42 protein-coding genes and 2 pseudogenes are annotated in these 42,924 nt (G+C 71.4%); 22 read left to right on the top strand and 22 right to left on the bottom strand.

Annotated features, from left to right (window positions below):
* The first annotated feature begins 264 nt into the window (after positions 1-264).
* The gene (locus tag E1286_RS19885) at positions 265-672 is read left to right on the top strand and encodes a Zn-ribbon domain-containing OB-fold protein (RefSeq protein WP_132614648.1); all 408 of its coding nucleotides are present in this window, start codon (positions 265-267) and stop codon (positions 670-672) included.
* Positions 669-1,796 carry a thiolase C-terminal domain-containing protein gene (locus E1286_RS19890; RefSeq protein WP_132614650.1) on the top strand — a complete coding sequence of 376 codons (1,128 nt, stop codon included), beginning with the start codon at positions 669-671 and terminating at the stop codon, positions 1,794-1,796. The genes E1286_RS19885 and E1286_RS19890 overlap by 4 nt, the downstream gene beginning before the upstream one ends.
* Positions 1,797-1,818: 22 nt before the next feature.
* On the opposite strand, the gene E1286_RS19895 is transcribed toward E1286_RS19890, so the two are convergent.
* Genes E1286_RS19895 through E1286_RS19905 form a run of 3 tightly spaced genes read right to left on the bottom strand, consistent with a single transcriptional unit; the run spans position 1,819 to position 6,161 of the window.
* Positions 1,819-2,865, bottom strand: a complete 1,047-nt coding sequence (locus E1286_RS19895; protein ID WP_132614652.1) for an enolase C-terminal domain-like protein — start codon at positions 2,863-2,865, stop codon at positions 1,819-1,821.
* Positions 2,866-2,898: 33 nt separating this feature from the next.
* Positions 2,899-4,998: an acetate--CoA ligase family protein gene (locus tag E1286_RS19900; protein WP_132614720.1), complete on the bottom strand. Its 2,100-nt coding sequence runs from the start codon at positions 4,996-4,998 to the stop codon at positions 2,899-2,901.
* An 8-nt stretch (positions 4,999-5,006) separates the two neighbouring features.
* On the bottom strand, positions 5,007-6,161 hold the full coding sequence (locus E1286_RS19905; protein WP_132614654.1) for an acyl-CoA dehydrogenase family protein: 1,155 nt from the start codon (positions 6,159-6,161) through the stop codon (positions 5,007-5,009).
* Between the two features lie 107 nt (positions 6,162-6,268).
* Between E1286_RS19905 and E1286_RS19910 the strand changes: the two genes are divergently transcribed.
* Positions 6,269-6,880, top strand: a complete 612-nt coding sequence (locus E1286_RS19910; protein ID WP_132614656.1) for a TetR/AcrR family transcriptional regulator — start codon at positions 6,269-6,271, stop codon at positions 6,878-6,880.
* A 34-nt stretch (positions 6,881-6,914) separates the two neighbouring features.
* Here E1286_RS19910 and E1286_RS19915 read toward each other — a convergent pair whose 3' ends face one another.
* Both E1286_RS19915 and E1286_RS19920 read right to left on the bottom strand, forming a co-directional pair.
* Positions 6,915-7,733 (bottom strand): MaoC/PaaZ C-terminal domain-containing protein, encoded by an 819-nt coding sequence (locus E1286_RS19915; RefSeq protein ID WP_132614658.1) that lies wholly within the window; start codon positions 7,731-7,733, stop codon positions 6,915-6,917.
* A 1-nt stretch (position 7,734) separates the two neighbouring features.
* The gene (locus tag E1286_RS19920) at positions 7,735-8,634 is read right to left on the bottom strand and encodes an SDR family oxidoreductase (protein ID WP_132614660.1); all 900 of its coding nucleotides are present in this window, start codon (positions 8,632-8,634) and stop codon (positions 7,735-7,737) included.
* Positions 8,635-8,708: 74 nt separating this feature from the next.
* On the opposite strand from E1286_RS19920, the gene E1286_RS19925 reads away from it, so the two are divergent.
* Genes E1286_RS19925 through E1286_RS19935 form a run of 3 tightly spaced genes read left to right on the top strand, consistent with a single transcriptional unit; the run spans position 8,709 to position 11,757 of the window.
* The gene (locus E1286_RS19925) at positions 8,709-10,145 is read left to right on the top strand and encodes an MFS transporter (protein WP_132614662.1); all 1,437 of its coding nucleotides are present in this window, start codon (positions 8,709-8,711) and stop codon (positions 10,143-10,145) included.
* A 22-nt stretch (positions 10,146-10,167) separates the two neighbouring features.
* A complete protein-coding gene (locus tag E1286_RS19930; protein WP_342776232.1) occupies positions 10,168-10,587 on the top strand; it encodes an acyl-CoA thioesterase in 420 nt (139 codons plus the stop codon).
* A gap of 6 nt (positions 10,588-10,593) precedes the next feature.
* On the top strand, positions 10,594-11,757 hold the full coding sequence (locus E1286_RS19935) for an MFS transporter (RefSeq protein WP_132614666.1): 1,164 nt from the start codon (positions 10,594-10,596) through the stop codon (positions 11,755-11,757).
* On the opposite strand, the gene E1286_RS19940 is transcribed toward E1286_RS19935, so the two are convergent.
* The 4 genes and pseudogenes from E1286_RS19940 to E1286_RS19955 form a co-directional block, all read right to left on the bottom strand.
* Positions 11,743-13,272, bottom strand: coding sequence for a glycoside hydrolase family 13 protein (locus E1286_RS19940; RefSeq protein WP_246074994.1), 1,530 nt, complete (start codon positions 13,270-13,272; stop codon positions 11,743-11,745). The genes E1286_RS19935 and E1286_RS19940 overlap by 15 nt on opposite strands.
* Positions 13,273-13,284: 12 nt before the next feature.
* Positions 13,285-13,659 (bottom strand): annotated as a pseudogene (locus E1286_RS19945) (globin); the annotation flags it as partial.
* Positions 13,660-13,718: 59 nt separating this feature from the next.
* Positions 13,719-14,630, bottom strand: coding sequence for a mechanosensitive ion channel family protein (locus E1286_RS19950; RefSeq protein WP_132614670.1), 912 nt, complete (start codon positions 14,628-14,630; stop codon positions 13,719-13,721).
* Positions 14,631-15,149: 519 nt separating this feature from the next.
* Positions 15,150-15,434, bottom strand: coding sequence for a hypothetical protein (locus E1286_RS19955; RefSeq protein ID WP_132614672.1), 285 nt, complete (start codon positions 15,432-15,434; stop codon positions 15,150-15,152).
* 274 nt (positions 15,435-15,708) lie between these two features.
* Here E1286_RS19955 and E1286_RS19960 point away from each other — a divergent pair, with 274 nt between their 5' ends.
* The 5 genes from E1286_RS19960 to E1286_RS49285 all read left to right on the top strand — a co-directional run bounded on the left by E1286_RS19960 (position 15,709) and on the right by E1286_RS49285 (position 21,679).
* Positions 15,709-17,262, top strand: a complete 1,554-nt coding sequence (locus E1286_RS19960) for an NsdA family TPR-like regulatory protein (protein WP_132614674.1) — start codon at positions 15,709-15,711, stop codon at positions 17,260-17,262.
* On the top strand, positions 17,259-17,747 hold the full coding sequence (locus E1286_RS19965) for a GNAT family N-acetyltransferase (RefSeq protein ID WP_132614676.1): 489 nt from the start codon (positions 17,259-17,261) through the stop codon (positions 17,745-17,747). The genes E1286_RS19960 and E1286_RS19965 overlap by 4 nt, the downstream gene beginning before the upstream one ends.
* A 267-nt stretch (positions 17,748-18,014) precedes the next feature.
* On the top strand, positions 18,015-19,310 hold the full coding sequence (locus tag E1286_RS19970) for a DMT family transporter (RefSeq protein ID WP_132614678.1): 1,296 nt from the start codon (positions 18,015-18,017) through the stop codon (positions 19,308-19,310).
* Between the two features lie 196 nt (positions 19,311-19,506).
* Complete coding sequence (locus E1286_RS19975; RefSeq protein ID WP_132614680.1) at positions 19,507-21,210, top strand: tetratricopeptide repeat protein; 1,704 nt, start codon at positions 19,507-19,509, stop codon at positions 21,208-21,210.
* Between the two features lie 16 nt (positions 21,211-21,226).
* A complete protein-coding gene (locus E1286_RS49285) occupies positions 21,227-21,679 on the top strand; it encodes a hypothetical protein (RefSeq protein WP_223190137.1) in 453 nt (150 codons plus the stop codon).
* An 18-nt stretch (positions 21,680-21,697) separates the two neighbouring features.
* On the opposite strand, the gene E1286_RS19985 is transcribed toward E1286_RS49285, so the two are convergent.
* Positions 21,698-22,630 carry a zinc-binding dehydrogenase gene (locus E1286_RS19985; protein WP_132614682.1) on the bottom strand — a complete coding sequence of 311 codons (933 nt, stop codon included), beginning with the start codon at positions 22,628-22,630 and terminating at the stop codon, positions 21,698-21,700.
* Between the two features lie 76 nt (positions 22,631-22,706).
* On the opposite strand from E1286_RS19985, the gene E1286_RS19990 reads away from it, so the two are divergent.
* The 3 genes from E1286_RS19990 (at position 22,707) to E1286_RS20000 (ending at position 25,164) form a co-directional block, all read left to right on the top strand.
* The gene (locus E1286_RS19990; RefSeq protein WP_223190139.1) at positions 22,707-23,333 is read left to right on the top strand and encodes a TetR/AcrR family transcriptional regulator; all 627 of its coding nucleotides are present in this window, start codon (positions 22,707-22,709) and stop codon (positions 23,331-23,333) included.
* Between the two features lie 17 nt (positions 23,334-23,350).
* Entirely contained in the window at positions 23,351-24,121 is a 771-nt protein-coding gene (locus E1286_RS19995) for a hypothetical protein (RefSeq protein WP_132614684.1), read from the top strand.
* Positions 24,122-24,417: 296 nt separating this feature from the next.
* Positions 24,418-25,164: an MBL fold metallo-hydrolase gene (locus tag E1286_RS20000; RefSeq protein WP_132614686.1), complete on the top strand. Its 747-nt coding sequence runs from the start codon at positions 24,418-24,420 to the stop codon at positions 25,162-25,164.
* On the opposite strand, the gene E1286_RS20005 is transcribed toward E1286_RS20000, so the two are convergent.
* A complete protein-coding gene (locus E1286_RS20005) occupies positions 25,145-25,807 on the bottom strand; it encodes a YbgA family protein (protein ID WP_246074995.1) in 663 nt (220 codons plus the stop codon). The genes E1286_RS20000 and E1286_RS20005 overlap by 20 nt on opposite strands.
* Positions 25,808-25,905: 98 nt before the next feature.
* Here E1286_RS20005 and E1286_RS20010 point away from each other — a divergent pair, with 98 nt between their 5' ends.
* Entirely contained in the window at positions 25,906-26,865 is a 960-nt protein-coding gene (locus E1286_RS20010; RefSeq protein ID WP_132614690.1) for an SDR family NAD(P)-dependent oxidoreductase, read from the top strand.
* A gap of 56 nt (positions 26,866-26,921) precedes the next feature.
* Here E1286_RS20010 and E1286_RS20015 read toward each other — a convergent pair whose 3' ends face one another.
* Both E1286_RS20015 and E1286_RS51305 read right to left on the bottom strand, forming a co-directional pair.
* The gene (locus E1286_RS20015; RefSeq protein ID WP_132614692.1) at positions 26,922-27,554 is read right to left on the bottom strand and encodes a DUF47 domain-containing protein; all 633 of its coding nucleotides are present in this window, start codon (positions 27,552-27,554) and stop codon (positions 26,922-26,924) included.
* A gap of 72 nt (positions 27,555-27,626) precedes the next feature.
* Positions 27,627-28,583, bottom strand: coding sequence for an inorganic phosphate transporter (locus E1286_RS51305; protein WP_281282705.1), 957 nt, complete (start codon positions 28,581-28,583; stop codon positions 27,627-27,629).
* Positions 28,584-28,850: 267 nt separating this feature from the next.
* Here E1286_RS51305 and purU point away from each other — a divergent pair, with 267 nt between their 5' ends.
* Complete coding sequence (gene purU, locus E1286_RS20025) at positions 28,851-29,705, top strand: formyltetrahydrofolate deformylase (protein WP_132614694.1); 855 nt, start codon at positions 28,851-28,853, stop codon at positions 29,703-29,705.
* A gap of 84 nt (positions 29,706-29,789) precedes the next feature.
* On the opposite strand, the gene E1286_RS20030 is transcribed toward purU, so the two are convergent.
* The 3 genes from E1286_RS20030 to E1286_RS20040 are packed head-to-tail and all read right to left on the bottom strand — an operon-like array spanning position 29,790 to position 32,999.
* On the bottom strand, positions 29,790-30,137 hold the full coding sequence (locus E1286_RS20030) for a VOC family protein (protein ID WP_132614696.1): 348 nt from the start codon (positions 30,135-30,137) through the stop codon (positions 29,790-29,792).
* 4 nt (positions 30,138-30,141) lie between these two features.
* On the bottom strand, positions 30,142-30,933 hold the full coding sequence (locus E1286_RS20035) for a helix-turn-helix domain-containing protein (RefSeq protein ID WP_132614698.1): 792 nt from the start codon (positions 30,931-30,933) through the stop codon (positions 30,142-30,144).
* An 8-nt stretch (positions 30,934-30,941) separates the two neighbouring features.
* On the bottom strand, positions 30,942-32,999 hold the full coding sequence (locus tag E1286_RS20040; RefSeq protein WP_132614700.1) for a prolyl oligopeptidase family serine peptidase: 2,058 nt from the start codon (positions 32,997-32,999) through the stop codon (positions 30,942-30,944).
* A 283-nt stretch (positions 33,000-33,282) separates the two neighbouring features.
* Here E1286_RS20040 and E1286_RS20045 point away from each other — a divergent pair, with 283 nt between their 5' ends.
* The 3 genes from E1286_RS20045 (at position 33,283) to E1286_RS20055 (ending at position 34,857) form a co-directional block, all read left to right on the top strand.
* Positions 33,283-33,789, top strand: a complete 507-nt coding sequence (locus E1286_RS20045; protein ID WP_132614730.1) for an HNH endonuclease — start codon at positions 33,283-33,285, stop codon at positions 33,787-33,789.
* Between the two features lie 113 nt (positions 33,790-33,902).
* Positions 33,903-34,634, top strand: coding sequence for a GNAT family N-acetyltransferase (locus E1286_RS20050; protein ID WP_165969809.1), 732 nt, complete (start codon positions 33,903-33,905; stop codon positions 34,632-34,634).
* A 19-nt stretch (positions 34,635-34,653) separates the two neighbouring features.
* On the top strand, positions 34,654-34,857 hold the full coding sequence (locus E1286_RS20055; protein ID WP_132614704.1) for an FmdB family zinc ribbon protein: 204 nt from the start codon (positions 34,654-34,656) through the stop codon (positions 34,855-34,857).
* 287 nt (positions 34,858-35,144) lie between these two features.
* On the opposite strand, the pseudogene E1286_RS51750 reads toward E1286_RS20055, so the two are convergent.
* From E1286_RS51750 to E1286_RS20075, 4 genes and pseudogenes are all read right to left on the bottom strand, one after another.
* Positions 35,145-35,825: pseudogene (locus tag E1286_RS51750) on the bottom strand (serine hydrolase); the annotation flags it as partial.
* Positions 35,826-35,874: 49 nt separating this feature from the next.
* The gene (locus tag E1286_RS20065) at positions 35,875-36,375 is read right to left on the bottom strand and encodes a helix-turn-helix transcriptional regulator (protein WP_165969810.1); all 501 of its coding nucleotides are present in this window, start codon (positions 36,373-36,375) and stop codon (positions 35,875-35,877) included.
* 105 nt (positions 36,376-36,480) lie between these two features.
* Entirely contained in the window at positions 36,481-38,319 is a 1,839-nt protein-coding gene (ilvD, locus tag E1286_RS20070) for a dihydroxy-acid dehydratase (protein ID WP_132614734.1), read from the bottom strand.
* Between the two features lie 221 nt (positions 38,320-38,540).
* Positions 38,541-39,326 (bottom strand): thioesterase family protein, encoded by a 786-nt coding sequence (locus tag E1286_RS20075; protein ID WP_223190141.1) that lies wholly within the window; start codon positions 39,324-39,326, stop codon positions 38,541-38,543.
* Positions 39,327-39,422: 96 nt separating this feature from the next.
* Between E1286_RS20075 and E1286_RS20080 the strand changes: the two genes are divergently transcribed.
* Positions 39,423-40,115, top strand: coding sequence for a TetR/AcrR family transcriptional regulator (locus E1286_RS20080; protein ID WP_132614710.1), 693 nt, complete (start codon positions 39,423-39,425; stop codon positions 40,113-40,115).
* Here the strand turns inward: E1286_RS20080 and E1286_RS20085 are convergent.
* A complete protein-coding gene (locus tag E1286_RS20085; protein ID WP_132614712.1) occupies positions 40,100-40,927 on the bottom strand; it encodes a nuclease-related domain-containing protein in 828 nt (275 codons plus the stop codon). The two genes, E1286_RS20080 and E1286_RS20085, sit on opposite strands and share 16 nt — an antisense overlap.
* A gap of 228 nt (positions 40,928-41,155) precedes the next feature.
* On the opposite strand from E1286_RS20085, the gene E1286_RS20090 reads away from it, so the two are divergent.
* A complete protein-coding gene (locus tag E1286_RS20090) occupies positions 41,156-41,446 on the top strand; it encodes a hypothetical protein (RefSeq protein WP_132614714.1) in 291 nt (96 codons plus the stop codon).
* A 7-nt stretch (positions 41,447-41,453) separates the two neighbouring features.
* Positions 41,454-41,816: a DUF5130 family protein gene (locus E1286_RS20095; RefSeq protein WP_132614716.1), complete on the top strand. Its 363-nt coding sequence runs from the start codon at positions 41,454-41,456 to the stop codon at positions 41,814-41,816.
* On the opposite strand, the gene E1286_RS20100 is transcribed toward E1286_RS20095, so the two are convergent.
* Entirely contained in the window at positions 41,817-42,767 is a 951-nt protein-coding gene (locus E1286_RS20100) for a hypothetical protein (RefSeq protein WP_132614718.1), read from the bottom strand.
* Positions 42,768-42,924: the final 157 nt, after the last annotated feature.

Raw genomic sequence — 42,924 nt, forward strand, 5'->3', positions numbered from 1 at the left:
CCCCTGCCCCCTCCGGCCCGACCGGGTGCCGGCTCACGTCGCACGATGCCGCGCCCGCCCGGCAACGACGGGCGTTGCGTCAGGCGGCGGATGATGCGTGTCCCCGTCCGAGCCCGCCTCCGTCGCAATGGCGTCCACCTCCCGAGGCCCGCTCAACAACGCGGTCGTCACATCGTGGTGATCCGCGCACCCGCCGGGGCTCTTGAGTGGGGACAGAAGCTAGATCTAGAGTGTGATTCTAGAAACTATGAATTGGGGAGGCCGATGAAGCCGGCACCTAAGCCCACGCCCGAGACCCAGCCGTTCTGGGACGGCACGGCCGCGGGAGAGCTGAGGATCCAGCGCTGCCTGTCGTGTGAGCGGCACTACTTCTACCCGCGGCCGAACTGCCCCCGGTGCGGCGGCGACCAGGTCGAGTGGGTCCGCGCCAGCGGCCGCGCGACCCTGTACTCCTACGTCATCAACCACCGCCCCGCCCCCGGCTTCGAGGAGGAGGCCCCGTACGCGATCGCGGTCGTGGAGCTGGAGGAGGGCGTGCGCATGATGACGAACATCGTGGGCGTGGAGAACGTCCCCGAGCAGCTGCCGCTGGACATGGAGCTGCAGGTGGTGTTCGAGCAGCGCGGCGACGTTCATGTGCCGCTCTTCGAGCCGGCGGGAGGCGCCCGATGACCGTAGTGATCGCGGGGGCGGCAGAGACTGACGAGGTCGGCAGGCTGCCCCACCACTCCACGCTGCAACTGCACCTGGAAGCCGCCAGGAACGCCCTGGCCGACGCCGGCATGAGCATCCACGACATCGACGGCGTCGCGACGGTCGGCACCCCCGGCCCGATCCAGATCGCCCATGCCCTCGGCATCACGCCGGCCTGGCTGGACGGCACGGGCGTCGGAGGGTCGTCGTTCCTGTTCCACGTCCGGCACGCCGCCGCCGCCATCCGCGCCGGGCTGTGCCGTACGGTGCTCATCACCCACGGCGAGTCGGGACGCTCCCGCGTCGGCGCCGGCCGCTACGGCATGGGGCCCGACTCGATCCTCGGCCAGTTCGAGCTGCCGTACGGCGTGGTGGGGCCGCCGACGTCGTTCACGATCACGGCGCTGCGCTACATGAAGGAGACCGGCCTCACGCACGAGCAGCTCGCCGAGGTGGCGGTGGCGCAGCGGCGGTGGGCCAACCGCAACCCCCGGGCCATGTTCCAGGACCTCATCACGGTGGACGACGTGCTCGCCTCGCGCATGGTCGCCTACCCGTTCCACCTGCTGGAGTGCTGCCTGGTGACGGACGGCGGCGGCGCGCTCATCGTCACCACGGAAGACCGCGCCCGTCGTTCACCGGTCTACCTGCTCGGCTCCGGCGAGTCGGCAGAGGCGCCGATGATCTCCCAGATGGAGGACTTCACCACCTCCAAGGCGTTCCGGTTGTCGGGCGAGGCGGCGTTCGCGGAGGCCAAGATCGGCCACGAGGACGTCGACCACCTCATGATCTACGACGCCTTCGCCCACGTGCCGATCTACGGCCTGGAGGATCTGGGCTTCGTCGGCCGCGGCGAGGCGGGGGCGTTCATCGCCGAGGGGCACACGTCCCCGGGCGGACGCCTCCCGCTGAACACCAACGGCGGCGGCCTGTCCTACACCCACACCGGCATGTACGGCATGTTCGCCATCCAGGAGTCGGTGCGACAGCTGCGCGGCGAGGCGGCGGCGCAGGTGCCCGAGGTGGAGATCAGCGTGGTGCTCGGCAACGGCGGCATGTTCGCCTCCGCCGCCACCCTGGTCCTCGCCAACCGGCTGCCGTGAGACCCGAGGCCGGGCGCGACGTTCAGAGCGGAAGCGGGGGCACCTGGGCGCGCAGACGCGCACCGGTCCCCGCGTCCACGGGGAAACGTACGCGCCCGCGCGGGTCGATCGACACTCCGGTGGCGGGATCGTCGTCGAGCAGCAGCGCGCTGTCGAGATCGAGGTAGTCGGCCCAGGCCGCGAGCTGGGCGGTGGCCGAGATGCCCACGGTCGATTCGGGCACGCACCCGAGCATGACCGACAGCCCCTGGTCGCGGGCCGCCCGCGCCACCTCCGCGGCCGGGCTGAGCCCGCCGAGCTTCAGGGGTTTCACGTTGACGCCGTCGAAGCCGTCCCGGCAGCCGGGCACGTCCTCGACGGTGGTCACCGACTCGTCGGCGATGACCGGGAAGGCCGCCCGCCGGCGGACACCGGGCATCTCGCTCCCGAGGGCGACGGGCAGGGGTTGCTCCAGCAGCGCCACGCCGAGCTCCGCCATGACGTCCAGGCTCGCCAGGAGATCGTCGGGCCGCCACGCGCCGTTCCCGTCCACGTAGAAGGGGGCGTCCGTCTCGGCGCGCAGCAGCCTGAGGACGTCGAGGTGCTCGGGCCCGGCCATCTTGATCTTGTAGATGGGCCAGCCCGGCTTGTCGCGCAACTTGCGCACCATCGCCCGCGGCTCGTCGAGCCCGATGCTGTACGCGCTGACCGCGCCGACCGCGCAGTCGGCGCCGAGCAGGGCACGCACGGGCCGATCCCGCACCTTGCCCCACAGATCCCACAGCGCCACGTCGACGGCGTGCAGGACGAACGGGTGCCCGTCGAGCCGTTCCCGCAGCGCCGGCCACAACCGGTCCGGCGCCGCGGGAGCGGCCTGTGCGAGCCACGGGCGCAGGCTCTCCAGAGCCGCGCCCATGACGGGAATCGCGGAGTTGTACTGGGCGGTCCGGAACGCCGGGGCCTCTCCGAGCCCTGTCATCCCATCGTGTTCGACGGCCACCACCAGCGCGGGAATCGCCTGGAAACCGTGATCGGCCACCCGCCAGGGATCGCGTACCCGAAGCTCGATCTCGATCCAGCGCAACCGCACGCCCTGCCCCCGAGCAGCGTGAATATCTTGAAGTCAAGATATATCAGGCGTCCAGGTCACCAGGGCGTCCAGGGCCTCGACGTGGGAGCCGGTGACGAGCAAGGGGTTGATCTCCAGGGACTCCAGGCCGTCGCCCAGCGTCTCGGCGAAGGCCGCCACCCGGGCCACGACGTCGGCCACCGCGTCCAGGTCCGCCGGCTCGCCGCCGCGCACCCCCTTCAGCAGGGCCGCGCCGCGCAGCTCCGACAGCGCCGTACGCACCTCGGCGGCGTCCACCGGCAGCACCCGCAGCGCCGCGTCGCGCAGCACCTCCACCCAGACCCCGCCCAGGCCCACGGCCAGCGTCAGGCCCCAGGCGGGATCCCGTACGATCCCGACGAGCAGCTCGATCCCGCCGCCGCGCTGCGGCTGGACGAGCACCCCTTCCATCGCGGGCACCGCCCCGGCCAGCGAACGGTACGCCTGCCGCACGTCCTCGTCCCCGCCGAGCCCGAGCCGTACGCCGCCGATGTCGCTCTTGTGCCCGAGCCCCTCGGCGGCCACCTTGAGCACGACCGGGTAGCCGAAGCGCCTGGCCGCTGCCACCGCCGCGTCCTCGTCGCGTACGAGCTCGGAAGGCACCACCGGCAGGCCCGCCGAGGCGAGCAGCGCGGCGGCGCGATGCTCAGCCCACACGCCCCGCGCCCCGCCGGGAACCTGCGCGGGCACGGCCGGAGAGACGGCGGGGGAGCGGGACAGCAATCGCGTCCGCGTCTCCGACCACCGCACCGCCGCCCCGATGGCGTGCAGGCCGTGCTCGATCCCGCCCGCGATGTACGGATAGCCGGTCTCCTGCTGCACCCGCCGCCCGAACGCGGTGACGTCCGTCAGCACGTTGCTCACCACCACGACCGGCACCGGCGAGGCGGCGATCCGCTGGGCGCTGGCCGAGTACAGGGCGAAGGTCGGCGCTGGATCGGCCGGCTCCACCCGGGGCGGCTCCGACAGCAGCATGACGACGTCGATCCCCGGATCGGCGGTGACCACCTCCAGCGCCCGGCCGAGCAGGGTGCGGTCGATGAGGACGTACCCGGTGACGTCGAGCGGGTTCTGCACCGTCCCGAACGCCGGGACGATCTCCCTCAGCCGCGCCACCGTCTCCGGCGCGAACGGCGGCAGCTCCAGCCCCTCGTCCTCGGCCCGGTCCGCGATGATCTCCGATGCCCCGCCGGACGGCGTGACGACGCCGATGCGCCGCCCCGGCAGCGGCCCGGTCGAGGCCAGCAGCCCGGCCGTGATGATGAGGTCCTCCAGCGACCGCACCCTGATCACGCCGAGCTGGCGCAGCGCGGCGTCGATGACGTCGTCGTCGCCCACGAGCGCCCCGGTGTGGGCCTGAGCGGTGTGCGAGGCCAGCTTGCTGCGCCCGATCTTGAGCGCCACGATCGGCTTGCCCGCCTCCAGGGCGCGGCGGGCGACGCGGGAGAACTCGGCCGGGTTCCTGATCGACTCCAGGAAGAGGGCGATGACCTTGGTGGCGGGGTCGCCCACGAGGTAGTCGACGACGTCGGTGACGCTGACGACGGTCTCGTTCCCCATCGAGGTGAGCAGGCTGACGCCCAGGTTGCGGGCCTGCGCGAAGGCCAGCACCGAGCTGGCCAGCGCGCCGCTCTGCAACACCACGCCGACTGCGCCGCGCAGCAGCGGCTTCTGGATGGGCAGCCCGTACGGGGTGATGCCGGCGGCGGCGTTGATGTAGCCGTTGCCGTTCGGCCCGAGGATCGTCAGCTCGTGCTCGGCGGCGAAGGCGGCGATCTCGGCCTCCATCCGGGCGCCCTCCTCGCCGGACTCCCCGAAGCCGGCCGTGAGCACCACGTACGACCGGATGCCCAGCTTGGCCCCGTCGCGCAGCACGCCGAGCACGGCCGCCGTGGGCACCATGACGTACGCCAGGTCCACCGGCTCCGGGATCTCCGCCAGGCTCCGGTAGGCGGGCGAGCCGTGCACCATGCCGCCGCGCGGGTTCACCAGGTGGACGGGGCCGGGGAACCCGTGCTCGCGCAGGTTGGCCAGCGTGCTGACCGACCATCCCGACTTGTCCGTGGCCCCGACCAGGGCGATGGAACGCGGATTGAACAGCTCGGCGACGGACATGGCGCTCACTACTCCCCGATGAGGCCGAGTTTGGCGTGTCCCTTGATCAGGTTGCGGGCGATGGTGCGGCGCTGGATCTCGTCGGTGCCCTCGAAGATGCGCAGCAGGCGCAATTCGCGATACCAGCGCTCGATGGGCAGTTCCTTCGTGTAACCCATACCCCCGTGGATCTGCAGGACCCGGTCGACGACCTGGTTGGCCATGACGGCGCCGTTCAGCTTGGCGATGGAGGAGGCGTGCCGGGCGTCCACGCCCTGCCCGACCCGCCAGGCGGCGTACAGCGTCAGCCACTTGGCGGCCTCGATCTCCACCTGCGAGTCGGCGATCATCCACTGGATGGCCTGGTACTCGGAGATGGTCTGGCCCATGGACTTGCGGATCTTGGAGTAGTCGATGGCCATCTGGAGCATGCGCTCGGCCGAGCCGATCGCGCGCGCCGGGATCATGTAGCGGCCCTGGCCGATCCACTGCATGGCCAGCTCGAAGCCCTTGCCGAGCTCGCCCAGGATGTTCTCCTCCGGCACGCGGACGTCCTGGAACACCAGCGAGGCAGGGCCCCACTGGCCCATGGTCGGGATCGGCTCGGACTTCCAGCCCATGTCCCGGTCCACCAGGAAGCACGTCACGCCGTGCTCCTCGGCCAGGGCGAAGACCATGACGAAGTCGGCCTCGTTGCCGCCCGTGATGAACGTCTTCTCGCCGTTGATGATCCACTCGTTGCCGTCGCGGGTGGCGCGGGTGCGGATGTTGCGGGCGTCGGAGCCCGCGCCAGGCTCGGTGATCGCGAAGCAGGAGCGCCGCTCGCCCTCGATGGTCGGGAGCAGGTAGCGCTGCTTCTGCTCCTCGGTGCCGGCGTAGAGGATGTTGTCGGCGCTGCCGCCGAACGAGAACGGCACGAACGTCCGGCCGATCTCCATGGCGATGATCGCGGACATGATCGGGCCGAGGGCCGCGCCGCCGTACTCCTCGGGGGTGTTGATGCCCCAGAAGCCCGACTTCCTGGCCTTGGCGCGCAGCTCCTGCAGCACGTCCGGGGCCAGCCCTGGGCGGCCTTCGCGCTCGTTGCGCAGCACCTCCGGCTCCAGCGGCATGACCTCCTTCTCGATGAAGGACCGGACGGTGTCGCGGATCTGCCGTTCCTCGGGGGTGAGCGAGAAGTCCACAGCCGCCTCCTGAGAATTTCTAGAATTGACCTCTAGGAAGACAGTCTTACTGTTACGGGCTTGTGTCAAGAATCAGATTCTAGAATTTGGCGCGCTACGATGGCCGCATGGCACGCAAGTCCTCGTGGGAGTGGAGCCGTACGGCCCAGACGCGCAAGAGCATGCTGCAGGCCGCGCGCGAGGTCTTCAGCGAGCACGGCTTCGCCGACTCCAACGTCTCCGAGGTGGTCTCCCGCGCCGGCTCCAGCGTCGGCAGCCTCTACCACCACTTCGGCGGCAAGACCGAGCTGTTCCTCGCCCTCTACGAGGACCACCAGGCCTCCCACGAGCAGGCGGCGGCCTCCAGCGTGGCCAAGGCCAAGAAGGACGGCGTCAGCGACCCGGTCGAGCTGCTGATCGCGGGGGCGCGCGCCTACCTGGCCGGCGCCTGGGAGCGGCGCGACCTGGTCAGGCTCTTCATCGACGGCGACGGCCCGCCCGGCTTCGAGCTGCTGCGCCGCACGCGCGGCCGCGAGTGGGTGCGCCAGAACGCCGTGTTGCTGGGAGCCGGGGGAGATCCGCTCGACCGGTTCACCGTGGCGGTGCTGACCAGCATCATCGGCGAGGCGGCGCGCGAGGTGGCCACCTCCGACACCGAGGAGGAGGCCCGGGAGATCATCGAGGCGACCGTGACGCTGATCCACCGCCTCGATCCCCTCAAGTCCCTGCACGAGACCTGACGGGCGCCCGTCAGGCGGGCGCCCGTGACACCGGTCAGGCGACGACCGCACGGCCGCGGTCGAGCACCACCGTCCCGTCGTCCTTGGCGGTACGGAACACCACGTCCGTGCCGTCCACCCAGATCGACACCGTCAGCGACTCACCGGGGAACACCGGGCTGCTGAAGCGCCCCGACATCGCCTTGAACCGCGCCGGATCCGACCCGGCGACCGCGTGCAGCAGCGCCCGCCCGGTCACCCCGTACGTGCACAGGCCGTGCAGGATCGGCCGGGGGAAGCCGGCCCTGGCGGCGAAGTCGGGGTCGCTGTGCAGCGGGTTGTAGTCGCCGGACAGCCGGTAGATCAGCGCCTGCTCCGGCCGCGTCGAGTAGGTCACCTTGTGGTCGGGCGCCCGGTCGGGCGCCGCCCACTCGTCGCGCGGCCCGCGCTCGCCGCCGAAGCCGCCCTCGCCCCGGATGAACACCGAGCTGCGCGAGGAGATCACCGGCTCGCCCGTCTCCGGGTCCACCGCCGTGGCCTCGGTGGTGACCAGCGCGCCCGAGCCCTTGTCGTAGATGCCGGTGACCTTCGAGGTCGTCCGCACCGAGCCCGCGGGCGGCAGCTCCCGGTGCAGCTCGAAGCCCTGCTCGGCGTGGACCAGCATGGCCGGGTCGAAGTCGCCGAAGCGTCGCCCCCGAGCCTGCGCGGCCAGCACGGCGAACGTCGGCAGCACCCGCTGCCCCTTCTCCGTCGTGAACTCCAGCTCGGAGGTGCCGGCGCCGACGCCGAGCGCGTACAGCATGGTGTCCTTGGCCGTCCAGGAGCGCTCCTGCGGGTCGCCCTCAAGGCCGATCACGGAGTGGTCGAGCGGCATGTCAGTCCTCCCGTCCGGGGATGCGGCCGTTGGTCAGCGCGTTCGGCGCGGCCTTCTCGACCAGGGAGGGGATGACCGAGCCCAGCTCGGCCGGGTCCCACCGGCTGCCCTTGTCGACGCCCGGCCCGGCGTGCCAGCCCTCGGCCACGCTGATCACGCCGCCGCGGGCGTTGAACACCCGGCCGGTGATCGCGCGGGCCTCGGCGCTGGCCAGCCAGACGACCAGCGGCGCGATGTCGTCGGGGTCGGCGCCCTTGGCGCCCTTGGGCATGAGGTTCTCGGTCATGCGGGTGAGCGCGGCGGGGGCGACGGCGTTCACGGTGACGCCGTAGCGCTCCAGCTCCCTGGCCGCGATGACCGTCAGGCCGGCGATGCCCGCCTTGGCGGCGCCGTAGTTGCCCTGTCCCGGGTTGCCGTAGATGCCGGAGGACGAGGTCGTGTTGATGATCCTGGCATCCACCTGCTCGCCCGCCTTCGCCTTGGCCCGCCAGTAGGCCGCGGCATGGCGCAACGGTGCGAACGTCCCCCTCAGGTGCACCCTGATGACGGCGTCCCACTCGTCGGCCGTCATGTTGACGAGCATCCGGTCGCGCAGGATGCCCGCGTTGTTGACCAGCACGTCGAGGGTGCCGAAGTGCTCGATGGCGGCCTTGACCAGCCGTTCGGCGCCGTCGAAGTCGGAGACGTCCTCGCCGTTGACGATGGCCTGGCCGCCCATGGCCTCGATCTCGGCCACCACCTCGGCCGCGGCTCCCGACGAGCCGGTGCCGTCGACCTCCGCGCCCAGATCGTTCACCACCACCTTCGCGCCCTGCCGCGCGAACTCCAGCGCGTGCCCCCGTCCGATGCCCCTGGCCGCACCGGTGACGATCACCACGCGGCCTTCGACGATCCCGCTCATCCGACACCTCGATCCTTGACCGGCTGACGTTTGAATTAGATTCTAGTATTAAAATCTAGAAAGGACAGGCCCACTTGGCGCCGACGACCACGACCACCCCGATCGGCTACGCCTGGCGCACGTTGTCCGTCGTGAGCCTGGCCAGCGTGCTGACCGGGCTCGGCGGCAGCGCCATCAACGTCGCTCTGCCGGAGATCGCCCGGCACACCGGCGCCGACGCCACGGCCGCAGGCTGGATCCTTCTGGGCTTCCAGTTGACCACGACCGTCCTCATGGTGGTATTCGGGCGGCTGGCGGATTTGTTCGGCAGGCGCAGGATGTACCTCGTCGGGCTGGCCACGTACACCGTCGCCGCCCTGCTCGCGGGGCTCGCACCGAACGCGTGGGTGATCGTCGCCATGCGCGTGGTGCAGGCGATAGGGGCCGCCATGCTGCTCACCAACAGCGCCGCCCTGGTCAGCGACGCCTTCCCGCGCGAACGGCTCGGCGAGGGCATGGGCGTGTACGTCGCCTCGTTCTCGATCGCGGGGCTGATCGGGCCGACGCTCGGCGGTGTGCTGGCCGAGAGCCTCGGCTGGCGCTGGGTGTTCTGGTTCAACGTGCCGATCGGCGTGGTCTGTTTCGTGTGGGGAGCCATCGTGCTGCGCAGACCGGCCCCGGCGCAGCGCGAGGGCGGGCTCGACGCGGCCGGCAGCGCGCTCGTCCTGCTCACCCTCGGCGGGCTGCTGGTCGCGCTGTCGGAGTTCACCCGGCTCGGCTGGGAACACCCTCTCGTGCTCGGAGGGCTGGCCGCCTTCGTCGTGGGCCTGCCGCTGTTCGTCATCAGGGAGTCGCGGGCGGCTCACCCGGTCGTGGACATGAACCTGTTCCGCGAGCGGGCCTTCGCCTTCGGCACGCTGGCGTCGTTCCTCAACGCCGTCGCCCGCATGGGCATGGTCTTCCTGGTCGCGCTCTACTTCCAGGCCGTCAAGGGGGACGATCCCGTCCAGGCCGGGGTGAAGGTGCTGCCGCTCGCGATCGCGGCCATGATCGCGTCGGTGGTCTCCGGCTTCCTGCAGCGGCTGATGAGCGCGCGCACCCTCGCCGTGGCCGGGGCCGCGACGACCACGTGCGGGCTGGTGGTCATGCTGTCGGTGATGTCCACCGACATCCCGTATCCGGCGGTGGCGACCGGGCTCGTGCTCATCGGCCTCGGCTCGGGCGTGTTCCTGCCGTCCAACACCACCGCCATCCTCGACGGGCTGCCGTCCAACCGGCTCGGCATCGTCAACGCCATGCGCCTGATGGTGCAGAACACCGGCAACGTCGTGGGCACCGGCCTGGTCCTGTCGATCATCACCGCGCCGCTGCCCGCCGAGCTGCACGAGGAGGTCTTCGCCGGCACTCTCTCCCAGCTGTCAGGAGGCGCCGTCGAGCAGCTCGTCACCGGCTATCAATGGGCGCTCGGCTCCATGGCCGCCATCTCCGTGCTCACCGTGTTCGCCTGCCTGGCCCGGCGCAAAGCCACCTGACGCAGACGATACGGTGGCGGACGTGGTTGAACGCACCCCAGCAGAACGGCACATCTATCCGCGTACGGTGAGATTCGCCGACGTTGACTCCCAGGGCCACGTGAACAACGTGCGCTTCCTCGACTACCTGGAGGACGCCCGCTTCGGCATGTTCAGCATCGATCCGTACGTCGCGGGCGACGAGCCGTTCAAGGGCCTCGTCGTGACCCGGCACGAGATCGACTACCGCCGCCCGCTCGGCTTCCGGGCCGAGCCCGTCCTGGTCGAGACCTGGGTGACCGAGATCAGGCCGGTACGCTTCACCCTGCGGTACGAGATCCGCGACGACGACACGGTGTACGTCACGGCGATGTCCGTCATCGCGGCCTACGACGCCGAGCGGGCCGCCCCGCGCAGGCTGACCGAGAGCGAGCTGTCCTACCTCAAGCGCTACCAGTCCTGACCCCGCATGAAACGCTGGTGGATGCTGGCGCTGGGTGTCAACGCGCATGCCGGTGTCACCCTGGGCCTGTTCGGCCTGCCCCTGGTCATGCCCGAGATCGAGCGGCACTTCGGGGTGCCGCTGGCGGTGGCCGGCGTGATCGCCAACGCCCCGGCCCTCGGCATCCTGGCCGCCCTCGTCGCCTGGGGCGCGCTGGCCGACCGGCACGGCGAGCGCCTCATCCTCGGCATCGGCGTGGGGCTGGCGGGCCTGCTGCTGGCGGCCGTCGCGTTCGTCGAGCAGACCTGGGCGGTGGTCGCGTTACTCGCGCTGGCCGGAGCGGCGGGCTCGGCCGCGATGGTCGGCGGCGGCCGGATCGTGCTGCGCTGGTTCGAGCCGCCCGAGCGTGGCGTCGCCATGGGCGTGCGCCAGGTCTCCTTCACCCTCGGCATGGCGATCGGCGCCTTCGCCCTGCCGCCCGCCGCCCGCGCGTACGGGCTGAGCGGCGTGCTGCTCGTGTGCGCCTGCGTCAGCCTGGTGGCCGCCGTGCTGGCCGGGATCTTCCTGGCCGAGCCGCCGCGCGCGATCACCGCGTCCGGCCCGGTGGCGGCCGGCTCGCCGTACCGGCAGCCGGCGCTGTGGCGGGTGCACGCCACCAGCGCCCTGCATGCCGTGCCCCAGGTGATCGTCAGCACGTACGGCGTGACCTGCCTGGTCCGCCTGTACGGCTGGGACGTCGTGGCCGCCGGTCAGCTCTTCGGCGTGGCGGCCATCTGCGGGGCCGCGGTGCGCATCGCCGCCGGCCGCTGGTCCGACCACTCGGGCCTGCGCATGCGGCCCCTGCTCCTGCTCACCCTGGCCAACCTGGCCGTGCTCGCGTTATTGGTGGCCGGCACCCTCACCCGCACCACGCTGGGCGCGGCCATGCTGGCCGTGGCCTCCGTGATGACCGTGGCCGGCAACGGGCTCGCCTACCTCAGGGCGGGCGAGCTGGCCGGGCCCGCGTGGGCGGGCCGGGTGCTCGGCACCCACAACACCCTGCAGAACGTCGTCTCCCTCGCGGTCACGCCGCTGGCCGGCGTGCTGATCACCGGCAGCGGCTACTGGGTGGCCTTCGCGGCCGGGCTGGCCTGCGCGCTCATCTCCCTGCCGGTGATCCCGTTCCGGCGGGAGCAGTCAGCCGGTCTGTGAGCCGCGCTCCAGCCACACGGCCGTGTCGGGCGGCAGCATGCCCCTGCGGAGCGGGCCGCTCGCCAGGAGCACGCTGTCGTGCCCGGGCAGGGGAACGGCGTGCGTGCCGCAGTTGATCGCGCAGATCAGCGGGCCGCGGGTGAAGAAAAGCACACCCTCGGGAGAATCCAGCCACTCCACGGTGTAAGGAATCCTTCGGAGCAGGTCACGACGGATCGCCAGGGCCCGGCGGTAGAACTCCAGCGTCGAGTCGGAGTCGCCCTCCTGCTTGTCCACGCTCAGCTCCGCGAACGTCGCCGGCTGCGGCAACCACGGCTCCACCCCGCCCGGCGAGAACCCGTGGGAGGGCGGATCGACCGTCCACGGGATCGGCACCCGGCATCCGTCACGCCCCGGCAGTTTGCCCTCCGACTGGAAGAACACCGGGTCCTGCCGCGCCTCCGCCGGAAGGTCGGTCACCTCCGGCAGCCCCAGCTCCTCTCCCTGATACAGGTACGCCGACCCGGGCAGGGCCAGCATCGTCAACAGCGCCGCCCTGGCCCGCGCCAGGCCCGTGCCGGGATCGGCCGTCTCGTATCGGGTGCGGTGGCGTACGACGTCGTGGTTGGACAGCACCCACGTCGCGAACGGCACCGTCGACAGCGTGTCGTCGATCACCTTCCTGAACGCCGTCGGCGACCACGGCGCCTCCAGCCAGGCGAAGTTGAAGCTCTGGTGCAGCTCGTCGGGGCGCACGTAGCGGGCGAGGTCCTCGAGGCTGTCGGTCCACACCTCGCCCACGGCCATCCGCTCGCCCGGATAGGCGTCGAGCAGCCGCCGCCAGTCGCGGTAGACGCCGTGCACCTCCGGCTGCCCCCACACCGGCGAGGACGTCGTGAACGACTGGTCGCCGACGTCGGGCAGGCCCTCCGCCTTGTACAGACCCATCGCCACGTCGATGCGGAACCCGTCCACCCCGCGGTCCAGCCAGAAGCGCAGGACGTCGAGGAACTCGGCGTGCACCTCCGGGTTGCGCCAGTTGAAGTCGGGCTGCCCGGGCGCGAACAGGTGCAGGTAGTACTGGCCGTCCTCCACCTGCGTCCAGGCGGGTCCGCCGAAGGTGGACTGCCAGTTGTTGGGTCGGTCGCGGAAGACGTACCGGTCGCGGCCGTCGCCCCGCAGGGCCGCCTGGAACCAGGCATGCTCCGAAGAGCTGTGGTTGGGGACGATGTCGACCAGTACCCGCAGGCCGAGCCCGTGCGCGTCGGTGACGAGCGCCTCGAAGTCGGCCAGCGTGCCGAACAGCGGGTCGACACCGCGGTAGTCGGCCACGTCGTAGCCGCCGTCGGCCATGGGGGAGGGGTAGAACGGGGTCAGCCAGATGGCGTCGACCCCCAGGTCACGGAGGTAGGGCAGGCGCTCGCGCACCCCGGGCAGATCGCCGACGCCGTCACCCGACGCGTCGGCGAAGCTGCGAACGTAGATCTCGTAGACGACTGCGTCACGCCACCAGGGGATGTTCATGAGGCGTGTCATGCCCCGTTATGTAGGTGCGTTCACCATACTTTGGGCCGCGTAGACCAGATAGTCCCAGAGCCTGGTCTCCTGCTCCTCGGGCAGTTCGAGCGAGTCGACCGCGTCACGCATGTGGCGCAGCCAGGCGTCGCGCTCGGCCTCGCCGATCACGAACGGCACGTGCCGCATGCGCAGCCGGGGGTGGCCGCGCTGCTCGCTGTAGGTCTTGGGACCGCCCCAGTATTGGATCAGGAAGCCCCGGAGTCGCTCCTCGGCGCCGGTCAGGTCGGCCTCCGGGTAGAGGGGGCGCAGCAGCGGGTCTTCCGCGACCCCCTCGTAGAAGCGATGCACCAGGCGCCGGAAGGTCTCCTCGCCGCCGACGGCGTCGTAGAAGGAGGTGTCTGTCACGATTCTTAGACTAGGGGGTGCCGCGTGCAGCGGCACACCACAGGTGGGGCCGGTGGTCGCTAGACCAGGGCGGCCATGGCGATCCCGGCGTCGTCGAGGGCCGTCTTGACCCTGAGCCGCAGCTCCCTGGAGACCTCGGCCTGCGCGGCCGGCACCGTCTTGGCGGAGATGCGGAACACCAGCGAGCTGTCGGAGAGCTGCTCGACCCCGAACACCTGCGGAGCCTCCACGATCTTGGACTCGCGGAACTCGGTGTCGGCCCAGATCTCCTCGGCCACGTTCTCCAGCACCGCCCGCACGCTCACCAGGTCGGCGTCGTAGGGCACCGGCACGTCCATGTAGGCCCGCGACCAGCCCTGCGACTCGTTGCCCACCCGGGTGATCGTGCCGTTGCGTACGTACCAGACGCGGCCGTCGACGTCGCGCAGGCGGGTGATGCGCAGGGTCACCGCCTCGACCGTGCCGACCGCGGGGCCGACGTCGATCACGTCGCCGACGCCGTACTGGTCCTCCAGCAGCATGAACATGCCCGCGATGAAGTCCTTGACCAGCTCCTGGGCGCCGAAGCCGACGGCCACGCCGAGGATGCCGACGCTGGTCAGCAGGGGTGCGATCGGGATCGTCAGCCGGTCGAGCACGGTCAGCACCGCGGTGCCGAGGATGACGATCGAGGCGACGCTCTTGAGCACCGACCCCATCGTCTCGGCTCGCTGACGCCGCCGCTCGTTCAGCAGCGCGTCGACGCCGCCGACCGTGACGCCCTTGCGGAACCTGCTCGTGAGCGAGCCCCCCATGGCCGCGCGGTTGACCACCTTGGTGATGACGCGGTGAGCGACCTTGCGCAGCACGAACCCGAGGAACAGGATCAGGATGATGGTGGCCCCGCTGGCCGCCACTTGCCCCCAGATCGCGTTGTCGAACCATCCTGCCAGCCAGGAGCACAACACTTCGTCCTGGCAGGTTCCGGCCATTTGCTGAGTCACCTGGTCCAAATCCAGGAAGTCCGTGGGCGGCGTTGTGGGCGATGGCGACGGTGTCACCAACACGTGGTGGATCCCCCTCCGGAAGCGGTTCGGCCAACTGTTTGGACCGATTCGATCCAAAAATACAGCCGACCGAACCGCCCGCCGTCACATCACGCCGGGGAAGACGGGGACGCCGGCTCTCTGGGCCGCGGAGGGAGAGAGGCGGCGCCCCGATGACGGACGGCTCGGAACGGGACACACACCCGGAAGCATGTCCCGTGCCGGTTCCGTGAGGGATCGGGATCCCCCGAACACCCGCCCGGCGTGCCGGGCGAGCGGCTTGGTTCCGTACGGCGCACCGGCGCCGTACGGAGGTCTATGGAAAGGGCGCCGGCCGGAACCGGCGGAGTGACCAGGGGCCCGCCATGCGCGAGACCCTCCGCACCGGCCACTCCGCCGGCTCCTTCGAGCCGCCGCGGGTGTGGTGAGCCGTGGTGGCTGCGCTCCACCCGGTTCACCACGTCGTCACTCCCCCACGGCGGCGAGCACGCGGGCGACCTTCGTCGCCGCACCGGCCGGGTCGTCGGCCGTGTGCATCCGCTCGCCCCAGGACCAGCAGTACCACCAGTCAGGGATTCCGGACGCGTCGGCCGGCCGGCAGCTGACGTTCTCGGACAGGCTCGTCGCGTTCGGATTGATGACCCGAACGAACCTGCGTCCGCTCTGCGTCTGGACCACACGTGCGAGCAACCCTCGGGCGCCGAGCTCGGACACGAGACGTTCCAGAGGTTCGAAGTTGTCGTCCCCCACCGTTCGTCCTCCCTCAGGAATCGTTGCTGGTGCGCCAAAGATGTATCAAGTCAAGGGCGGGCGCAACGACGGCCACATGCTCACAGGCTGTCGCTTCTCACTCATGGGATGTAAGAAACAGTCCCTCGGAGGACGATCCTTAACCGTAAAGTGAGGCGTGGCGTTTCCAAGACGTCCTCATTGCTTCATCATCATGGGTAGGCGCACAGCAACCTGGAGGCTACGCTGAGTCACCAGTTGCGGACCGGTCGAGACATGCGTGAGAGGGGCCGGGATGTCCGGCAGACAGCACAAGGAGACAGAGATCGCCCGGCGGATCCGAGCCAAGGGCCTCGCCGCCCAGCGGACGTCGGCTCAGATCGCCGACGAGATCCACGAGGCATGCTCCGCCCATTTCAGCACGACCCGCATCAAGTCGCACCGCCTCGCCCACGGCATCGCCCTGGCGGACGTGATCGAACAAGTTCGAGCCCTGTTCGAACGCGACTCCAAACCGACGCCGGGCATCGGGGAGACCCTCCTCTCCGCGTACGAGAGCGGGCTCAAGCGCCCGGGGCCCGAATATCTGCACTACCTGTGCACCGTCTACCGGGTCGAGCCCGCCGCGCTCGGCTATGACGGCCCGTGCATCTGCGGCAACAGTCACCGCGCGACGCCGAAGCTCGCCGAGCAGGTGCTCGAGCGGCCGGCGCTGCCGGCCGAGCGCGAGCGGCTCCACCCGTCGGTGGAGAGCGTGCCCGACGCCGAGGAGGACGAGAACATCCTCCGCCGCACCCTGTTAAACCTGCTGAGAGCCGACACCGCCTTCTCCCAGCAGCTCGACGGGCCGATCCTCGGCGCGTGCGAGGGCATCAGGCGCCGGATGGACGAGACGCTCGTCGCGGCCACCGTGTCCGCGGCGATGCTCGACCAGTGGGAAGAGGCCACGATCAGCTTCGGCCGCCAGTACACGACCACCGCGCCGCTGCGGCTGCTGTGCGACGTGCTGCTGGAGCTGAGTGCCGTACGCACCGCGATGTCCCGCCGCCAGCCCATCGACCTGCAGGAACGCCTGTGCAGGATGGCCGCGCAGCTGTCCGGGCTGAGCGGCATGATCCTGATCAACCTGGGCGACCACCGGCTGGCCCGCTCGTTCTTCCGCACCGGGCGCACCGCCGCCGACGAGACCGGCGACCGCGCGCTGCGCGCCTGGATCTGCGCCCGCGAGTCGCTCGTCCCCCTCTACTTCGGTGACGCCCGCGAGGCACTCAACCTGGCGAAGAAGAGCCGCGACCTGGCCGGCTCCACCCCGTGCCCGGCCCAGGCCATGGCGCCGGTCGTCGAGGCCAGGGCGCTGGCCATGCTGTCGGGCGGCGAGAGCAAGAAGGAAGTCGTCGACCAGGCCAAGCGCGCGCTGGCGCGGGCCAGGAGCGCCTTCTCGCACATGAAGACCGAAGACCAGGAAGACGTCGCCTTCGGGTACACCGAGCGGCAGCTCTACTTCTACCAGGGCGACGTCCTCACCAAGCTGGGCCAGACGATCGAGGCGGAGGTGGTGCTCGACCAGGCGCTGACCAAGTACGAAGACCACATTCTCGACCAGACGCTGATCAGGCTCGACCAGGCCCAGTGCCGCCTGATCGACGGCGACGTCAAGGAGGCCGTGGTCATCGGCACACGGGCGCTGTCGCTGGTCAGCGACGAACATCTCACCGAGCTGATCGTGCGCCCCGCCATGGCGCTGGAACAGGCCATCATGGCGAGCGATCCGAATGCCCCAGGACTCGACGCCTACCGGGCCGAGTTGCGCCGGTCGCGGAGGCCGCAACTGAAAGGGGGCGGTGCATGAAGCTGGCGATCAGACGTTATCGCTGGTCGGATCTCGACACCATCCTCGCGCTACACCGGATCTGCCTCGCCGAGGTCGGTCTGGTCCCCGGAGACGGGGTCTACTACGACGACGACTTCCCCCGCATCCAAGAGGTCTACCTCGCCTGCGGGGGCGACTTCCTGGTCGGGGAGGTCGACTCGCGGGTCGTCGCCATGGGCGGCCTGAAACCCGTCGACACCGACACCGCAGAGGTCTGCCGGCTGCGGGTCCACCCCGCGTTCCAGCGCCGTGGCTTCGGCGCGGCCATGCTCGCCGCCCTGGAGCGGCGTGCTGTGGAGCTCGGTTTCAGCTGTGTCAGAGGCGACACCACGCTCAACCAGCAAGCCGCCCTGACCCTGTACGCGCGCCAGGGCTGGCGCGAGCTGTCCAGGCAGCGCGTCGGCGACCTCGTGGTCGTCTACGGAGAAAAACGCCTGATTCCGCCCGCCGTCGTCGAACGGTAGGCAACGACGGCCCCACCTTCCCCCTCCATGGGGCCGCTCCCGGCGTGACGTTTCCCGCCGATCTCCCTCGTCACGGACAGTGACGGCATGCGCGGTTGTGCATCGTGGAATCCCGTGTGAAAGGTGTGTACTTTCCCGCGTGGCGGACGGCCACGGATAAGGAAGTACGAACCCGCGGGTGAGGCTCTTACCACCCGGATGTAGAGGAACATCACCGACTGCTGGCTGTACATCTCCGGCTGCGAATAGTAGTGCCATGCTTTTCTCATGGCAGTCGTGCCCGCTCCCCGCCCCCTTCTGGGAGCCGTGCTTCTGTTGTTCGTCAGCGCCGCGTGGGGGTCGGCGTTTCCGCTGATGAAGGACCTCATCGAGCGTTTACCGGTGGAGGACCTGCTCGCCGAGCGCTATCTGCTCGCCGCGCTGACGCTGCTGCTCATCAGGCCGCGCTGCCTTCGGGGGTTGTCACGCCGGACGTGGATCAACGGGGCCCTGCTCGGGGTGATGTTCGGGGCCGGGCAGACCGGTCAGGCGGTCGCGCTCGGCAGCCTGCCGTCGTCCGTGTCGGGGTTCGCCGTCGGGTGCAGCGTGATGTTCACGCCGATCCTGACGCTCGTACTGTTCAAGGCGAGGGTGCCCCGGCGTATCTGGGCGGGGGTCGTGCTGGCGCTGGCCGGGATGACCTCGTTCACGCTGCTGAGGGGGGTGGAGGAGCACGAGTTGTCGGTGCTCGCGCTCGTCGTGACGCTCGGCGCCGCCGTGCTCTACTCGGGGCACACGATCATGCTGGCGCAGCTGTCCAAGCGTTCCGGGGGCTTCCCCGCGTACGCGCTGACCGTGATCCAGCTGTTCACCATCGGGCTGTTCACCGGCGGAGCCGCCGTGCGCGACGGGATCGACCTGCCGACGAGCCTGCCCGACTGGACGATTCTGGCTCACCTGTCGGTGGTGTCGTGCGCGCTGGGCTTTCTGGCACGTTCCTACGGGCAGGCCCACGTGCCGGCGGTGCCCAGCCAGGTGCTCATGTCGTCGCAGCCCCTGTGGGTGGCGGCGATCGCGGTGATCTGGTTCGGCGAGCGGCTCGGGTGGAGCATGGTGGTGGGCGGTCTGCTGATGGCCGGGGCGATGCTGCTCGCCCTGCCGTCCAGGACGGCCGCGCTGGGCACGGCACGCGAACGCGGGCGGCGCGAGCTGCTCACCGTCGCGGGCCGGGCCGCGAAGGCGCTGGCCGACGTGCGGGTCAAACGCAGCGATTCGCTGCGGCCCGAACGCGGGCCGGCACCGTATCTCGTCAAGAGCGCCTGCGTGCACACCGAGACGTGCCCCTGGCACGCCCACGCACTCAAGGGCGGCACGGAGCCCAGCCTGGAGCGGCTGATCGAGCGCGCCACGCGCATCGTGCGCGCGAAGAACCCTCCGTCGCCGGGTTGCTGCCAGTCGGCGAACCCGCCGGGGCCGGGTTGCTGCCAGTCGGTCACGCTGCTCGGGCGCTGCCTGTGCGACCTGATGGAGGAATCGGAACGGGCCCCCACGAGCAGCAGGTGGCGCTGGTTTCGCTCCCAATAGGTTAGATGGGCCATTCAAAAGGCAAGGGATTTTTATCCATTTCCCTCCCACTTAGTCGCTATAAATCTTGATATTCGGCGGGGTGACCCAATAATGGGAAAATATCGAGAGTGGAGGGGAACATCATGAAGCGCATCGTCGTCCGCAAACCCGGAACCGCGAGGCTCGCCGGCGCCTCCAGCGTCATTCACAAGGGGTGACCGGGTTCCATCTCACGGTCCCGGGCGAACCGCCCGGCGCGCCGGAGGCCGCGCGGCTGCTGATCCCGTTGATAGACGGGCATCGCGGGCCGCGCGGCCCCTACACCGTCGCCGCCGCCCTCCTGCGTCATCTGGCGCCGCGGGCATGCGAACGGTCCCCTGAACTGGTGGCGGCCCACGACATCGAGATCAGGGCGGCGGCACCGGAGCTGGCGGCGATCGTGCCTCTTACGCGGAGCACGATCGAGACGGGGCTGCCGGAGGACGAACGCATTCTCGTGCCCGCGCCCCGCCGTACGCTCCGGCTGGCCAACGGGCTGGCGGAGTTCTTCCGCGAAGCGGTGCCGCCGGGGTCGGCGATCACCGTGTGCAACGGCGCGCAGGCCGACCCGACGGACACCGAGCTGCTCGAGGTCATGATGCGGCGCATTTCGCCCGCGACGCTCGCGATCACGGTGTACGCCGGCGGCCCCGAGCCGCCGCCCGACACCCGCGACGCCGACGAGCTGTGGGCGCTCGTCGACCGGTGCGTGCGCGAAGGCTTCCTGCACGCCGCCGCCGAGCTGGGGGAGCACGGAATGGCCCGGACGGAGCCGGGCGGCCCGCGATGGTGGCGTTTCGCCCAGCGTACGGCGACGGCGCTCGGCGGGCTCGGCCGTACCGAGGAGGCCTGGGCCGTCTGGGATCTCGTCCGGGTGAGCAGCCAGGACCCGGCGATGCACGCCGCCGCCGCGTACGGCACCGCCATGCTCGACGCCCGTCACCCGGACCCCGCCCGCCGTGACCTGGTCAGGGCCAGGGGCTGGGTCAACGAGGCGATCGCGATCTCCGGCCTGCTGCCCGACCCGGCCGAGCGGGCTTTCAAGCTGGGCTTCGACCGCAACGGCCTGGCGCTGATCGAGCTGCGCCAGGGCCGGCTCGACGCCGCGCTGACGCTGGTCGAGTCGGCCATCGAGCTGGCGGGCGAGCTGGGGGAGCGGCATCCGCTGCACCGGATGGTGCTGCTGGCCAACCGGGCGCGGCTGCTGGCCGCGTGCGGGCGCGCCAAGGAGGCGCTGGACGACTACGCGGCGGCCATCGCCGTCGACCCCGGCTTCCCCGACCACGTCCTGGAACGCGGCAACCTGCTGTTCCGGCTGGGCCGTCACGACGAGGCGCTGGCCGACTTCGAGCAGGCCATACGGGCCGGGCCGCCGCTGCCGGAGGCGTACTACAACCGGGCGGAGGTCCGTACGGTGCGGGGGGACGACGAGGGCGCGCTGGCCGACCTGGCGTACGTGATCGAGCTGGACCCCGGCTACCTGGACGCCTACATCAACCGCGCCGGGCTGCTGGCCGCCGCCGGGCGTGACGACGAGGCCCGCGCCGACGTCGAGACCGGGCTCCGGCTCGCGCCCGGCAATCCGCACCTGCTCACGGTGCTGGGGCAGCTGGAAACGGCAGCGGGCCGGTTCGAGGCGGCCGGGGCGGCGCTGGACGAAGCCGTGGAGCGTGACCCCGGGCTGGCCGCCGCCTGGGGGAACCGGGGCGTGCTGCGGTACGCCACCGGTGACCTGGAGGGATCGGTCGAGGACCTGTCACGGGCGGTCGAGCTGCAGCCCCAGGCCGACCTGTACGCCAACCGGGCGGTCGCCCTGCGCTCCCTGGGGCGCGCCGCGGAGGCCGAGGCGGACGAGCGGCGGGCGGCACAGATGTCCTGATGGGACCATTGGCTGCATGAGGGGGCGATTGGGGCGGGCCGCCGTGGTGTGCGCCGCTCTCGGGGTGTGGTGGTGGGCCACCGTGCGGTTGGCGTGGGCGGGCGTCGGCTGCGCCGACTGGGGCTGTCTCCTGCCGGCCGTGAGTCTGCTGGTCCTGCTCAGCGCGGCCGCGGTGGCCGGATCGGCGTTCGCCCTGGAACGGGTCGGCGTCCGCCCGGGCCGGCGGGTCGCCCTGACGGCCGCCGGGACACTGGTGGTCTTCCGCCTGGCCGGCGAGTCGCTCCCGTCGTGGACCTCGACCCTGGCGGACGCGGCCGCCTGCGGCGCCGCCTTCGCAGGCGCGGGCGCCCTGGCCGCCTTCATGACGGAGCCGGACGTGACCCGCGGCCGGCGCATCGCCGCCCTCGCGGCGATACTCGCCCTCCTGCCCGCCGCCCTCGCCTTCTCCATCGCCCGCTCCGGTCTCTGACCCGCCCTTCGAGGGTTGTCACCGGGTGGGAACGAGGAGGGACTTGCCGGTGACCTTGCGGGCTTCGATGGCCGCGTGGGCCTCGGCTGCCGACTCCAGGGGGTACACGGCGCCGATGACCGGACGCAGGCGGCCGGCCGCGGCCAGCTCCAGGGCCGCCTTCGACAGGTCGCGCAGGCTCCCGGGCGGCCACGTCACCGCCGTCACACGGGGCTCGGGCACGGTCATGGGACCGCCCGCCATGCCGTGGGCGGCGAACCTTCCACCATCCTTGAGCAGGGTCTGCGCCGCCGCGCCGATCTCACCGCCGACCCCGTCGAAGACCAGGTCGAGCCCGCCGGTCGCGGCGCGTACGACGTCCGTCCAGCCCGGGTCGGTGTAGTCGACGGTCAGCTCCGCGCCGAGGCTCGCGGCCAGGTCGCGCTTGGCCGGGCTGCTCGCCGCGCCGACCACCCGGGCCCCGGCCTCCCGGGCGAGCTGCACGAGCAGGCTCCCCACGCCGCCCCCGGCCGCCTCCACCAGCACCCACTCGCCAGGCCCCGGAGCCGCCGCCCGCGCCAGCCCCACAGCGGTACGCCCGTCCGCCAGCAGCGCCACCGCCACCTCCGACGACAGCCCACCGGGCACCGCGATGACGTCGCCGGCCGCGGCGACCGCGCGCTCGGCGTACCCTCCCAGTCCGCCCAGCGTGGTGACCACGCGCGCGCCCACGAGGGCGGGGTCCACGCCGTCGCCGACCGCCGACACCGTACCGGCCACGCCGTTGCCCAGGACGGCGGGCAGCTCGGCCCGCCGCGGCCCCCGGTCGGCCCGCAGCTGGGTCTCCACGAACGTGATGCCGGCCACCTTTACCTCCACGAGCACCTGCCCAGGGCCGGGAACGGGATCGGGGACCTCCTCCACGACGAGCGCCTCCGGACCGCCGTACCGCCTCAGGACCACCGCGCGCATGCGACACCTCTCAAATCGGAGCGATCTACTCCGTTCACCTTATCGGAGCGTTTCGCTCCGCGCTATCCTGGACCGCATGGGCACACGCGGCAGGCAGGCCGAGGCGAGACGCAACGATCTCCGCCTGCTGACGGCGGCGCACGAGGTGTTCACCAGGCAGGGGTTCGACGCGCCGGTGTCGGCCATCGCCAGGCAGGCCGGCGTCGGCATGGGCAGCCTCTACCGCCGCTACCGCACCAAGGAGGAACTGCTCCAGCGCCTGTGCGTGATCGCCATGGAGCGTACGGTCGAGGCGGTCGAGGCGGGGCTCGCGCACGCCGACCCGTGGGAGGGCCTCTCGCTCTACGTACGCACGTGCGTGGCCGACCGGTCGGGCGCGCTGGCGCCGGTCGCGGGCACCATCGAGGTGACCGACGAGATGTGGCGCACGGCCCGCACGGCCGAGGAGACGGCCGAGCGGCTGGTCGCGAGGGCCCACGAGGCGGGCGTGCTCAGGCGCGACGTGACGATGCTCGACATCTCCCTGCTCATGGAGCAGTTCAGCCGCCCCGCGCCCGGCCCGCCGAGCCCGGAGCACGACCACGTCAGGCAGCGGCTGCTCGCCATCGCCCTCGACGGGCTGCGCGCGCCGGGGGCGACCGTGCTGCCAGGCGAGCCGCCGACCCCGGAGTGGTACCGATCGCGCTGGGGCGACGCTCCGTAGCCACTACGGTGGTGGCCGTGGGCTTCAACGAGCTGATCGACAGGCTTGATCACAGTGCCAGCGTCCAGGCGGCGGGCATCAGCCGCGGTTACGGCGGGCCGCCCCTCCGTGAGGTGAGCGTCACCGCGGGCCTGACCCGCCTGCGCTGCGCCTCCCTGCTCAAGCCGCTGTACGCCTGGGTGAGCGCGGCCCGCGTTCCGGGCGCGCGCTGGCGCGACCTCGCCGAGCCCGCCGTCGTCGTCTCCTCCAACGCCGACACGATCGGCCTGTGGCTCGGTGTCGGCCCCCGCGTCATCCTCGACGACCTGTGCGAACGCACCGGCGTGCGGTGGGCGCTGCCCAACGGCGACCCCTCCAGGTTCGGCTCGGTCGAGGTCACGGCCGCCGAGGTGGCCGCGGCGTACGCGGTGTTCGCCCAGGCCGCCGCCGCGGGCGACCCGGCGGCCTGCGAGGTGCTCGGGTGGATGCGGCAGGTGAGCGCGTCACAGGCGTTCGGCGCCCGTGAGGCGACGGGCTCGCCGGAGACCGCCGTCAAGTGCGGCTGGTACGGCGCTCCCGACGAGACCACCCTCCGTACACACGTGGTGGCCCTTCCGCCGCGCACCGGCGCCAAGGCCACCGTCATCGTCGCGATGACCGCACTGCCGTACACGGGCGCCCGCGACCGGGAAACGTACCGGACCAAGGTGACCCAGGGCCTGTCGGTCGAGGACGAACACGAAAAGGTCGCCGGCGAGGTCCTGCGCGGCCTGATGTCCACAACCCTCGCCGAACTGGGACACCGGTAATCCGACCCGTCGGACCCGTCCGACCGGTTCTACGTGGCCGGCCAGTCCGGTCCGTCGGATCCTTCGACCCGGCCGGCCCGGCATCTCCACCCGTCCGACCCGGCCACACTCCCGCCCGGCCCACCGGATCCGGGCATCTCGGCGCCGGCAACGCCGTCCCCTCACCCCGGCCCTCAGCCCACGCAGCCGGGCACACTTCCCGCCGGGCCTCAGCCCGTCCGGCTGGTCCGGGCGGAGTATGATCTCGGCGGGCCGAGGTCGGCGTGCGGGTTCGCGGGTGGAAAGGCGGGGTTGCCGTGAGGGTCACCGTGCTGGGTGGCTGCGGGGCTTGGCCGGCGGCGGGGGAGTCGTGCAGCGGGTACCTGGTCGAAGAGGATGGGTTCCGGGTTCTTCTCGACATCGGGTACGCGACTCTGCCACGGTTGCTGCACCACGTACGGGCTGCCGAGGTGGATGCGGTGCTGGTCACCCACGGTCATCCCGATCACTGCGCCGATCTCAATCCGTTGCTGCGCGCTCGCGTGCTGGGCGACTCGGCGGTGGCGCCGCTGCCGGTTCACGCCCCGCCTGGCGCGCTCGACGCCGTTCTGGCTCTGGACGGGCCGCGCATGCTGGCCGGCGGGCTCGTCGCGCACGACCTCGCGCCCGGTGCGCCGCGCGAGATCGGCCCGTTCCGCCTCGACGTGTTCGACCTGCCGCACCACGTCCCCAACGCGGGGCTCCGGCTGACCGGCGCGAGCGGGCGGGTGCTCGCGTACACCGGCGACACCGGCCCCTCACCCGACCTTCTCGCGCTGGCCAGGGACGCGGACCTGTTCCTCGCCGAGGCGACCTACCCGGAGCGGGTGCCCGAGGAGGACGCCCCGTACCTGTCCACCGCGCGCGAGGCCGGCCGCACCGCGGCGTCGGCGGCCGCCGCGCGGCTCCTGCTCACCCACCTGTGGCCCGACACCCCGGCGGAGCCCGCCCTTGCGGCCGCCGCGGCGTCCTACGAGGGCGAGCTGTCGGTCGCCGCGCCGGGCGTCACCGTCGACCTGGGCTGAGGTCGCCGCGCAGCCCGTCGGGGAAGGGCGCGAAGTACGTCTGATCGCGTACGTATCCGCCGGACTCACCCGTGGCGTGCCGGCGCAGCGACGCGGCGGCCTCGCCCAGCGGCACGCGGCCCGCCTGGTAGGCGTCGATGGCCCGCAGCGCCTGTGCCCGGCGCGCGGGATCGAGCCCGAGCATGCCGAGGCAGTGCTGCAGCACGTTGACGTTCCTGCCGACGGTGACGGGCGCGGCGAGCGCGCGCTGGAACACCGCCGTGTACTCGGCCGCCACTTCGCCGCGCGGCCGTGTCCCGGCGGCGGCCACCACGCGACCGGCCTCGCGGTAGAGCACAGGGTCGTGGGCGAGCAGCTGCATCTTGTGCCGCGCGTGGAAGGCGACCAGATCGCGCGGCAGCCAGTCGCCCTCCAGCAGCGTACGGAGCCGGGCGTGCGCGAAGACCCGCTCCAGGAAAGCCTCCCGCGGCGCCGGGTCACGCAGCCGCCGCACGTCCTCCTCGTGCAGGCACCCGTCGGCCGCCGGGCCGGGAACCCAGTCCACGTACGGGGTGAGAGCGTCGATCAGGTCGCCGCCCTCGTCCAGCAGGCCCGCGCGGATCGCCAGGCGAGGGCGTCCGGTCGTCCCGTGATGGACGGTCACACCGCTCATTGCAGCGCGGCGGAACGGCCCCGGGCAACCAAACCCAGGGAGATCCCGCCGGTTGACCTGGAGTGAACTCCACTGCGTACGGTGATGTCATGAGCACTCCACAGCACAAGATCGGGTCGGGCTTCGGCGCCAGGAGCACGGCGGACGACGTGCTTCACGGGATCGACCTGTCGGGGCAGCTGGCGATCGTCACCGGCGGCTACTCGGGCCTCGGGCTGGCGACCACCCGCGCCCTCACCCGAGCCGGCGCCCACGTCGTCGTGCCCGCCCGCCGCGTCGGCCCCGCCAGACAGGCGGTGGAGGGCATCGACGGGGCTGAGGTGGACGAGCTCGACCTGTCCGACCTCGGCAGCGTACGCGCCTTCGCCGAGCGCTTCCTCGCCACGGGCCGCAGCGCCGAGATCGTCATCGACAGCGCGGGCATCATGGCCTGCCCCGAGACGCGGGTGGGGCCGGGCTGGGAGGCGCAGTTCGCCACCAACCACCTCGGCCACTACGCGCTGGTCAACCTGCTCTGGCCGGCCATCGCGCGCGGCCGGGGCCGGGTGGTGTCGGTGTCGTCCGCCGGGCATCGCCGTACGGGCATCCGCTGGGACGACGTGCACTTCGAGCGCGACTACGACAAGTGGGTCGCGTACGGCCAGTCGAAGACGGCGAACGTGCTGTTCGCCGTGCACCTCGACCGGCTCGCCCGCGACCAGGGCGTACGCGCGTTCGCTCTGCACCCGGGCGGCATCCTCACGCCGCTCCAGCGTCACCTCGCCAAGGAGGAGATGGTGGCGGCGGGCTGGATCGACGAGGAGGGCAACCCGGTGGAGCCCAGCTTCAAGACGCCCGAGCAGGGCGCGGCCACCCAGGTGTGGGCGGCCACGTCACCGCAGCTGGCGGGCATGGGCGGCGTCTACTGCGAGGACTGCGACATCGCCGAGGTCACCCCCGCGGCCGCGCGGTCGGGCGTGCGCGACCACGCCGTCGACCCCGAGCAGGCGGCCCGCCTGTGGGCGCTCTCCGCCGAACTCACGGGCATCGACGCCTTCACCGCCCACTGAGCCGCCCACTGAGCCGCCCGCTCGGTTCACCCGGCGAGCCGCCCGCTCCCTGGGGGTCACCGTTTCATCGCGCCGTCGGCGATGGCGTCGGCGGCCTCGCCGATGGCCACGCCGACGATCTCCAGCCGGCGTACGAGCTCGCGCTCCTTCATCGTGTCCGCCGTGATCTCCCCGGAGTAGATCCGCGAGATCTCGTACTGGTACATCTTCCGGATCACCCCGCCCACCTTCTTCGCCTCCAGAGCGTTCAGGATGACCACCGAGGGACGGGAGGCGAGGTCGCGGACGGCGCCCTCCAGCGCCTCGATGCCCGCGATGACCTGGTCCAGCATGGGGGAGAAACGAATCTGGTCGGGCACCCGGTAGAGGTGCGACTCGCGGACGAAGTCGCGCAACGAGTCCAGCACGTCGTCGATCGAGCGCGACAGCCGGAAGAGGTCCTCCCGGTCGATGGGGGTGACGAGGGCATTCTTGAGCTCCTCGACCAGGCGGCCGCGTTCCTCGTCGCCGAGGTGCTCGATCGAGCGCATCTGCTCGTGCGCGCCCGTCCTGCCGACCTCCCCGCCGATCATGGCCATGGCCAGCCAGGCGCCCTCCTTGGTGGCCTGCAACTGTCCGAGCAGCGCCTCCGTGAGGGCGCTGTCCATGCGACCGGTCATCAGGTCGCGGATGCGCCGCAATCTCTTCATCGCCCTCCCGCTTCCGAGGAGCGCGTCTCGATGAGACATGCCACTCCTTCCACGGCGCTCACGCGCCCCTTCTCATGACACTTCCAAGCTCGCGAAACCCTTCACCAGCAGGGCGAGGCACCATCCCAGCACTCCGCTCGCGGGCAACGTCATCAGCCAGGCCGCGGCGATCTTCGTGGCGGCGTACCAGCGGACCCGGCCGCCGCCGTGGGAGACGCCCGCGCCGATGAGGCCGCCCGCGACGGCCTGGGTCATGCTCACCGGCATGCCGACGGCGGCGCACGCCATCACCGCGGCCCCGGCGCCGAACTCGGCGGCCACGCCGTGCGGGGGCCTGGAGACGATGATCTCCCGGCTCAGGGTCCGGCCCGCCTTGGGCAGCCCGTACATGGTGCCGAGCCCGAACAGCACGGCCACCAGCACCGTGTACTCCACCGGCGCTCCTGAGAAGCCGAGCGCCACCATGAACACGGCCAGCATCTTCTGCCCGTCGTTGGCCGCGTACGCGATTGTCTGGATCAGGAAGCCGGCCCAGTGCCAGTGCCGCAGCGCCGAGGCCTTCGCCGTGGCCACCAGCACCCGGATCATCGCCCACCCCAGCAGCCCCCCCACGATCGGAGCCGCCACCCCGAACGCCAGCACCAGCGCCACCGAGCCAGGGGAGACCGGCAGCCCCCAGCCCAGCCCGGCGCCCGTCAGGCCGCCCACGATGGCCAGGGTGAGGCTGGTCGGCCGCCCCATCATGCTGAGCAGCATCACCACGGCCAGCGAGGCGACCACCGCGATGGCCATCGCGATCCGCCCGCCCGGATCCTCGAACGACGCCAGCCTGGTCACGAACGTCAGCGCCACCTGGTGCGTGAAGAGGGGGATGACCGCCACCAGCACGACGAGGGTGAGGATCCCGGTCGCGGGGCGCACCGTGGGCAGCTTGAGGCCGGTCGCAAGGAGGGCGCCGCCGTCGTTCGTCCCGGACACAACGGCGAACAGGCCAGCGATCAGGGCCAGCACGACGACGTCCAACGGCACGCGCTCCATCCCGCCCCACCCGCCAGGGGCGGGACATGCTCCACTCTCCTACGACCTTGGAAGGCTCACTCATGCCCGAGAAAGGCGGCAGTAGTTCCCCGTCCTGCCACCCCCGAACTCTGGTGTTTTGCTCCGTAATGTCAGATAACTACCCGAAATTGGGCGAAAGACCCGCGGCCCCGAAGCGCTCACCGGGAGGCCGTCACCGCGGGTACCCTCGATCGAGGCCCAGGAGCCGCCACCGTCCACGTCCGCGAGAGTGAAGTCATGACCAGCCCCGCCGCATACATCCTGACGCTGTCCTGCCCCGACCGCCCCGGCGTGGTGGCCGCCGTCTCGGGCCTGCTGGCGGGCCGCGGATGCAACATCATCGAGAGCCAGCAGTTCGGCGACCGGGTGGCCGAGCGGTTCTTCATGCGGGTGCAGTTCGCGGCGCCGCCCGGAGAGGACGATCTCAACGCCGCCTTCGCCGCGCTCGCGCCCGACTTCGGCATGGAGTTCACCCTGCGCGACGTGGCCAGGAAGCCGCGGGTGCTGATCATGGTGAGCAAGTTCGACCACTGCCTGAACGACCTGCTCTACCGGGTGCGCTCCAAGGCCCTCGACATCGAGATCGCCGCCGTCGTCTCCAACCACCCCGACCTGCGGCCGCTCACGCAGTCGTACGGCATCGACTACCACCACCTGCCGGTCACCCCGGAGACCAAGGCCCGGCAGGAGGCCGAGGTGCTGGCGCTGGTCGAGCACTACCAGGTCGACCTCGTCGTGCTGGCCCGCTACATGCAGGTGTTGTCGGAGGACCTCTGCGCGAAGCTGGCGGGGCGGGCCATCAACATCCACCACTCGTTCCTGCCGTCGTTCAAGGGCGCCAAGCCGTATCACCAGGCCTACGACCGCGGCGTCAAGCTCATCGGCGCCACGGCCCACTACGTGACCTCCGACCTCGACGAGGGGCCGATCATCGAGCAGGAGGTGGCCCGGGTCAACCACAGCCACTCGCCTGAGGACCTGGTGGCGATCGGCCGCGACGTGGAGTCGCTGGTGCTGGCCCGCGCGGTCAAGTGGCACGCCGAGCAGCGCGTCCTCCTCGACGGCCACAAGACGGTCATCTTCCCGCGCTAACGCCCGCCGGCGAGGGCCGGCGCTAGCGACGGCCGGCGACGGCCGGCCGAGTGGGTGAACGACCCGCTCGGCTCGGCCGGAGCTTCACGGGCGGTATGTGCCGAAGTGCCACAGGTTGCCCTGCGGGTCCTTGCAGGCGTACTCGCGGGAGCCGTACGGCTGGTCCACGAGCTCCATGGTGACCACCGCGCCGGCGGCCTTCGCCCGGTCGTGGTGGGCGTCGACGTCGTCGACCGCGACGTAGATCCCCGGCCCTCCCGGTGTCCCCCGGCCGAGCATGACGATGTCGTCGCCGACGAGCAGCTCGGCGTGGTGGACGGTGCCCGAGTCGTCCTTGGACGCCTCGTGCACGCGGAACCCGAACGCGGCGGTGAGGAAGTCGATCGCGGCCTGGCAGTCGTGACTGCGAGCCAGTGCGTAAACAGTGCGCATGACCTCAGGATGCCGAGCCCGCGCCGGCCGGTCTTGGACGAATCTGACCTGGCGTCATGTCGCCCAGCACCCGGAACTCCCGGTTCATGTGTGCCTGGTCGTAGAAGCCGCACGCGGCGGCGGCCTCGGCGATGGCAACGCCCGACCACAGCAGCCGCCGCGCCCGCGCGAACCTGATCACCCGGGCCGCCGTCTTCGGCGGCAGCCCCACCTGGTCGTGGAAGCGGGCGACGAGATGGCGGTGGCTCCAGCCGAGCTCCCCGGCCAGCGACGACACGCTCACCCGCCCGCCGGACTCCAGCAGGCGCGCCCACGCCCACGGCACCTCCGGCCGCAGCGGGGGACCGGCCGCGATACGCTCACGCAGCAGCCGGTCGGTGAGCGCCAGCCGCTCCCGCCACGACGGCGTGCCGGCCAGCCGCTCGACGAGCAGGCCGGCCCACGGCCCCAGCAGGTCGCTCACCGGCACGACCAGGTTCGTCAGGTGGCGCATCGGGACGCCGTACAACCTCCTGGCCCCGAACGGCGTGAGCACCGCCTCGACGCCCTCGATCGGCCCGGCCGTGCGCGTGACGATGAACCGGTCGCCGAGCCCGCCCGTGAACGCCGTGACCGGCCGCCCGCCGGCCTCCATCGGCGCGCCGAACGCCAGCACGAGCACCGCCCCCGGCATGGCCGCCTCCGACCGCGTCACCGGCGCCGCGTAGTGCTCGCGGAACGCGCACAGCCGCGTGACGTACGGCCGGAGCGCGGCGCTGGGGGCGGCCTCCACCATGACGGGCCCCGGCGCGCTCATGGTCTCGACTACAGGCCGGTGTGCCGGGCCAGGAACGTCAGCGTGTCGGCCGACAGGTCCACCGTGCGGCTCACCGCGCGCGCGCCGTGCCCGACCTCGGCCTCGTTGCGCAGCAGCACCGGCCGGTCCGCCGTCGAGGCGTGCTGCAGCGCCGCGCACATCTTCCACGCGTGCAGCGGGTGCACCCGCGTGTCGGACTGGAACGTGGTGAACAACGTCGCCGGGTAGGCCACCGCCTCCTGGACGTGGTGGTACGGCGAGTAGCCCAGCAACCACCGGAACTGCTCGGGGTCGTCGGCGGAGCCGTACTCGACGTTCCAGGTGGCGCCGAGGCCGAACTTCTCGTACCGGATCATGTCGAGCAGCGGCGCCGAGCAGACCACGGCGGCGTACAGCTCGGGGCGCTGCGTCAGCGCGGCGCCCACCAGCAGGCCGCCGTTGGAGCCCCCGGAGATGCCGAGCTGCTGCGGCGTGGTGACGCCGGTGGCGATGAGGTGCTCGGCGGCCGCGTGAAAGTCGTCGAACACGTTCTGCTTGTTGGCGAGCATGCCGGCGCGGTGCCAGTCCTCGCCCTCCTCGCCGCCGCCGCGCAGGTTGGCGATGGCGTAGACGCCGCCCGCCTCCACCCAGGCCAGGATCGACGCGGAGTAGCCGGGGGTCATGGACAGGCCGAAGCCGCCGTAGCCGTACAGGATGGTCGGGCGTGGGCCGCTCGCCTCGCCGGCCGGCGCGATGATCAGCATGCGGACGTCGGTGCCGTCGTGCGACTGGTAGACGACCTGCTCCGTGCGGACCTCCGGCACCTCGACGGCGCCGGGAGAAGCCGCCCAGAGCGTGGTCTCGCCCGTCCTGGCGTCGTAGCGCTGGATCGTGGGCGGCGTGGTGTTGTCGGTGTAGCCGAACCACGCCTCGTGACCGCCCTCAGGCCGCTCGGAGATGCCGCCGATCGTGCCGAGGCCCGGCGTCGGCACCTCGCCGACGCGCTCGCCGGTCTCCAGGTCGTGGACGGTGATCTCGCTGATCGCGTGGCGGGTCCAGCCCACCAGCATGACCGGGCGCTCCAGGTCGTCGAGGATCGCGAAGTCGGACAACACCGCCTCCGGGTCCTGCGGGATCAGGTCGCGCCACGTCTCGAAGCCCGGCGTCGCCGGGTCGGTGACGCACACCCGCCCGCGCGACGCGTCGCGGTCGGTGTGGACGTAGAGCCTGCCGTCGCGGCCGAACACCAGCCCGGTCTGCGCGTCCACGCCCTCCTGGACGACCTTCAGCTCGGGACGGTGGATCGGCGAGGCGGTCAGGTCGGCGACCCACAGGTCGTTGCGCGGCGCGGTGCCCTCGCTGGCCGACACCTGCAGCCAGCGGCCGTCGCGCGAGACCGAGACGCCGTAGTAGTTGGTCATCTTCAGGCCCTCGCCGAAGATCATCACGTCGTCCTCGGTGGAGGTGCCTACCCGGTGGAGGTAGACGCGACGGTGGAACTGCGTCTCGTTCTCCGGCACCTCGGTGCTCGGCAGCCGGCGGACGTAGTAGAACGCCTCACCGCCCGGCATCCAGGCGATCGGGGAGTAGCGGCAGCGGTCGATCGGCCCCTCGACCCGCTCGCCGGTGGTGACGTCCATCACATAGAGGACCGACTCCTCGTCGCCGCCCACCGAGATCTGGTACGCCAGCAGGCGCCCCTCCTTGTCGGGCTGTACCGCGTCGAGCGTGGTCACGCCGGACGGGTCGATCGCCATCGGGTCGATCAGCGCCCGCTCGGTGCCGTCGGGCTCGACCACGTAGTAGACGGCGTGTTCCTGGTCGGGCGTGCGCCGGGAGAAGAAGGAGCGCCCGCCGCGCCAGGCCGGGACGCCCACCGAGCCCGACCTCAGCAGCTCGGCGACGCGGCTCTTGAACCGCTGCGGCCCCCGCTCCTTGGCGTACAACTCGGCCTGCGCGAGCAGCCACCCCTTGGTCTCGGGGCCGTCGGGATCCTCGAGCCACCGGTACGGGTCGGGGACGGGCGTGTCGTGCAGGATGTCGGTGATGTTTTCGCGGCGTGCGCTCGGGTACGGCTCTCGCGTCATGCAGGGAACCCTATGCCAACGGTGATGCGTAAAGCGCTGGTAGAGGGGGCATAAAACGTACCGTGCGTCCCTCCAGTCATCCCGGGCCTGAGATTTTTGGGGTGGCGGGGACCACGGTGCAAACGCCAGACTTGGTGACAGGACGGTGCCGTGGTGACCATCCGCTGGGCCGTCCGGCGGAGGTCCACGTGACGGAAGCACGAGTGCCCCAGGAGGGGCCGACAGTCGGGACATGCCGCGGCATGTCCCCTTTGATACCCGCGCGGCAGGGAGAGGCCCGATGATGCGCCAAGTCCTGCTGCTCAACGCCACCTACGAGCCGCTGACCACCCTCTCGCTCCACCGGGCCATCGTGCTCGTGCTGCGGGAGAAGGCCGACGTCGTCCACCGCGACGGCAGGGGCGCGGTGCTGCGCTCCGCGAGCCGCACGCTCGACGTGCCCTCGGTGATCAGGCTCCGCAGATACGTCCGCATCCCCTACCGATCCCGCATCCCGCTGACCAGGGCCGCCCTCATGCGGCGCGACGACTACCGCTGCGCCTACTGCGGGCAGAAGGCGGAGACCATCGACCACGTCATCCCGAGGTCCAGGGGTGGCACCCACACGTGGGAGAACTGCGTCGCCTCCTGCGTCAGCTGCAACCACAGGAAGGCCGACAAGTACCTGGAGGAGCTGGGGTGGACGATGCGCGTCAGCCCCGCGGTGCCACGGGGCGCCCACTGGCGGCTCATCGGCGCCTCGCTCGTCGGCGACCCGCAATGGGCGCCCTACCTAGAGGCGGCCGCCTGAAACGGCATTGAGCGGGAGGTCCGCCGCCTGACAGCATGAGCAGGCATGTGGACCTTCACCTCAGACGTCGAGGAATACGCCGCGGTCGCCGAGCCCTTTCTGCTCGGCGACCCGTGCGTAACACCGTTCCCCTCACCGTCCTCGCCAACCTGCGGGCGGGCATGCCCGTGAAGGATCCCCACTTCGGGTGGTGGACGTCCGGCGGCGAGGTTCGCGGGGCGGTCTTCCACACACCGCCGCATCCCGTCGGGCTCTTCGCGGTGCCGGTCGAGGCGGTGTCCCCGCTCATCGAGGCGCTGGACGGCGACCTGCCCGAGCTCGTGGGCCCCGTGGAGGTGACCTCCGAGGCCGTGCGCCTGCTCGGGGAGCCGTCGAGGGTGGTCTCCGAGCGGCTCTACCGCCTGGAGCGGCTCACCGTCCCCGACGTGCCCGGCCGGGGACGACTTGCCGTCCCGGGCGATTTCCCGCTGCTGGTGAGTTGGTACCACGCCTTCGGCGCCGAGGTGGGGATGGGCGAGGCCGACGTGGCCGAGCAGGTGGCCCGGCGGCTGTCCGGCCGCGAGCTGTTCCTCTGGGAGGACGAAGGGGCGCCGGTCTCGCTCGCCGCGCTCTCCCCGGCGTGCGGCGGGGTCTGCCGCATCGGGCCCGTCTACACGCCGCCCTCGCGCCGCCGACGCGGCTACGGCGCGGCCGTCACCGCGTACGCCGCACGGACCGGCCTGGCGGAACACTGCGAGCAGGTCGTGCTCTTCACCGACCTGGCCAACCCGACCAGCAACTCCGTCTACCGGTCCATCGGCTACCGCCCGGTCTGCGACTACGCCCACCTGACCTACGCCGGGTGATGCGGTTACTCTTGGTGCCATGCCGCGTTATGACTTTCGCTGCCGCTCCTGCGGTTCGACGTTCGAGGTGTCCCGTCCCATGTCCGCCTCCGACGCTCCGGCGACCTGCCCCGAGGGTCACGACGACACGGTGAAGCTGCTGTCCACCGTCGCCATGACGGGCGGTGCCGCCGCGCCCCGCGCCGGCGGAGGTTGCTGCGGCGGCGGGTGCTGCGCGTCCTGACCGGCCGCGGGGGTAGGGCCGGGGCGCGGGTACGCCCACGTCTCAAGGAAGGCCCGGCTGCCGGCCAGCCGCCGGGCCACGGCCAGCCGCACACCCTCGTCGAGGATCTCCTCCTCGGCCAGCGCCCGCACCACCAGCCGGGCGAGGCGTTCGACGGTGTCGACGCCGGTCGGCATGTCAGGGCTGCGCTCCGACAACACCGCGACCAGCAGCTCGTGCCCGCGCACGTCGAGCCGTCCCATGCTGTTGACCGTCCACAGGCCGCCGTGCAGCTCGGTCGGCAGCCAGCCGTTCTTCAGCGCCACCTCACCCGTCCGTACGACGGTGCCGACGCCCCACGCCTGTGACGGCGCCACCGACGACATGAGCTCCATGGCGTAGCGCCGGGCACGGGCGGAAAGCGGGCCTTGCGGGTCGGTGAGTCGCTCCAGCACGGTGACCTGGTCCGACGGCAGGCTGCGCGTCCACCCCGAAAGGAACCCGGGGCCGGGCCGCGTGTGGTGCGCGCCGATCCGGTGCAGCGTCCGCGCCAGGCCCCACCGCCCGCCGACGGTCACGTACAGCAGGCGCGCGCAGGTGTTGTCGCTGTAGCGGATCATGCAGGAGACCAGCCGGCGTTCGAGTCCGCTCAGCCGCTCGCCGCCCTTGGCCATCAGGAACGCCAGCAGGATGTCCACCTTGGCCACGCTGGCCAGCACGAACGGCGCCCGCTCGTGGAAGGCGTACCTGATCCCGGTCGTGCGGTCGTAGACGGCCAGCGCCGCCCGCCCGGGACGATCGCGCAGGTAACGGCCGAGTGCCCGGTCGAGGGCTCGCCGCTCGGCCGCCGGCAGCGCGGAGACCTGCTGCGGCGCCGCCGGGTCGGCCGTCGGGTCGGCCCGCAGCGCGCAGCCGGGCAACGCGGCCAGCAGGAAGGCGAACAGCGTGAACTCCCGAACGCGCATGTGCGGGAGCCTGCCATCCGCCATCCCAACGGCCGGGTGCGGACCCGGTCAAAGCTCGGTCAGTTATGGAGGCTTACGCGGCCGCGGTCGTGCGCCGCTTACGCCGCTGGAACGGCAGGAATCGGTCGGCCAGATGCGGACGGGACGGCATGAGCGTCGGCTCGACCGCGATGATCCGGTCGAACCGGAACGCCCTGATCGCCCGGCGCATCCGGCACACGCCCACGAGATACCAGTATTCGCGGTGGACCAGGCAGGTCACCGGCTCGACGTCGCGCACGGTGATCGTGCCCGAGGCGTCGCGGTAGTGGAGGCGGATCATGAGACGGCTGGTGATGGCGTCGGCGATGAGCCGGGCCCGGGAGGCGACGTCGGAGGGCAGCGGCTCGGTGAGGGTCGTGAGCGTGGTGGCGATGACGTCGTCGTCGAGCTCCAGGTGCTCGAACGCGTGCTGCAGGCCGCGCCTGGCGGTGACGGCCTGGGGGCCCGATCCGAGGTGAGCGAGGGAGAGGGCGAGGGCGGCGATCTCGGCGGTCGTCAGCGGGCGGGAATCGTGCTTCACGACTGTCGTCATACCCCAAGAATAGGGATCCCGACCGACATTTTTCGAAAACCTGTGCGGGGTTCCAGTGGCCCGTACGGCAGGCGAGAACCCAGTCACCTGCCGTACGGGTGCGAATCAGCGGGACAGCTGGGACAGGTCGCGGGAGGCGCCCGTCGAGGCGGACGTCGTCATCGCCGCGTACGCCTGCAGCGCCACGCTCACCGGCCGGTTGCGGTCACGCGGACGGTATCCGCCCAGCTCGGCCAGGAGCCGCTCGCGCCGCGCGGCCAGCTCGGCCTCGGGCACCCGCAGCTCCATCGAGCGGCCGGGGATGTCGATGTCGATGATGTCGCCGTCCTCGACCAGCGCGATCGCGCCGCCCTCGGCCGCCTCGGGCGAGGCGTGGCCGATCGACAGCCCGGAGGTGCCGCCGGAGAAGCGCCCGTCGGTGACCAGGGCGCACACCTTGCCCAGGCCCTTGCCCTTGAGGAACGACGTCGGGTAGAGCATCTCCTGCATGCCGGGCCCGCCCTTGGGGCCCTCGTAGCGGATGACCACCACGTCGCCCGCCTTGACGCGCCCGCCGAGGATGCCCTCGACCGCCTGCTCCTGCGACTCGAACACCACCGCGGGGCCGCTGAACGTCCAGATCGACTCGTCGACGCCGGCCGTCTTCACCACCGCGCCGTCGCGCGAGATGTTGCCGTACAGGACGGCCAGGCCGCCGTCGGCGCTGTAGGCGTGCTCGATGTCGCGGATGCAGCCCGCCTCGCGGTCGAGGTCGAGGGTGTCCCAGCGGTTGTCCTGCGAGTAGGGCTTCACCGTGCGGACGTTGCCGGGCGCCGCGTGCCACAGCTCGACGGACTCAGGCTTCACCGACGGCGACCGGACGTCCCACGCGGCCAGCAGGTCGGCGAGCGTGCCGCCGTTGACGGTGGGCACGTCGCGGTGGAGCAGCCCCGCGCGGTCGAGCTCGCCCAGGATGGCCGGGATGCCGCCGGCGCGGTGGACGTCCTCGACGTGGTACTTGTTCGTCGCCGGGGCGACCTTGCACAGGCAGGCCACCCGCTGCGAGATCTCGTTGATCTCCTTGAGCCCGAAGTCGACCTGCGCCTCGCGGGCGGCGGCCAGGATGTGCAGGATCGTGTTGGTCGAGCCGCCCATCGCCACGTCGAGCGCCATCGCGTTCTCGAACGCCTCACGGGTGGCGATCGAGCGCGGCAGCACCGACTCGTCGTCCTCCTCGTAGTAGCGGCGGGTGATCTCGACGAGCTGGCGGCCGGCGTCCTCGAACAGCTTCTTGCGCGCCTTGTGCGTGGCCAGGATCGTGCCGTTGCCGGGCAGGGCCAGGCCGATGGCCTCGGCGAGGCAGTTCATCGAGTTGGCGGTGAACATGCCGGAGCAGGAGCCGCAGGTCGGGCAGGCGCTCTCCTCCAGCTCCAGCAGCTCGGCGTCGGAGACGGAGTCGTCGGCGGAGGCGATCATCGGGTCGATGAGGTCGAGCTTCCTGCCGGCGGTCTTGCCGGCCTCCATGGGGCCGCCCGAGACGAAGATCGTCGGGATGTTGAGCCGGAACGCCGCCAGCAGCATGCCCGGCGTGATCTTGTCGCAGTTGGACACGCAGATCAGGGCGTCGGCGCAGTGGGCCTCCACCATGTACTCGACCGCGTCGGCGATCAGCTCGCGCGAGGGCAGGGAGTACAGCATGCCGCCGTGGCCCATCGCGATGCCGTCGTCGACCGCGATCGTGTTGAACTCGCGGGGGATCGCCCCCGCCTCCCTGATCGCCGCCGACACCACGTCGCCGACCTCGCGCAGATGCACGTGACCCGGCACGAACTGGGTGAAGCTGTTGGCCACCGCGATGATGGGCTTGCCGAAGTCGCTCCCGGCTACGCCGGTCGCCCGGAGCAGGGCCCGGGCACCGGCCATGTTCCTGCCGTGGGTGACTGTACGTGACCTGAGGGCGGGCATTCGCATCTCCCATCGTTGGCGAGTCTTCACATGGTACGACCACTGCCCGGCAACTGAGACGCGTGTCCACGGATCGGACGGTCGTCGCCGGAACGTGTGCCGGAACTCGTGGGTGGGAGATTCCGATGAGCCACGGGACAACCATGTCGACGGTTTCGCCCGGGCCGGCACGTTCCCTCCCACGATAGACCGCCCGAGGGAGCGCGCCGTCCGCGCCCGGGTTACCGTCCGGCGGGCAGCCGCACGCCGGTGAGATGGGTGGCCTGGCCCACCAGGTGGTCCTTGGAGTCCCAGACGCTGACCGACTGGTCCATGCGGTCGCCGCCGACGTCCGTGGCCGACAGCCGGACCCGGACCGGCCCGGGGGCGGGCAGCCTGCGGATGTACGCGGAGAGCGAGATCGTCGGGAACCACCCCATCAGCCCCAGCTCCGAAGCGATCGGCGGCCCCGGGTCGAGCGTCACCAGCAGGCTCACCGGGTCCCAGTCGGAGCCGTCCGCCAGCCGCTGCCAGGTCGCGATCACACCGTTCTTGGCCGGTTTGCCCAAGGCGAAGCCCATGTGGCCCGGGTGGATGTGCTCCTCCAGCACGCCCATCAGCGGCACCTGGACGCCGAGGCCGGGAGGCTCGACGGGGACCCGGAAGCACTCGTGCTCGGGCGGGATGTCCACCGGCTCGTGCGCCGACCACCAAGGTCCTGAGTCGTCCAGCAGGCCCAGTGTGACGTGCGCTTCGACGCACGTACGGCCCTGTTGTATCAGTGACGCCCTGGTCTGGGCCACGCTCTTGCCGATCCGCAGGGTCTCGACCCGCACCATCGCCTCGCCCGGGTCGGGTGGCCCGATGAACGAGCCGGTGACCGCCGTGACATGCGGATGCCCGGCTCCCGCGCTCTCGCGCGCGGCTCTGGCCAGCACGGCCAGCAGGTAGCCGCCGTGCAGCCGGGTCCCGATGCTCCATTCCGCGTCGAGCGTGACGCCGACGGCGCCGTCCCCCCGGGTGGTCAATGTGGTTGCTTCTTGAAATGTCCCCATATTTAGCAATCCCTTCCACCAAAGCGCTCAGATTGACATCGTTAACCTGACGGTGTCAACCTTCGGTGCGTGACCACCAGACGCGTACGCGCCAAGCGAGGAGAGGGAGCGCTGCTCCGCGAGGAGATCCTCGGCGCGGCAGAGGAGCTGCTGGCCGAGGCCGGCACGGAGGAGGCCCTGACGGTGCGCGCCGTCGCCGTCAGGGCGGGCGTGTCCACGCCCGCCGTCTACCTCCACTTCGCCGGCAAGGAGGCCCTGGTCGAGGCGGTCTGCATGCGCGTGTGGGGAGAGCTGGGCCGGCTGTTCCGCGACAACTCCGGCGGCGACCCGTGGCTGGCCCTGGGCAGGTGCGCACGCGCGTACATCCGGTTCGCCCTCGACCATCCGGTGCAGTACCGCGTGCTGATGATGCGCCCGTCAGGCTCGCCCGGAGTGCCGCCGGCCGCGGCCGAGGCGTTCGGCCACATGGTGGACGCCGTGTCGGCCTGCATGGAGACGGGCGTGGTGGCGGGCGACCCCGAGGAGATCGCGCTCGGCCTGTGGTCGGCCCTGCACGGCTGCGCCTCGTTGCTGATCGCGCAGCCGTCGTTCCCGTGGCCCGACCGCGAGGCGCTGATCGACCGCGTCGTCCGCGTGGCCGGGTTCGGTACGGCGCTGTACTCCCGGCTGCCGCGCGACCTGCCGCCGAGCGACGAGCTGGCCGCCCGCTTCGACGCCCTCGGCGCGGAGCTGGCGGCCGGTGAGGATCAGTCCTCGCCGTAGCGGGCGGGCAGCACCTGGGCGGCGATGTCGTAGATCCGGTCGATCTCGGCGTCGGTCAGCGCCCGCTCCCGCTTGGTGATCCACCTGCGCGCGCGGTCGCCCTGGTAGACGTCCACGCCGCGGATGGTCATGATTTTCCATGGCACGGGCGGGCCGTAGATGGCCAGGGAGGGCACCACCGTGATCTCGCGGCCGAACGCCTTGCTGATCAGCTCGCTGGCCTGCGTCGCCTCCCACCTGGCCTCGGTCAGGCGCTCCTTCTTGTCGAAGGGGCCGTGGAAGAGCTTCTTGCCCATCTGGACGCGTACGGGCAGGCGGCGGTCCCACTTCTCCGAGTCGACCGCGTACACGCCTGTCGGGCCCACCACGAGGTGGTCGATCTGGGCTTCGCTGCCCGGGATCGCCCTGGCGTGCAGCGTGCGGTAGCCGTTGCGTTCGAGTTTGCGCAGCTGCCCTTCGGTGCGGCGCTCGGCCACGGACGTGCGCCGCCAGGCCGGCACGGAGGAGTTGGTGCGGGCCCGGTAGACCGCCTCGGCGATGGCCGCGATCACCCCGGCGGTCACGCCGATGCGCCAGTCGGCCACGAGGAACCCCACCACGACGCCGACGACGACCGCCAGGATCGCGCGGTTGCGCAGGCGGCGGAAGCGCGGCTGTTGCAGCAGGGTCCCCACGGACGCGCGCTCCACCGGCGCGTACGTGGAGGTGGGCGCCGAGGGCTTCGCGGTGGCGGTCTGCTCGCTCTCGGGCCGGTCGCTCACCCAGATCGGTGACGCATTGTGACCGTCTTCTCGCTGGTTGTCGGAGTCCACGTAACTCACCGTAACTCGGAGATCGAAACGTTTCCTAGTGTTGCCGCGTCCATAGTTTTATGGCCCGGCTCATCGTGTTCCATCCAGGATTTCGGGGTATGTCTTAAGTTCATCTTCTCTAGAGATGCCCTGCGACACCATGGATCCTAACCCGTTGGAGGGCGTCCCGATCATGTACGGCACGACATGGGTCTGGCCCGCCCACCTTGCGCGGTCTACGGTCGTCTTGTGAACAGCGCGACGGAGATTCTGCTCGTTCTCATCGGGATATCCATGGGGCTGTTCGTCCTGATCAGCCTGCTGGTCATGGTGCCGGGACGCGGCACGCCGCGCCACATCGACTCCGGCCCCGTCTGGCTGGGCGGCCCCGGCCGGAGCGAGGGCGGGGCGAGCACGTCCGACCCGGTGCTGACCGACGCGGTGCCACGCTGGGCGGACAGGCCCGAGAACGACTGGGTGGCCGCCGCCCAGACCGCCGAGCCCGGCGGCCGCACCGGCGGCGCCTCGGCGGGATGGTGAGCAGGCCATGCGACCGCTCACCGCACCCCAGGCCGACGACGTCAGGCAGGCCCTGCTGACCGCCGAGCGGCGCAGCGGGCTGCGCTTCGGGCTGTTCCTCGGCGAGCCGGAGGACGGGCGCCGCCACTTCGCCGAACGCCTGCACGCCGCCCTGGGCGAGGAGGCCGACGACGCCGTGGTGGTGCTGGTCGACCTCAACGGCCGCGGCCTGGAGATCGTCACCGGGCAGAACGCGCGGCGCAGGCTCTCCGACGGCGCCTGCCGGATGGTGGCGATGTCGATGGCCACCGCGTTCGGCGCGGGAGACCTGGTCGGCGGGCTGCTGCACGGCATCGCCGCCCTCGGCGAGCAGGCCACCGCCCCCCGGTAGTCACCCGCGTTCGAGCAGGGCGGCGATGTGCTCGCTGACGCCGTTCAGCAGGGTCGCCGGCTGGATGTCGGCCTCGGCGATCGCCGAGAACAACGACGGCAGCCCCGGCAGCGGGAACCCGTCGTCCTTCAGCGCCGCCGTGCCGACCGGATTCTTGTCGAGGGCGGCCCGGCTGCGCTCCCATGCGTCCAGCACCTCCTCCGGCGACGGCACCCCGAACCCGTGCCCCACCGGCGCGGCGTGACGCAGCCGGACGAGCGGCGTCTCGCCGAAGGCCAGCGCCGTACGCGCCCGCGTCTGCAGGTCGGCGCGCGGCTCCGGCTCGATCCAGTCCATGGCCGTGCACGGGTTGCGGCAGGCGGACACGCACACACCCAGCGCCCCCGCCACCTGGCTGTGCTGCCGGTCGAAGTACGCCCGCCACCCCTCGGCCGGCTCGGCCGCCACCCGCAGCGTCCTGTTGGTGGCCGACTGCTCCGACTTCGTGTGGTCACACTCGCGATCGCCGATCACGCCGAACCTGCTCCCCGGCGCGCTCAGCCCCTCCGGCCAGCGGGCCGGGTCCCCGGCGTGGCCGAGGTGCGGCTCGAACGCCAGCAGCGGCAGGTACTCGCCGGCGATGTGGACCGCGGCGATCATGGGGCTCAGCTCGCGTCTGTGCCACCGTACGGCGATGACCTCCAGCAGCAGCCCATAGGCCGGGCGCAGCGACTCCAGCGCCCCGCGCGGCTGCTCGCGCGGCGTCTGCGGCATGTGGCAGGCGCGCGCCCTGCGCCGCAGGTCGGCGGGCACGCCCCGGGCCTCGGCAGCGAAGTCCTCGGCGTCGAGTGAGAGCAGCCGGTGCCCGAACTCGCAGACCTCCGCCACCACCGAGTCCGATGTCAGCGCACCGAGGTCGGAGAAGGCATATCTACGGGCAAGGGCCACGAGAAGGTCACGAGTCGAGTCCACTCGACGACTTTCTCACGATCTGCGTGCGATCACGGACATCCCGCTCGGGTGTCAGTGGCAGGGTGAACGGACGCACTGCAACTCGCCCGACGGGCGGCTGAGCGTGGGCTCGGCCGTCGGCTCCTCGGGCCCCGGCGGCGTGGGGGGAGGCTCGGAC

The sequence above is a fragment of the Nonomuraea terrae genome, from assembly GCF_004348995.1.
Classification (GTDB): domain Bacteria; phylum Actinomycetota; class Actinomycetes; order Streptosporangiales; family Streptosporangiaceae; genus Nonomuraea; species Nonomuraea terrae.

Coding starts and splice junctions, on each gene's coding strand:
- E1286_RS20095 (WP_132614716.1), top strand. CDS start 41,454: ATGCGACCGCTCACCGCACCCCAGGCCGACGACGTCAGGCAGGCCCTG.
- E1286_RS19960 (WP_132614674.1), top strand. CDS start 15,709: ATGTCCGGCAGACAGCACAAGGAGACAGAGATCGCCCGGCGGATCCGA.
- E1286_RS19970 (WP_132614678.1), top strand. CDS start 18,015: ATGGCAGTCGTGCCCGCTCCCCGCCCCCTTCTGGGAGCCGTGCTTCTG.
- E1286_RS19935 (WP_132614666.1), top strand. CDS start 10,594: ATGAAACGCTGGTGGATGCTGGCGCTGGGTGTCAACGCGCATGCCGGT.
- ilvD (WP_132614734.1), bottom strand. CDS start 38,319: ATGCCCGCCCTCAGGTCACGTACAGTCACCCACGGCAGGAACATGGCC.
- E1286_RS20040 (WP_132614700.1), bottom strand. CDS start 32,999: ATGACGCGAGAGCCGTACCCGAGCGCACGCCGCGAAAACATCACCGAC.
- E1286_RS20045 (WP_132614730.1), top strand. CDS start 33,283: ATGCGCCAAGTCCTGCTGCTCAACGCCACCTACGAGCCGCTGACCACC.
- E1286_RS19910 (WP_132614656.1), top strand. CDS start 6,269: ATGGCACGCAAGTCCTCGTGGGAGTGGAGCCGTACGGCCCAGACGCGC.
- E1286_RS20055 (WP_132614704.1), top strand. CDS start 34,654: ATGCCGCGTTATGACTTTCGCTGCCGCTCCTGCGGTTCGACGTTCGAG.
- E1286_RS19920 (WP_132614660.1), bottom strand. CDS start 8,634: ATGAGCGGGATCGTCGAAGGCCGCGTGGTGATCGTCACCGGTGCGGCC.
- E1286_RS19915 (WP_132614658.1), bottom strand. CDS start 7,733: ATGCCGCTCGACCACTCCGTGATCGGCCTTGAGGGCGACCCGCAGGAG.
- E1286_RS19885 (WP_132614648.1), top strand. CDS start 265: ATGAAGCCGGCACCTAAGCCCACGCCCGAGACCCAGCCGTTCTGGGAC.
- E1286_RS19985 (WP_132614682.1), bottom strand. CDS start 22,630: ATGCGCGCGGTGGTCCTGAGGCGGTACGGCGGTCCGGAGGCGCTCGTC.
- purU (WP_132614694.1), top strand. CDS start 28,851: ATGACCAGCCCCGCCGCATACATCCTGACGCTGTCCTGCCCCGACCGC.
- E1286_RS20015 (WP_132614692.1), bottom strand. CDS start 27,554: ATGAAGAGATTGCGGCGCATCCGCGACCTGATGACCGGTCGCATGGAC.
- E1286_RS19950 (WP_132614670.1), bottom strand. CDS start 14,630: ATGGCCGGAACCTGCCAGGACGAAGTGTTGTGCTCCTGGCTGGCAGGA.
- E1286_RS19890 (WP_132614650.1), top strand. CDS start 669: ATGACCGTAGTGATCGCGGGGGCGGCAGAGACTGACGAGGTCGGCAGG.
- E1286_RS19900 (WP_132614720.1), bottom strand. CDS start 4,998: ATGTCCGTCGCCGAGCTGTTCAATCCGCGTTCCATCGCCCTGGTCGGG.
- E1286_RS19940 (WP_246074994.1), bottom strand. CDS start 13,272: ATGACACGCCTCATGAACATCCCCTGGTGGCGTGACGCAGTCGTCTAC.
- E1286_RS20030 (WP_132614696.1), bottom strand. CDS start 30,137: ATGCGCACTGTTTACGCACTGGCTCGCAGTCACGACTGCCAGGCCGCG.
- E1286_RS20010 (WP_132614690.1), top strand. CDS start 25,906: ATGAGCACTCCACAGCACAAGATCGGGTCGGGCTTCGGCGCCAGGAGC.
- E1286_RS20065 (WP_165969810.1), bottom strand. CDS start 36,375: ATGACGACAGTCGTGAAGCACGATTCCCGCCCGCTGACGACCGCCGAG.
- E1286_RS49285 (WP_223190137.1), top strand. CDS start 21,227: ATGAGGGGGCGATTGGGGCGGGCCGCCGTGGTGTGCGCCGCTCTCGGG.
- E1286_RS19965 (WP_132614676.1), top strand. CDS start 17,259: ATGAAGCTGGCGATCAGACGTTATCGCTGGTCGGATCTCGACACCATC.
- E1286_RS20035 (WP_132614698.1), bottom strand. CDS start 30,933: ATGAGCGCGCCGGGGCCCGTCATGGTGGAGGCCGCCCCCAGCGCCGCG.
- E1286_RS19990 (WP_223190139.1), top strand. CDS start 22,707: ATGGGCACACGCGGCAGGCAGGCCGAGGCGAGACGCAACGATCTCCGC.